At 64.8% G+C, this 55,087-nt stretch carries 54 protein-coding genes and 1 tRNA gene (2 of these 55 cut by a window edge); 23 read left to right on the top strand and 32 right to left on the bottom strand.

Annotated elements, in window-relative coordinates:
* Positions 1 to 1,323, top strand: the 3' portion of a protein-coding gene (locus KTQ37_RS01975; protein WP_218628780.1) for a hypothetical protein. Its footprint begins 369 nt before the window's first position; 1,323 of the gene's 1,692 nt are visible here — the last part of the coding sequence; the start codon falls outside the window, past its left edge; the stop codon is at positions 1,321 to 1,323.
* On the opposite strand, the gene KTQ37_RS01970 is transcribed toward KTQ37_RS01975, so the two are convergent.
* From KTQ37_RS01970 to KTQ37_RS01915, 12 genes are all read right to left on the bottom strand, one after another.
* The gene (locus KTQ37_RS01970; protein ID WP_218628779.1) at positions 1,309 to 1,812 is read right to left on the bottom strand and encodes a prepilin peptidase; all 504 of its coding nucleotides are present in this window, start codon (positions 1,810 to 1,812) and stop codon (positions 1,309 to 1,311) included. The two genes, KTQ37_RS01975 and KTQ37_RS01970, sit on opposite strands and share 15 nt — an antisense overlap.
* Positions 1,813 to 1,816: 4 nt before the next feature.
* Positions 1,817 to 2,665: a tetratricopeptide repeat protein gene (locus tag KTQ37_RS01965; protein ID WP_218628778.1), complete on the bottom strand. Its 849-nt coding sequence runs from the start codon at positions 2,663 to 2,665 to the stop codon at positions 1,817 to 1,819.
* Between the two features lie 25 nt (positions 2,666 to 2,690).
* Complete coding sequence (locus tag KTQ37_RS01960) at positions 2,691 to 3,272, bottom strand: tetratricopeptide repeat protein (RefSeq protein WP_218628777.1); 582 nt, start codon at positions 3,270 to 3,272, stop codon at positions 2,691 to 2,693.
* Positions 3,269 to 4,294, bottom strand: coding sequence for a type II secretion system F family protein (locus KTQ37_RS01955; protein ID WP_218628776.1), 1,026 nt, complete (start codon positions 4,292 to 4,294; stop codon positions 3,269 to 3,271). Before KTQ37_RS01955 ends, KTQ37_RS01960 begins: the two co-directional genes overlap by 4 nt.
* Before the next feature lie 8 nt (positions 4,295 to 4,302).
* Entirely contained in the window at positions 4,303 to 5,271 is a 969-nt protein-coding gene (locus KTQ37_RS01950) for a type II secretion system F family protein (RefSeq protein WP_218628775.1), read from the bottom strand.
* 11 nt (positions 5,272 to 5,282) lie between these two features.
* On the bottom strand, positions 5,283 to 6,749 hold the full coding sequence (locus KTQ37_RS01945) for a CpaF family protein (RefSeq protein ID WP_218628774.1): 1,467 nt from the start codon (positions 6,747 to 6,749) through the stop codon (positions 5,283 to 5,285).
* Positions 6,750 to 6,770: 21 nt separating this feature from the next.
* Entirely contained in the window at positions 6,771 to 8,030 is a 1,260-nt protein-coding gene (locus KTQ37_RS01940) for an AAA family ATPase (RefSeq protein ID WP_218628773.1), read from the bottom strand.
* Positions 8,031 to 8,283: 253 nt separating this feature from the next.
* Positions 8,284 to 8,955 carry an OmpA family protein gene (locus tag KTQ37_RS01935; RefSeq protein WP_218628772.1) on the bottom strand — a complete coding sequence of 224 codons (672 nt, stop codon included), beginning with the start codon at positions 8,953 to 8,955 and terminating at the stop codon, positions 8,284 to 8,286.
* Between the two features lie 3 nt (positions 8,956 to 8,958).
* The gene (locus KTQ37_RS01930; protein WP_218628771.1) at positions 8,959 to 10,386 is read right to left on the bottom strand and encodes a type II and III secretion system protein family protein; all 1,428 of its coding nucleotides are present in this window, start codon (positions 10,384 to 10,386) and stop codon (positions 8,959 to 8,961) included.
* 192 nt (positions 10,387 to 10,578) lie between these two features.
* Positions 10,579 to 11,448 carry a Flp pilus assembly protein CpaB gene (gene cpaB / locus KTQ37_RS01925; protein ID WP_218628770.1) on the bottom strand — a complete coding sequence of 290 codons (870 nt, stop codon included), beginning with the start codon at positions 11,446 to 11,448 and terminating at the stop codon, positions 10,579 to 10,581.
* A gap of 84 nt (positions 11,449 to 11,532) precedes the next feature.
* Positions 11,533 to 11,742, bottom strand: coding sequence for a hypothetical protein (locus KTQ37_RS01920; protein WP_236021002.1), 210 nt, complete (start codon positions 11,740 to 11,742; stop codon positions 11,533 to 11,535).
* A gap of 204 nt (positions 11,743 to 11,946) precedes the next feature.
* Positions 11,947 to 12,138, bottom strand: a complete 192-nt coding sequence (locus tag KTQ37_RS01915; protein ID WP_218628769.1) for a hypothetical protein — start codon at positions 12,136 to 12,138, stop codon at positions 11,947 to 11,949.
* Between the two features lie 366 nt (positions 12,139 to 12,504).
* On the opposite strand from KTQ37_RS01915, the gene KTQ37_RS01910 reads away from it, so the two are divergent.
* Entirely contained in the window at positions 12,505 to 13,341 is an 837-nt protein-coding gene (locus KTQ37_RS01910; protein WP_375546096.1) for a lytic transglycosylase domain-containing protein, read from the top strand.
* 2 nt (positions 13,342 to 13,343) lie between these two features.
* Positions 13,344 to 14,774 (top strand): UbiA family prenyltransferase, encoded by a 1,431-nt coding sequence (locus KTQ37_RS01905; protein WP_218628767.1) that lies wholly within the window; start codon positions 13,344 to 13,346, stop codon positions 14,772 to 14,774.
* Positions 14,775 to 14,776: 2 nt separating this feature from the next.
* Here the strand turns inward: KTQ37_RS01905 and KTQ37_RS01900 are convergent, their stop codons facing one another.
* The 8 genes from KTQ37_RS01900 to tldD all read right to left on the bottom strand — a co-directional run bounded on the left by KTQ37_RS01900 (position 14,777) and on the right by tldD (position 24,836).
* Positions 14,777 to 15,511 (bottom strand): SDR family oxidoreductase, encoded by a 735-nt coding sequence (locus KTQ37_RS01900; RefSeq protein WP_218628766.1) that lies wholly within the window; start codon positions 15,509 to 15,511, stop codon positions 14,777 to 14,779.
* On the bottom strand, positions 15,508 to 16,806 hold the full coding sequence (locus KTQ37_RS01895) for an FAD-binding oxidoreductase (RefSeq protein ID WP_218628765.1): 1,299 nt from the start codon (positions 16,804 to 16,806) through the stop codon (positions 15,508 to 15,510). The genes KTQ37_RS01900 and KTQ37_RS01895 overlap by 4 nt, the downstream gene beginning before the upstream one ends.
* A 4-nt stretch (positions 16,807 to 16,810) precedes the next feature.
* Complete coding sequence (locus KTQ37_RS01890; RefSeq protein WP_328799680.1) at positions 16,811 to 17,791, bottom strand: lysylphosphatidylglycerol synthase transmembrane domain-containing protein; 981 nt, start codon at positions 17,789 to 17,791, stop codon at positions 16,811 to 16,813.
* A gap of 150 nt (positions 17,792 to 17,941) precedes the next feature.
* On the bottom strand, positions 17,942 to 18,568 hold the full coding sequence (locus KTQ37_RS01885; protein ID WP_218628763.1) for a 3-oxoacid CoA-transferase subunit B: 627 nt from the start codon (positions 18,566 to 18,568) through the stop codon (positions 17,942 to 17,944).
* 3 nt (positions 18,569 to 18,571) lie between these two features.
* Positions 18,572 to 19,273 carry a CoA transferase subunit A gene (locus KTQ37_RS01880; protein WP_218628762.1) on the bottom strand — a complete coding sequence of 234 codons (702 nt, stop codon included), beginning with the start codon at positions 19,271 to 19,273 and terminating at the stop codon, positions 18,572 to 18,574.
* 154 nt (positions 19,274 to 19,427) lie between these two features.
* Positions 19,428 to 22,025, bottom strand: coding sequence for a type I DNA topoisomerase (gene topA / locus KTQ37_RS01875; protein WP_218628999.1), 2,598 nt, complete (start codon positions 22,023 to 22,025; stop codon positions 19,428 to 19,430).
* Positions 22,026 to 22,184: 159 nt separating this feature from the next.
* The gene (gene dprA / locus KTQ37_RS01870; protein WP_218628761.1) at positions 22,185 to 23,333 is read right to left on the bottom strand and encodes a DNA-processing protein DprA; all 1,149 of its coding nucleotides are present in this window, start codon (positions 23,331 to 23,333) and stop codon (positions 22,185 to 22,187) included.
* An 81-nt stretch (positions 23,334 to 23,414) separates the two neighbouring features.
* The gene (gene tldD / locus KTQ37_RS01865; protein WP_218628760.1) at positions 23,415 to 24,836 is read right to left on the bottom strand and encodes a metalloprotease TldD; all 1,422 of its coding nucleotides are present in this window, start codon (positions 24,834 to 24,836) and stop codon (positions 23,415 to 23,417) included.
* A 169-nt stretch (positions 24,837 to 25,005) separates the two neighbouring features.
* Here tldD and coxB point away from each other — a divergent pair, with 169 nt between their 5' ends.
* The 10 genes from coxB to KTQ37_RS01815 all read left to right on the top strand — a co-directional run bounded on the left by coxB (position 25,006) and on the right by KTQ37_RS01815 (position 33,837).
* Positions 25,006 to 25,872 (top strand): cytochrome c oxidase subunit II, encoded by an 867-nt coding sequence (gene coxB / locus KTQ37_RS01860; RefSeq protein ID WP_218628759.1) that lies wholly within the window; start codon positions 25,006 to 25,008, stop codon positions 25,870 to 25,872.
* Positions 25,873 to 25,882: 10 nt separating this feature from the next.
* The gene (gene cyoE, locus KTQ37_RS01855) at positions 25,883 to 26,815 is read left to right on the top strand and encodes a heme o synthase (RefSeq protein ID WP_218628758.1); all 933 of its coding nucleotides are present in this window, start codon (positions 25,883 to 25,885) and stop codon (positions 26,813 to 26,815) included.
* A complete protein-coding gene (locus tag KTQ37_RS01850) occupies positions 26,815 to 27,012 on the top strand; it encodes a hypothetical protein (RefSeq protein ID WP_218628757.1) in 198 nt (65 codons plus the stop codon). Before cyoE ends, KTQ37_RS01850 begins: the two co-directional genes overlap by 1 nt.
* Positions 27,009 to 27,587, top strand: a complete 579-nt coding sequence (locus KTQ37_RS01845) for a cytochrome c oxidase assembly protein (protein WP_218628756.1) — start codon at positions 27,009 to 27,011, stop codon at positions 27,585 to 27,587. The genes KTQ37_RS01850 and KTQ37_RS01845 overlap by 4 nt, the downstream gene beginning before the upstream one ends.
* A 19-nt stretch (positions 27,588 to 27,606) precedes the next feature.
* Complete coding sequence (locus KTQ37_RS01840; protein ID WP_218628755.1) at positions 27,607 to 28,413, top strand: cytochrome c oxidase subunit 3; 807 nt, start codon at positions 27,607 to 27,609, stop codon at positions 28,411 to 28,413.
* Positions 28,414 to 28,482: 69 nt separating this feature from the next.
* On the top strand, positions 28,483 to 29,160 hold the full coding sequence (locus tag KTQ37_RS01835) for an SURF1 family protein (protein ID WP_218628754.1): 678 nt from the start codon (positions 28,483 to 28,485) through the stop codon (positions 29,158 to 29,160).
* Between the two features lie 9 nt (positions 29,161 to 29,169).
* The gene (gene thrC, locus KTQ37_RS01830) at positions 29,170 to 30,561 is read left to right on the top strand and encodes a threonine synthase (protein ID WP_218628753.1); all 1,392 of its coding nucleotides are present in this window, start codon (positions 29,170 to 29,172) and stop codon (positions 30,559 to 30,561) included.
* Between the two features lie 47 nt (positions 30,562 to 30,608).
* Entirely contained in the window at positions 30,609 to 31,817 is a 1,209-nt protein-coding gene (locus KTQ37_RS01825) for a M16 family metallopeptidase (RefSeq protein WP_236021037.1), read from the top strand.
* Positions 31,817 to 32,401, top strand: a complete 585-nt coding sequence (locus KTQ37_RS01820) for a GNAT family N-acetyltransferase (RefSeq protein ID WP_218628751.1) — start codon at positions 31,817 to 31,819, stop codon at positions 32,399 to 32,401. The genes KTQ37_RS01825 and KTQ37_RS01820 overlap by 1 nt, the downstream gene beginning before the upstream one ends.
* Before the next feature lie 26 nt (positions 32,402 to 32,427).
* Positions 32,428 to 33,837: an FAD-binding oxidoreductase gene (locus KTQ37_RS01815; RefSeq protein WP_218628750.1), complete on the top strand. Its 1,410-nt coding sequence runs from the start codon at positions 32,428 to 32,430 to the stop codon at positions 33,835 to 33,837.
* A 6-nt stretch (positions 33,838 to 33,843) separates the two neighbouring features.
* Here KTQ37_RS01815 and KTQ37_RS01810 read toward each other — a convergent pair whose 3' ends face one another.
* Both KTQ37_RS01810 and KTQ37_RS01805 read right to left on the bottom strand, forming a co-directional pair.
* Complete coding sequence (locus KTQ37_RS01810) at positions 33,844 to 34,374, bottom strand: adenine phosphoribosyltransferase (protein WP_218628749.1); 531 nt, start codon at positions 34,372 to 34,374, stop codon at positions 33,844 to 33,846.
* Between the two features lie 4 nt (positions 34,375 to 34,378).
* Entirely contained in the window at positions 34,379 to 35,251 is an 873-nt protein-coding gene (locus KTQ37_RS01805) for an S-methyl-5'-thioadenosine phosphorylase (RefSeq protein WP_218628748.1), read from the bottom strand.
* 115 nt (positions 35,252 to 35,366) lie between these two features.
* On the opposite strand from KTQ37_RS01805, the gene KTQ37_RS01800 reads away from it, so the two are divergent.
* Entirely contained in the window at positions 35,367 to 36,218 is an 852-nt protein-coding gene (locus tag KTQ37_RS01800; protein WP_218628747.1) for a DMT family transporter, read from the top strand.
* A gap of 134 nt (positions 36,219 to 36,352) precedes the next feature.
* Here KTQ37_RS01800 and KTQ37_RS01795 read toward each other — a convergent pair whose 3' ends face one another.
* A complete protein-coding gene (locus KTQ37_RS01795) occupies positions 36,353 to 36,952 on the bottom strand; it encodes a flavin reductase family protein (protein ID WP_218628746.1) in 600 nt (199 codons plus the stop codon).
* A gap of 76 nt (positions 36,953 to 37,028) precedes the next feature.
* Between KTQ37_RS01795 and KTQ37_RS01790 the strand changes: the two genes are divergently transcribed.
* Positions 37,029 to 37,526 (top strand): GNAT family N-acetyltransferase, encoded by a 498-nt coding sequence (locus KTQ37_RS01790; protein ID WP_218628745.1) that lies wholly within the window; start codon positions 37,029 to 37,031, stop codon positions 37,524 to 37,526.
* 49 nt (positions 37,527 to 37,575) lie between these two features.
* A complete protein-coding gene (locus KTQ37_RS01785) occupies positions 37,576 to 38,343 on the top strand; it encodes an EcsC family protein (protein WP_218628744.1) in 768 nt (255 codons plus the stop codon).
* Here KTQ37_RS01785 and ptsP read toward each other — a convergent pair.
* A complete protein-coding gene (ptsP, locus tag KTQ37_RS01780) occupies positions 38,340 to 40,583 on the bottom strand; it encodes a phosphoenolpyruvate--protein phosphotransferase (protein WP_218628743.1) in 2,244 nt (747 codons plus the stop codon). The genes KTQ37_RS01785 and ptsP overlap by 4 nt on opposite strands.
* Positions 40,584 to 40,621: 38 nt before the next feature.
* Complete coding sequence (locus tag KTQ37_RS01775; protein ID WP_218628742.1) at positions 40,622 to 41,884, bottom strand: aspartate kinase; 1,263 nt, start codon at positions 41,882 to 41,884, stop codon at positions 40,622 to 40,624.
* A 187-nt stretch (positions 41,885 to 42,071) separates the two neighbouring features.
* Between KTQ37_RS01775 and KTQ37_RS01770 the strand changes: the two genes are divergently transcribed.
* Positions 42,072 to 43,589 carry a pyruvate kinase gene (locus KTQ37_RS01770; protein ID WP_218628741.1) on the top strand — a complete coding sequence of 506 codons (1,518 nt, stop codon included), beginning with the start codon at positions 42,072 to 42,074 and terminating at the stop codon, positions 43,587 to 43,589.
* 1 nt (position 43,590) lies between these two features.
* Here KTQ37_RS01770 and KTQ37_RS01765 read toward each other — a convergent pair whose 3' ends face one another.
* From KTQ37_RS01765 to KTQ37_RS01755, 3 genes are read right to left on the bottom strand one after another with little or no spacing between them, the layout of a single operon-like run.
* Positions 43,591 to 44,628, bottom strand: coding sequence for an ABC transporter substrate-binding protein (locus tag KTQ37_RS01765; RefSeq protein WP_218628740.1), 1,038 nt, complete (start codon positions 44,626 to 44,628; stop codon positions 43,591 to 43,593).
* Positions 44,628 to 46,022, bottom strand: coding sequence for a sensor histidine kinase (locus tag KTQ37_RS01760; RefSeq protein WP_218628739.1), 1,395 nt, complete (start codon positions 46,020 to 46,022; stop codon positions 44,628 to 44,630). Before KTQ37_RS01760 ends, KTQ37_RS01765 begins: the two co-directional genes overlap by 1 nt.
* The gene (locus KTQ37_RS01755; protein WP_218628738.1) at positions 46,015 to 46,686 is read right to left on the bottom strand and encodes a response regulator transcription factor; all 672 of its coding nucleotides are present in this window, start codon (positions 46,684 to 46,686) and stop codon (positions 46,015 to 46,017) included. The genes KTQ37_RS01760 and KTQ37_RS01755 overlap by 8 nt, the downstream gene beginning before the upstream one ends.
* A gap of 122 nt (positions 46,687 to 46,808) precedes the next feature.
* Here KTQ37_RS01755 and KTQ37_RS01750 point away from each other — a divergent pair, with 122 nt between their 5' ends.
* From KTQ37_RS01750 to KTQ37_RS01740, 3 genes are all read left to right on the top strand, one after another.
* Positions 46,809 to 47,786, top strand: coding sequence for a Bug family tripartite tricarboxylate transporter substrate binding protein (locus tag KTQ37_RS01750; protein ID WP_218628737.1), 978 nt, complete (start codon positions 46,809 to 46,811; stop codon positions 47,784 to 47,786).
* 87 nt (positions 47,787 to 47,873) lie between these two features.
* Positions 47,874 to 48,305, top strand: a complete 432-nt coding sequence (locus KTQ37_RS01745; protein WP_218628736.1) for a tripartite tricarboxylate transporter TctB family protein — start codon at positions 47,874 to 47,876, stop codon at positions 48,303 to 48,305.
* Positions 48,306 to 48,314: 9 nt separating this feature from the next.
* The gene (locus KTQ37_RS01740; protein ID WP_218628735.1) at positions 48,315 to 49,853 is read left to right on the top strand and encodes a tripartite tricarboxylate transporter permease; all 1,539 of its coding nucleotides are present in this window, start codon (positions 48,315 to 48,317) and stop codon (positions 49,851 to 49,853) included.
* Between the two features lie 138 nt (positions 49,854 to 49,991).
* Here KTQ37_RS01740 and KTQ37_RS01735 read toward each other — a convergent pair.
* A tRNA-Ala gene (locus tag KTQ37_RS01735) sits at positions 49,992 to 50,067 on the bottom strand.
* Positions 50,068 to 50,259: 192 nt separating this feature from the next.
* Positions 50,260 to 50,586, bottom strand: coding sequence for a TIGR02300 family protein (locus KTQ37_RS01730; RefSeq protein ID WP_218628734.1), 327 nt, complete (start codon positions 50,584 to 50,586; stop codon positions 50,260 to 50,262).
* Positions 50,587 to 50,719: 133 nt separating this feature from the next.
* Between KTQ37_RS01730 and KTQ37_RS01725 the strand changes: the two genes are divergently transcribed.
* Genes KTQ37_RS01725 through KTQ37_RS01715 form a run of 3 tightly spaced genes read left to right on the top strand, consistent with a single transcriptional unit; the run spans position 50,720 to position 52,652 of the window.
* Positions 50,720 to 51,412, top strand: coding sequence for a M48 family metallopeptidase (locus tag KTQ37_RS01725; RefSeq protein WP_218628733.1), 693 nt, complete (start codon positions 50,720 to 50,722; stop codon positions 51,410 to 51,412).
* 31 nt (positions 51,413 to 51,443) lie between these two features.
* Positions 51,444 to 52,091 carry a GntR family transcriptional regulator gene (locus KTQ37_RS01720; protein WP_218628732.1) on the top strand — a complete coding sequence of 216 codons (648 nt, stop codon included), beginning with the start codon at positions 51,444 to 51,446 and terminating at the stop codon, positions 52,089 to 52,091.
* A gap of 60 nt (positions 52,092 to 52,151) precedes the next feature.
* Positions 52,152 to 52,652 (top strand): acyl-CoA thioesterase, encoded by a 501-nt coding sequence (locus KTQ37_RS01715; RefSeq protein WP_236021000.1) that lies wholly within the window; start codon positions 52,152 to 52,154, stop codon positions 52,650 to 52,652.
* Between the two features lie 44 nt (positions 52,653 to 52,696).
* Here the strand turns inward: KTQ37_RS01715 and lpdA are convergent, their stop codons facing one another.
* Positions 52,697 to 54,085: a dihydrolipoyl dehydrogenase gene (gene lpdA, locus KTQ37_RS01710; RefSeq protein ID WP_218628731.1), complete on the bottom strand. Its 1,389-nt coding sequence runs from the start codon at positions 54,083 to 54,085 to the stop codon at positions 52,697 to 52,699.
* 120 nt (positions 54,086 to 54,205) lie between these two features.
* Positions 54,206 to 55,087, bottom strand: partial view of a 2-oxoglutarate dehydrogenase complex dihydrolipoyllysine-residue succinyltransferase gene (odhB, locus tag KTQ37_RS01705; protein ID WP_218628730.1) — the 3' portion only. The gene runs 642 nt beyond the window's last position; only the last 882 of its 1,524 coding nucleotides appear in the window; its start codon lies beyond the right edge, outside the window — the gene reads right to left on this strand; it ends in the stop codon at positions 54,206 to 54,208.

The raw sequence follows: 55,087 nt of genomic DNA, 5'->3' as shown, positions 1-55,087 counted from the left end.
GTTATGCTCTTGTGCCTTACGTTGGTCCATGCCGAGGCGAAGGTACTGACTTCGGTTTCCATGCATTACAACCGTTGGGCCTGGGCACTGGCCTATGTCGCGCTGCCGCTGGCGATCATGCAGCCTCTCGGGCGGAGCCGCCCGCTGCTTGAAGGTGCGCTGATCGGCTTGGCGTTGGCGGGGCTGGTGTTGATCAAGGTGACTTATTTCGTCGCCCTTCTTCCGGCGATCCTTGTCGGCCTTGTCATGCGCCGCGCCTGGGGTTCGCTGTTCGCGGGGGTCATCGCGGGGCTGCTGGTGGCGGCATTTGTGACGCTCGCCTATGGCGCCGATTTCTGGCTGGCCTATATGCGCGATCTTCTGGCCGTTGCGACGTCGGAAACGCGCTCGCAGCCGGGTCTGTCTTTCCAGGAAAATGCCACGGCTCCGCCCTATCTTCTGGGGAGCCTTGCCGCGCTTGGGCTGGTGGTGCTGCTGCGGCAGTCAGGCCGCCTGACCGAGGGGCTGGCCATGCTGCTGCTGCTTCCCGGCGTGATCTACATCACCTACCAGAACTGGGGCAACGATCCGCAATGGCTGGTGCTCGCGGGCGTCATGGCCTTTGCCCTGCGCCCGAGCGATGAGCGCAAGAACGCCCTCGGCTGGCCGTTGGGGGGGGCATTGGCGATCTGCGGGGTGGTTTTGCTCAGCCTCGCGTCGCCCTCGGCCTTTAACCTGCTGCACAGCCCGATCGCCGCGTTCAAGGCCAAACCGCATGGGGAGTTGCCGATGGTGCGCAAGCGTAGCGTCGATGACGATCTGCTGGTCGAGCCCGATCGCCTTATCGGTGTGCGGCTGGCCATTCGGGGCGACACGCCCGGACAACCCTACGAGGCCTATGCAGAGATGGCGAAGGCCAAGCCCGAGCCGGACGAGGAGGACGAGGACAAGAAGGACGACGAACCCGTTTTGCTGAACGGAGAGGAGCTACCCTCCTGTGAGGTCAACTCGGGCCATTATGCGGTGTTCGACCTGATGGCCAAGGATCTGACGGAGGCGGGCTATGCGGGGCAGTCGATTCTTGTCGGGGATCTGTTCACTTCGCTCTGGCTCTTTGGCGATTTCAGGCCGGTCGAGGGGGCTGCGCCCTGGTATTACTCGGGCACTCCGGGGGTGGCCGCGGCCGACCGTATCGTTTTGCTGCAATGCGCCTTCGCGCGCGATCGGCGCAATGCGATGATCAAGGCACTGGCCAAGGAAGGCTGGCAGCTTGAAGAAGAGCGCCGCACCGAAACCTACATCCTGCTGCGCCCGATCAAGGGCCAACCCTCAAGCGACGGCTGAGACCAGCGCGAGATAGGCCCAGAGCGTCCCGGCTAGCGCCAGACCCAAAGGGAAATCCTTGCGCGTCCAGCTGACCCAGTCGGGCGCCATGGCGCGTATGGCCGGGATTGCGCGCATCAGGCGGTGCGTGGTGAAGGCCGCAAGCAGAAAGGCCGCCAGCAGGAAGATCATCAGTTGAATATGCGTCGGTGCGGATGAAAAGAACGGCGCGGCGGCGGCGGCGAATTTCGCGTCACCTGCCCCGAAATGCGCGATCATGTTCAGCACGAAGCCGATTGCCAGCACCACGACGAAATGCACCCAACGCCAGGCCCATTCGTCGAGCGGCAGCACGAAGGGGCCGACCACGGCGAAGACCGCCAGAAGGGCGGCGACCGATGTGTTGCGGATTTTCATGTATTTCAGGTCGGTATAGCAGACCCATGCGCAGATCGGCGTGACCGCGATCAGCAGGACAAGCGCCGCCGCGCCTGGGCTGAGGCCGAGCATCCGCTTACCCCTTCGCGTCGAGCGCGGCGAGCGCGCGGGCTGCCTCGTCGAAATGCTGCGGATGGGTGTCGATCGCGTCCTGCAACAGACCCTTGCCGATGGTAACATCGCCCTGCTTGATCGCCGAAAGCGCGGCCGTATAGAGCAGCTGAGCGCGCTCCGTCTGAGTCATCTGGATGACGGGCATCTCATATTTGCGCTGCGCCGCGCGGGCCAGAACCAGGTTGTTCTTGGTGGTGAAGTTGCCCGGGTCATAGGTCAGAGCCTCGGCGAACAGGCGTTCAGCCTCTTTCGTGTCGCCGCGCGTCAGCTTCGAGAAGCCCCAGTTATTCAGGACACCCGAGGGTTTCGTCGTCAGGCCCGAAGCGATGTCATAGAAGGTATCGGCCTTTTTCCAATCCTTCTTCGAGTCCGCCACCATCGCCTCAAGCTTGTAGCGATCGAAGGTCTCATGCGTTGGCGGGATCGAGTTCAGCGAGGCCTCGGCCTCTTTCCACTGACCCGCGCGGATCTGCGCATCGGCCATGTCGACCTTGTCATCCAGGGTCGAGTCAGGCATCGCCACAACATCGGCCCAGACCTTGGTCGCCTCGGTATGGCGTCCCGCGCGCACGAGCGACTTCGCAAGGCCCCGGCGCAGGTCGATCCGATCGGGGTTCTCAAGCGAGGAGCGCTGGAAATAGGCCACGGCCTCTTTCGGGTCGCCGACGGTCAGCATGATGTCTGACAGGTTCGCACCGTCGATGGCGTTGACACTTTTCAGCGCCTCTTCGACCTCATCGTCATTGTTGTTCGAGCAGGCAGAGAGTGCGACGAGCCCCACAAAGGCAGCGCAGATAATCGGGTGGCGCATATTGGAGTGCGTCCTCTTGATGGCCTTATTGCTGGGTCAGCAGGAGATATTCACCCACACCCCGCCGGACCAGCGTGAAAGTTTTTTCCTCATCCTCAGGATAGTCAGGTTTGTCCATCTTTGCGAGGGCGAGCCTAAGGTTATCGCGGATCGCGTCAGATTCGCCACTGTCGAGCGCATAGGCTGTCTGGAAGACGCGGGCGGCCTCGGCGATATGGCCGCGCTCCATCAGGACCACGCCAAGGTTGTTCCAGGCGGGTACGAAGGTTTCGTCGACCTCGATGGCGCGGCGCAGCACCTGTTCGGCCTGGCCAAGGCGCCCGAGCTTGAGATTGGTCGACCCGATGGCCGAAAGCACGTCAACCGTAGCGCCCTGCTTGGCGGCGGCGCGGTAATAGGCCTTGAGAGCGAGCTCGTATTCGCCCGCCTCAACAAGGCGGTGCCCGACGATCAGGCCGTCCACGCCATCGCCGCGGGCGGTGCCGGGGGCATAGGGGCCCCCATCAGAACCCGAAAGGCCGCCGCCGCCGAAACCGGACGAGCAGGCGGCCAGAAGGGCCAGTGAGAAGACCACGACGAGGCGGCCACCGAGCTTATTTGGGATCATGGTCCAATTTTGATCATCTTGAAGTTCTCGATCATATCATGGACCGAGGGACCGACAAGGATGATCAGGAGGGGCGGCACCGTGAACAGCATCGTGCCAAGCGTCATCTTGGTGGGAACCTTGTTCGCCGCTTCCTCGGCGCGCATGATGCGCTTGTCGCGCATGTCGGCGGCGTAGAGGCGCAAGGCCTCGGCGATCGAGGTGCCGAACTGCTGCGACTGGATCATCACGGTGACGAAGCTTTGCACATCGGGCACACCGGCGCGTTCGCCGAAGGCGCGCAGAACGGTGGTCTTGTCCTTACCGGCCTTGATCTCCTGCGCGATGACCTCGAATTCCTGCGAGATCGCGGGGTAGGAGGTGCCGAGTTCCTTCGACACGCGGATGATACCCTGGTCGAGCGACTGGCCGGCCTCGACGCAGACGAGCAGCATGTCGAGTGCGTCGGGGAAGCCGTTCTGGATTTCCTGCGAACGGGCCGAGACACGCTGGTTCACCCAACGCTTGGGCGCGTAGTAGCCAAAGACGCCCGGCATCAGAATCGCGACCAGCATCTTGGTCATCGGCAGGGCTTCTTCGTTGGTCGAGTTATGAATGACCACGTAGAGTGCGCCGAAGAACATCAGCGTCAGGCCCATCGCGAACTGGATCGCGTGGAAGGTGCGTACGATATTGCGGCCGCGATAGCCGGCGCGCTCCAGCCATTTGCGCGACTCGGACATCTCGTCTTTGTTCTTGGGCTCCAGGAAGCCCGCAAAGCGGTCGAGCTTGTCGGTGCCGCTATTGTAGCGCAGCCCCTTGCCCGGCTTGCCCTTGGCAGGCGCCCCGCCGCCCGCCGCGGCGGCAACCGCCGCCTCGGCGCCCTTGGCGGCGCGCAGCTTGTCGAGCGGGTCGATCTGCTTGCGCAGCAAGACCGGCAGCACCGCGAGGATCAGCAGCATCGCCACGCCAGCCAGTGCGATCACCGGTCCCAGGGGGCCCAGCTTGTCGGTCAGCAACTCGAATATCTTGTTCTGGTCCATGGTGCGCCTCAGACCTTGATCGTGGTCATGATTTTCATGAAGAGGACGTTCAGCCCGAGCAGCACGAAGACGAGCAATGCCATCGGCATGAAGTACTGGGTCGGCTTGACGGTGTCATAATAGTCGGGCGAGACGATCTGAATGATGATCAGCACGACGATCGGAAAGGCCGACAGGAAAATGCCGGACCAGCGCGGTTCGGCCGTAATCGCGCGCACCCGGCGGAACAGGCGGAAGCGCGAGCGGATCACCTTGGCCAGACCTTCGAGCACCTCGGCAAGGTTACCACCCGAGGTTTGCTGGATCGACACGGCCACGGCAAGGAAGCGCAAGTCCTGCATGTCCATGCGCTCGGCCATTTCGCGCAGCGATTCGGCGACGTTGCGGCCATAGGCGGCCTCGTCGGCGATGATGCCAAACTCCGAGCCCATCGGATCGGGGATCTCGCGCGCCACCGCCTGGATGGCCGACGAGAAGGGGTGACCCACGCGCAGCGAGCGCACCATCAGTTCGACCGCGTCGGGCAGTTGCTCTTCGGCCAGCGAGATGCGCTTGCGCGCCTTCGACGAGATCCAGAAATAGACGCCGCCCACACCCATCAGCAGCGACAGTGCGATACGCACGGGCAACCCCGCCTGCGTGGCGATAGAAAGACCACCGAAGGCCACCATGCAGACCAGCGCCATCACGCCGATCAACGCCTTGGGCGAGAAGGCGATATTGGCCTTTTGCGCCTTGTTGGCCAGGATCGAGTAGAGCGGGATCGAGCGCACCTGCATATGCTGGGTGGCTTCCTTGCGCAGCATCTCGAGCACTTCCTCGCGCCGGGTGCCCTTTTCGAGCATCTCGAGGCGACGGTTGACCCGGTTGTTAAGCGAGATCGACTTGCCGAAGGCCAGCAGGTAGATGCCCTCGACGATCAGGATGACCGCCAGGAAGATCAGGCCGTAGATGATCGGGGTAGAGGAGATGATCATTTGCTGCCCTCTCAGTCTTGCACGGGTTCGTAGATCGACGCCGGCAGGTCATAGCCCCACTGGCGGAAACGGTCGGCGAAATGCGAGCGCACGCCGGTCGCGGTGAAGCGGCCGATGATCTTGCCGTCGGGCGCAAGGCCGAGGCGCTCGTATTTGAAGATTTCCTGCATCGAGATGACCTCGCCCTCCATGCCGGTGATCTCGGTGATCGACACCATCCGGCGCGAGCCGTCCTGCAGACGCGAGGCCTGCACGATCAGGTTCACAGCCGAGGCGATCTGCGAGCGGACGGCCTTGATCGGCATCTCGATCCCCGCCATGGCGATCATGTTCTCCAGACGCGAGACACCGTCGCGCGCCGAGTTCGCGTGGATCGTGGTCATCGAGCCGTCGTGGCCGGTGTTCATGGCCTGGAGCATGTCGATGACTTCCTCGCCGCGCGTTTCGCCGACGATGATGCGGTCGGGGCGCATCCGCAGGGCGTTGCGCAAACAGTCGCGCTGCGTCACGGCACCCTTGCCCTCGACGTTCGCCGGGCGGCTTTCCATCCGGCCCACGTGTGTCTGCTGCAGCTGAAGTTCCGCCGTGTCTTCGATCGTCAAGATGCGTTCCGAGTTGTCGATGAAGGACGACAGCGCGTTCAGCGTGGTCGTCTTACCCGAACCCGTCCCGCCCGAGACGATCACGTTCAGGCGTGTGGCGACGGCGGCCTGAAGGTAGACCGCCATTTCCTCGGTGAAAGCGCCGAACTTGACGAGATCGTCGATGCCCAGCTTGTCCTTCTTGAATTTCCGGATCGAGACGAGCGAGCCATCAACCGCAATCGGCGGCACCATCGCGTTGAAACGCGAGCCGTCGGCCAGACGGGCGTCCACATAGGGGTTCGATTCATCGACCCGCCGGCCCACGGCCGAGACGATCTTGTCGATGATGCGCAGCAGGTGCTTCTCATCCTTGAAGGTGATGTCGGACAGGTGCAGCTTGCCGCCGCGTTCAACGAAGATCTGCTGCGGGCCGTTCACGAGGATATCCGAGACGGTCTCGTCCTTGAGCAGCGGCTCAAGCGGACCGAGGCCCATGACCTCGTCGTAAAGCTCCTGATTGACCTGCGCGCGCTCGGTTGCGCTCAGCGCGACGGCCATTTCGGTCATCGCCTCGCTGGCGATGGCGGCGATCTCGGCCTTCAGATCGGCTTCGGTCGCGCGCTCCAACGCGGCAAGGTTGAGGTTTTCCAGCAGGCGCTTGTGCAGTTCGACCCGCAGGTCGCTCAGCCGTTCCTTGCGCTTCTTCTCCTTGTCGGCGGCGATCACATCCGCCGGAGTGCCGGGCTGGCCGGTCGTCGGACGGCGCTGAACAAGAGAACGCACCGGCTCCGCGGGGGCAGCCGATGAAACCGGGGCAGGGGCGCGCGACTCGCCAGCGGGCGGCGGCGGCGCGTTGTTGGGCCCGGGTGTCGTCTTCTTGTAGCGCGAGAACATTGCGACCTCTTACCTGAACAATTATGCCTGCGCGGCTTCGAGCGAGCGGTTCAGCTCGGCGATGGACTGGGCAAGCTTCTGGATTTCCTTGCGCAGCGGCAGCTTGCCCGCTGTGCTGGCCAGCGGAACGCCATGGTCGTTCGACTGGGTGACCTGCTTGCCGCCATCCGACAGCTGAACCTCAATCGAGATGTCCAGGCTTTCGGCCAGCCGCTTGACGCGGGCCTTACCGGTCAGGTCGGTGAATTTCGGCGCGCGGTTCAGCACGTAGCGCAGCTTCTCGACCGGGAGGCTCTCGGACTTCAGCGCGCGGATCATGCGCAGCGTGTTTTGCGCCGAGCGCATGTCGAGCTCCATCAGCGCGAAGTAAACATGCGCCAGATTGAGCACCGTTTCGGTCCAGCTGACCACGGTCGAGGGCATGTCGATCACAACGAAGTCGAAATTCTGGCGTGCCAGTTCGACGATGCGCGTGACATCCTCGCCGCTGACGATATCGAGCGGCAGCATATCCGCCGGGGCGGTCAGGACGTGCAGACGATCCTCGAAGGTCACGAGCGACTGCATGAAGGTCTCGGCGTCGAGATGGGTCGCGTCCGAAAGCATCTCGAACACATTCTCGCGGCGCTGCAGATCGAGATAGGTCGAAGTCGAGCCATATTGGAAATCGAAGTCGAGCAGGCAGACGCGCGGCGACTGCGCACCGGTTTTCTTGGCTGCCTCGCCCATCGTGGCCAGTTCCCAGGCCAGGTTGACCGCGAAGGTGGTGGCGCCCACGCCGCCGGCAAGGCCGTGCACCGGAAGCACGACACCATCATGGCCGCCCGTCGCGCTCGGCTTGACCGAATCGGCCGAGCCAAGGACGGGCTTCTCCACCTGGCCGAGGCGGATGATCGCCTCATGCAGGGCGCCCGAGGGAAGCGGGTAGGGCACGAAATCATCCGCGCCAAGGCGCAGAAGCTGGTGCAACGCGATCGGGCTGACCTCCTCGGCGATCAGAATCACCCGGATGCCCTTGGCCTTGGCGGTCGAAATGATCGAAGAGATCCGGGGGATCTGCGCCTCGTCCTCGGCGTCGATCGCGATCGCGATGAACTCAAGCTTTTGTGCCTCGGGCTGCGAGAAGAACAATATGGCGTCATCAAAGCTGATGTCGCCCCAGTTCTCGCCAAGCTCGACCTCCATATCCTCGATGAGGAGGTCGAAGTTCGAGACATCCCGGGACACCGTGCACGCGACGATGGGTGCGGGTTCGGTATTCAGAAGAGGAGCTGCACTCATTGCCTCTGGTCCTTTAATGCGCGGGCTGCGGCCGATCTCCTGGGAGAGATGACGTGGGATGCCCAGGTTCTTACGCAAACCCGGATACGACTCGCTGGTCGCACCTGTCCTGCTAGAGGCTAAGATCGCGGCCAATCTTGGCGACATTTGGGCCGGATTGTTCCAATTGTGGGGTAATCCGAGACGATGAAACGCAATGGGCGGACCCTGTTTCCAAGGTCCGCCCAACGCTTTTCGATCATGCCTGGCTAGATTAGCCGCCGGAGCCGCCCGCGACTTTCGGCTGCACGGTTTCCTGAACGGGAACCGCGCTTCCGACGTATTCGCGGAAGATGATCTCGGCATATTTGCCGTGCAGTTCGGACGGTTTGCCCTTGCCCACGAAGCCCGAAACCTCGGTCACCGTGCGGCGGTTCTGCTCGTTCGGTGCCTGAGTAAAGACGAGGGGCTGTGTTTCGCCGAAGGAAACGACCGCCTCGAGGCGCGAGCGCGAGATGCCCTGCGACGAGAGATAGGCGACAACCGCCTGTGCGCGGCGCATCCCGAGGCTCTTGTTGTAGCCGCTCGAGCCGACAAGGTCGGTATGTCCGTAGACGCGGAAGCGAATCTCGGGGAATTGGCGGATCCAGTCGGCCTGCTTGCGCAGGGTCGCTTTGGCGCTTTCGTCGAGGACCGACGAGTCGAAAGCAAAGTTGACGGTGTTCTGCACGTCGGCGGCGAACTTCTTGGTGAGGCTGATCACGTAGTCGCGTTCACCCGACATCACCAGGGTGTTGTTCATCGTCGCGTCACCGAAGCCGCCGGTGTCGTATTCAGACCCCGCCTCGGCGTAGAACCGCTGCGTGCCGCCCGCACAGGCGCCAAGCACCAGAACAGTGGCCATGAGCCCCGCAATCCGCATCTTTTTCAAATCCTGCATCTGCATAGCTCACTCCATCACATAGCCGTAGGAGCCCGAGAAGTCCTGCTTGGCCACTTCCGCAGCCGCACCGGTCTTCGGCGCCTTGTCACCGGCAGTCTTGCCGAAGAGGAACAGCTCTGCCTCGGACGGCAGGCGCACACGATCCGTCGGCAGGGCAAGGGCCTCACCGCGGGTCGGGCTGACCAGATGCGGAGTGACGATGATCACGAGTTCCGACTGCGCGCGCTTGTACTCGGCCGAGCGGAACAGCGCCCCGAGCACCGGCACATCGCCTAGCCACGGGATCTGGTCGTTCAGGTCGGTGAAGTCATCCTGCAGCAGGCCCGCGATCGCGAAGCTCTCGCCGTCGCGCATCTCGACCGTGGTCGAGGTTTCGCGGCGCTTGAACGCGTTGACCGAGAAGCCGCCCGACGACATCGTCACCGTGGTGTCGATCGCCGAGACCGCGGCCGCGATTTCAAGGTTGATCAGGTCGCCATCGACGACGCGCGGCGTAAAGGCCATCTCGACGCCGAAGGGTTTGTATTCGATCGACACGCCGGTGTCATCTACGACTGGGATCGGATATTCGCCGCCCGCGAGGAACTTGGCCTGCTGGCCAGAAAGCGCCGTCAGGTTCGGTTCGGCCAGCGTGCGCACGACACCTTTGGATTCAAGGGCTTCGAGCAGAACGGCGAATTCGAGGTTGCCAGCGGTGAAGCCAAGACCAAGCGCGCCGGTCTTGTTCGGGTCGACCGGCAGGATGCCGTTGTCAAAGGCGTTTTCAAGGGCGCCCTCGGCGGTAAAGTTGCCGGTGCCGATGATCGTGCCGGTCTCGGCCGAGCCGCCGCCGACCGTGCCGCGCACGCCAAGCGAGGCGGCGAGGTTTTTCGACACGGCGCGCTGCATCTCAGCGAAGCGCACCTTGAGCATGACCTGCTGGGTGCCGCCGACCATCATCAGGTTCGACACGCGGTCGCCCGCATAGCGGCGGGCCAGGTCCAGCGCCCGATCGAGCTTGGTGATCGAGGACACCGTCCCCGAAAGCACGATGCCGTCATTGGCGGTGCGCACTTCGATCTTTTCGCCGGGGAGGATCTGCTGCAGACGCTCTTTGAACTCGGCGATGTCCGGGGTCACCTGAACCTCGACGTTCGAGATCAGCTTTCCGTCCGGCCCGAGGATCGTCATCGTGGTCCGTCCCGGCACCTTGCCGAGCACATAGATCGTGCGATCCGAAAGGGTGGTAATGTCCGCAATGCCAGGGTTGGCGATGGAGAGTTCAGCAAAGGGCTGATCGCTTTCCACCACGACGGCGCGGTTCATGGGAACATTGAGCGGGCTCGACGCCGAACCCGACATGACACGCAAAGTTTCCGCGTTGACAGGCGCAAGAATTGCGACGCCAAGCGCGGTCCCCAGCAGGCATGCCTTAACAAAGCTTTTTATATTCATTGTGATCCTGCCTCTCCGATCACGCACCTGCCACAGGTCTTGTTGCCCGTTTTGGGTGAGTTGATGTCAAGTTTTCCCAGACCATGCGGCACTTCACGAAATTTTGCAATAATCAACCCATTGTAGGCCGAGATTCATGTGGTTTCGTGTGTTTGTGCTGCATGGAACCCACACCAACAGGGTATTTTTACCTCAGTTGGTGCAGGGAATCGGGGTCTCGACGATTTCGTTGCCGCGACGGGTCTTGACGGTGCAAACCTTGGGCGCGTCGACTTTCACCACCTCGGCTTGCTCGATTCCGAGAAGGCTGTCGCGGTCGATTTCAATTGGGCCCGCCGATGCGGTGTTGTTGCGGCCAAGCAGCGACAGCGTCAGCCGCCCGGTCGATTGCGCCAGCGTCAGCGCTGCCACCTGCTCGGGGGTGACTTCCGCAGTGACGGTGCGTGCAATGAGGGTCTCTTCGGAGCGGTCGGCGTCCGCGCTCTGGTCGATGGCGATCAGGCGCAGGTTCGGATGGATCAGCTTGGTCACCGGCTGATCGCCGATTGCGCCCGACCAGTAGACGTCAACCAGGTCGCCGGGACGCAGGAAACCTGACACGCCGGAGCTGACATCGACGCGGATCGTGAAGGCGCGCATATCCGCCGACAGATTCGCGAGGATCCCGGCATCCGTGCCGGCGTCGGTAACCTTCTTGGCCAGAAGCGGTTCATTGGCCTCATAGGTACGCATCGCCGAGCGCGGGCGGGTTTCGCCGTCCAGGAAAACAGCGGCCGCGGCCTCGGGGGTTCCCTGCGGAGCCGAGATGCGGCTGAAGGTTCCTTCGGGCGTCTTGCCGGCTTGCACCTTGATTACTTCGAGATCGGCCGCAGAGAAGCGCTCGCCATATTTGAGCTGGCGCTTGACCACGACGACGTCGGCAAGCCTGGGTGCCTTAGCCTGTGCAGCGACAAGGTAGTCGCGCTCCTGTTGAAACTGGGCGATCTGCCCCTGCGCCATGTAAACGGCAACGCCTCCCAGACCCACGCCGGCGGCCAGAACAAGACCAACGATCAGACGCATATTCCGTTCCTCTCTTGGTGGGGGCGCTCGCGGTGCCCCCGAATACTACTCAGGCCGCCGCGCGACCGATACTGAATGGCCCGTTCAGCCGTTGCTGTTCGCCGAGGGAACCTCGACCGAGCCGATAAAGCTGCCGATCGCATTCCCCAGAATGCCGGTCTGCTTGCCGATCATACCTCCGAAGACGCCCCCGAGCGCCACGATGGCTGCCGTCAGCACGACCCAGTCGACGGTGACCGCACCATCTTCGTCGCGGCTCCGGCGGCGTAGGCTTTTCAAGATGACATTGGTCATCACGGTTAACTCCTGCCAAATGGCGTTCATCAGGGTTGTTCGATCGGTTCTAAAGGTAATTGAGGGCGAAAATGGGGCGTATATGAGGAAAAGACCGCGCAAAGCGCCGCTCTGCCCTGCTGCTCCGATCACCCATCCGCCCACGCAGAAATAGAGAAGGCCGCGCAGATGCGCGGCCTCTCCGAGGTAATCTCTGCGAGCGAATTACTGGCTCGAGACGCTCTGCGAACCGATGTAGTCGGCGATGTTGGTGGCCAACTCACGGGTCTCGGTGCGGATCAGCGAGAGGGCGAAGGCGCCGATGCCGACGATGGCGGCGGTCAGCACAACCCAGTCAACGGTCACAGCGCCGTCTTCTTCGTTGTGGAACTTGCGGGTCAGTTTGAACAGTTTCATAGGTCTCTCCTTGGGTCTGGTTCCTTCCGCGCCACGCTGGATCCACCTCTGAACTTGGTCCGTTGCATCGCGGTATGGGCTAATAAGGCCCCCGGATCGTGGCGGGATTTGGGCGGACTTTTGGTCATTTTGCGAAGTGTTAATCTTCTCGTGATCATGCGTTTAAGTAATTGAAATATCAGATAAAAAAAATACGAAAAACACGTTTGAACGCAGTTGGATACTGTTGCGAAAACGCAGAATCACCCGTCGAATCGTCGTTATTCGATGCCTTTTTCTGGATTTTGCCGGCAGATTCTTGAATAACTCTTGCAAAGACTTGATTGCGGGCGGGGCAGGGTGGCGCACATGCGCATCTTAGGGGCAATGACAGTGGCGATCTGCACGGCCCTTGCTGCCGCCCCGATGCATGCCGAAACGGCTCCGGCCCAGGTCAATGAGATCAAGCCCAAGCGCGTCGTGCCGCCGGCGCCGGGAACGAAACGCTTCATCACCATCCAGATCGACCCCGAAGAGCAGCGCCGCGCGCTTGAGGTGGCGGCTGCCAAGCCCTTCGTTCCGGTGCGCCGCCCGCCGCCGACGGGTGACGGGGCATCCGGCAAGCCCAAGGGGCCGACCAGTTATGCCTGGTTCTGGAACGCCATTTCGCCGCGCATCAATGAGCGGGACGGGCGCTTTCCGCAGGCACTTGATGTGCTGAGCGCGGGACCCGACGGGCAATCTGTTCGCGCACCGCGGCTGGCGCATCTTCAGGACATCGCGCAACGCCACGGGCAGGATATTCTGGCCGCCACGATCGGCACCGAGGTTTCGCCTGCGCTGGTGCTGGCGGTGATCTCGACCGAATCCGGTGGTCGGGCCGAGGCGGTCTCGAAGGCCGGGGCCGTGGGTCTTATGCAGTTGATCCCCGCGACGGCCAAGCGCTTCAACGTGGCCAACAGCAAGGACCCGATGCAGAACATCCGCGGCGGGGTGGCCTATCTCGACTGGCTGATGAAGGAATTCGACCGCGATCCGCTGATGGTGATCGCCGCTTATAACGCCGGCGAGAATGCGGTGAAGAACAACGGTGGTGTGCCGCCCTATGCCGAGACGCGCGATTACGTGCCCAAGGTGCTTGCCGCCTGGCAGGTGGCCCGGGGCCTGTGTCTGACGCCGCCCGAGCTTGTGACCGACGGCTGTGTGTTCGCCGTGAAAGGATAGTAATGGCCGATCTGAAGCCGTTGGTGCTGGATATCGACGGCACATTTTTGAAAACCGATCTTTTGTTCGAGGCATTCTGGGCAGGGCTTGGGCGCGACCCGATCGCGACCCTCAAGGCGCTGCGATTTTTGCGCGATCCCGCGCGGCTGAAGGCCGAGCTGGCCGACATTGTGCATCTGCGCCTTGATCTGATGCCGGTCAACCCGGCGGTGGCCGAGCTTGCGCTGCATTCCACGAGCGAGGGGCGCGAGGTTGTTCTGGCCTCGGCCTCGGATCGGCGGCAGGTGCAGGAACTGGCCGAGCACTACGGCCTGTCGGCACGGGTTTTCGCGTCGGACGGGGTGACCAACCTCAAGGGCGCACGCAAGGCCGAGGCACTGGTCGAGGCTTTCGGCGAGGGCGGCTTCGACTATGCCGGCAACGAAGCCACCGATATGGCGATCTGGTCCCATGCCGAGAATGCGCTGGTGGTTGGCGACGTGCCTGCCTCGCGCCGTCTGGCGGAGGAGGGCAAGAATATCGTCAACCTGCCCGGCGCCTGGTCGGGACAGGCGTTGATCAAGGCGCTGCGGCCGCACCAATGGGTCAAGAACATCCTGCTGTTCCTGCCGCTGATCGCGTCGCACCGCTTCGATCTGGCGACCTTCGGGCTGATCCTTCTGGGGATCGTGGCGTTCTCGGCGGCAGCCTCGTCGATCTATATCGTCAACGATCTTCTCGATCTTGAGGCTGACCGGCTGCACCCCACGAAAAAGCGCCGCCCCTTCGCGCGCGGCGCGGTGCCCATATCGGTGGGCATGATGACCTGTCTGGGGCTGGCGACGCTGGCCATTGGGATCGCGGCGGTGCTGAACCCGTGGTTCCTGGGGGTGATCATCCTGTACATGATCACGTCGCTGGCCTATTCGCTCAAACTCAAGCGGATGCGGTGGGTGGATATCACGACGCTGGCTGGGCTTTACACGATCCGTGTGGTGGCGGGCGCCGCAGCGGCAAAGGTCGATGTCTCAAGTTACATGCTGATCTTCGTCTTCCCGGTGTTCCTGACGCTTGGTTGCGTCAAGCGCCTGACCGAGCTGACCCTTGCCACCAGTGACGAACGCCTGCCGGGCCGTGGCTATGGCCGGGCGGACCGGGGCGATCTGCTCAACTTAGCCGGGATCGGCGTTTTCGGCGCGCTCCTGATCTTCTTCCTCTATTCGTTCTCGGATCAGGCGCGGCTGCTTTACCCCGACACATGGCTCTTGTGGGTCGCGCTGATCCCGATTGCCTGGTGGCTGATCCGGATGGTCGCGCTTGGCTGGTATGGCAGGCAGGATTACGATCCGATCGTTTTCGCGCTGCGCGACAAGTTCGGGCTCGGGCTTTTGATGATCACGCTCAGCCTGATGCTTTGGGCGGCGGGCCTGTGGCAGGTCTGGTTCGGCGGCTGATCTCAGAAGGACATCTTCTTGAAGATCGGCTCGGGGATGTGCTGGATCACCAGCATGACAAGCCGCCAGATCGGCGCCGTGTAGATCACGTTGCGGCGGCGGCGGATGCCCTTGAGGATATCCTCGGCCACTGCCTCGGGCGTCGTCATGAAGGGCATCTTCATGCCATAGGTCATTGGCGTGTCGACCGGGCCGGGCTTGACCGTCATCACATGCACGCCCTTGCGCCCGCAGCGGTTGCGCAGACCCGACAGGTAGGTCGAGAACGCCCCCTTGGCCGCGCCATAGACGTAGTTGTTAAGCCGACCGCGATCCCCCGCGACCGAGGAAATGCCGACGATCGTGCCGGAGCCGCGCTGCTCCAACAGCGGGGCAAGCTGTTGCAGGAAGGTGGCCGGGCCGGTGAAGCTGTCGGCGAAGACGCCCTTGATCAGCTCGGGGTCGGCGTCGATCGCGGATTGATCTGGCATCGAGCCGACGAAGGAGATTGCGTTGATCTCGCCCTCCTCGGCGGCGAGGCGATCGATGAGGGCCGCGTAGTTGCCATGGTTGCGCGCATCGAACTGCATCACCTCGACCAGCCGCGCGCCACGCAGGCGGCAGTCGGCGGCCAAGGGCTCCAGCGCATCGGTGTTGCGACCGGCCAGGAACAACGTGCAACCCTCGGCGGCAAGGCGGCGGATCAGCGGGCGGGCCATGGCGGAACCCGCGCCCAGAACGATCCAGCTTTTCATCATGTCGTGGTCCTCAGTTGCAGTCGGCGGATCAGGTCGGTGACATAGGCGCCCTCGGGGTCGGCCTTCGCCACTTCCTGCTGCCAGTCGGAAAGTTCGGGATACATGGCGCGAATCTGCGCGCCCTCGGCCAGGCTGTCCTTGGCGAAGTAAAGCCGCCCGCCCGCGTCGGCGGTGCGCGCCTCAAGCCGCTTGATCAACGCGCGCGCGGCATCGCGGTTGGGGAAATCGACGGCAAGGGTGTAACCCTCCATCGGGAAGCTGAGATAACCCGCGCGCCCCGGCCCCATGCGCTTGAGCACCGCGAGCGGCGAGGCAAGACCCGAGGTGGCGATCTCTTCGAGCATCGCGCGCAACTCATCCACGGCGGCGAGCGGCACCACGCATTGGAACTGGTGGAAGCCGCGCCGCCCGTAAAGCCGGTTCCAGTCGTGGATCTTGTCGAGCGGGAAGAAGAAATCCGCCATCGGCTTGACCAGCGTGCGGCCGCGTGCGGGCACGCGGTGGTAATAGGCCCAGTTGAAAACCTGCACGATGGGCGCGGCCAGCGCGAAATGCGGGGCATCCATCGGCACGCGCCGCGCCTTGTCGCGCTGCCGCACAAGACCCGCGCCGCTTTCGCCTTCCTCGACGATGCCGCGGCCAAGGGCGGCACCCGTCGCGGTGGCGTCGATCCAGCCCACCGTATAGGTCGCGCGCGAGGCATCGAGCAGGGCGACGTGTTCATCCCAATCCGCCGCGCGGCGCTCGGTCACGATCATCACATCGCCCTTGCAGGGCCGCATCCGCAGTTTTGCCGAGGTAATCACTCCGGTCTGGCCAAGCCCGCCCGCCGTGGCGCGAAACAGCGACGATCCGGGGGTGACGCGCACGGGGCCGCCTTGCTGGATCAGCGTGATTTCCGCGACATGCTCGGAGAATGAGCCCAGAAGATGGTGGTTCTTGCCATGCACGTCCTGACCGACGCAGCCGCCGACGGTGGCAAAGCCGGTGCCTGGCATCACGGCGGGCAGCCAGCCGCGCGGTGCGAAGGCCGCTGCGATATCTCCGATGCGCGCTCCGGCCTCGACATGCAGCTCGCCGCTCTCCGGGTCGAAAGACAGCATCCGGTCAAGCTGGCTCATATCAATGGCGCGCCCGCCCGAGTTCAGCGCCGCATCGCCATAAGAGCGCCGCATCCCGAATGCGGGCGCGGTTTCCGAGGCCAGAAGGTCATCGGGGTTCTGCGGGCGGGCAACCTCGCCCCTGGCGCGCAGCGCGCGTCCCCATCCGGCATATTCCTGCGGTGTCCAGCGCATCGTGTTACCCTTGGGCCTTCAGTGACAGGCGCTCGGCCAAGGGGAACACCATAAGGCCGATGCCGATGGCAAACCATAGGGTCGTCAGTCGGATCACTGCTGTCGCGGGGACCGAGACCTCTAGCGGAATACCTTCGAGGCTAAGGAGCGCGACCATCGCGGCCTCGGCCCCGCCCAGTCCGCCCGGCGCGCCCGTCAGCCCGCCCGCTAGGGTGGCGAAGACAAAGATCGCGACGGCTTTCCACAGGCCGATATCGGCGCCCATCCAGACCAGAAGCAGGTGGAACGAGACGCCCTCGGCCATCCAGCCCGCAAAGCCAAGCGCCAGCGCGAGCGCCATCGTCGGCCCGTGCGAGAAGCGCGACAAGAGCCGCGCCGCCCCGCGTGCCCGCGCAAAGAGGCGCGAGAACCGCCCGACGGCACGGTGGCTCAGCGTGATCAGCGCGCTCAGCAGGCGCGGACGGGTCGCCACGATAGCGGCGGCAAGGGCGAGTATGACAACCGGCACCGCCCCCGCAATGCCCCCAGCGGCGAGCGAGACCGAAAGCGCGAGGATCAGCGCCATCACCGCCAGATCGCCTGCGCGATCCATCAGCACAAGCGGCGCGCTGCGTTCGACCGGCCAGCCGGTCTCGCGACGCAGCCAGCGCATCCGCACCAACTCGCCCACGCGGCCGGGTGTGACTGACATGGCAAAGCCGCCCAGATAGTGGCGCAGGTTCTGGAAAAGCCCGGTGTGCAGCCCAAGACGCCGCGCCAGCAGGTGCCAGCGCGCGCCGCGCAGGACGTAATTCGATAGCGACAGCGCCAGAAGGGCGGCGACCTGCCATAGATGCAAGGCGCGCATCTGCGCCCAGGTCTCGGCCCAGCCGGTGGCTGAGGCAAGGCCCGTCAGCCCTGCGCCCACCAGCACCAGAAGGCCGCCCAAAAGCGCCCAATCCCGCCAGCGGCGGGATTTGGGGGGCGCGGATCTGTGCGGGCTCATGCTCATCATTGATGTGAACTTAGCGACAGAATTGGGCGGATTTGTGGAGTTGTTGAGGATGGGGCGACAATTTCCGGCCCTCATATGTCGGGTGCCGACCACGTGCGGCAGGCGAAAGCCCCGCCGGATGGGCGGGGCTTTCGGTCATTCTCAGTCGACGATGGTCGCCTCAGTGGCGGCGCGCAGCTCGGCCTCGGTCACGCCATCGGCGAGCTCGACGATCTTCAGACCGCCCGGAACCACGTCCATCACGCCCATGTTCGAGATGATCCGGTCCACGACGCCCTTGCCGGTCAGCGGCAGGGTGCATTCCTTGAGCACCTTCGATTCACCGTGCTTGTTGGCGTGATCCATGACCACGACGACGCGCTTGACGCCCGCCACCAGATCCATCGCGCCGCCCATGCCCTTGACGAGCTTGCCGGGGATCATCCAGTTCGCCAGATCGCCATTCTCGGCCACTTCCATCGCACCCAGGATCGCCATAGCGATCTTGCCGCCGCGGATCATCCCGAACGAGGTTGCGCTGTCGAAATAGGCGGTGTTCGGCACTTCGGTGATGGTCTGCTTGCCGGCGTTGATCAGGTCCGGGTCCTCGTCGCCCTCATAGGGGAAGGGGCCCATGCCGAGCATGCCGTTTTCCGATTGCAGCGTCACCGTAACCCCCTCGGGGATGAAGTTCGGAACCAGCGTCGGGATGCCGATGCCGAGGTTCACATAGGTGCCGTCTTTCAGTTCCTTGGCGGCGCGGGCCGCCATTTGGTTACGATCCCACATGGGTTAGGCCTCCCGCTTGCGCACGGTGCGCTGTTCGATCCGCTTCTCGTGCTCGCCCTTGATCAGGCGGTGCACATAGATGCCCGGCAGGTGAATCTGGTCGGGGTCGAGCGAGCCCACGGGCACGATCTCTTCGACTTCCATCAGGCAGACCTTGCCGCACATCGCCGCCGGCGGGTTGAAGTTGCGCGCGGTCTTGCGGAAAATTGCGTTGCCGCTTTCGTCGGCCTTCCAGGCCTTGACGATCGAGACATCGGCGAAGATCCCGCGCTCGAGGATATAGGTCTCGCCGTTGAAGTCCTTGTGCTCCTTGCCCTCGGCGATGACGGTGCCCACACCGGTCTTGGTGTAGAAACCCGGGATGCCGTGGCCGCCCGCGCGCATCCGCTCGGCCAGCGTGCCCTGCGGGTTGAATTCCAGCTCCAGCTCGCCCGAGAGGTACTGGCGCATGAATTCCGCGTTCTCGCCCACGTAGGACGACATCATCTTCTTGATTTGCTTGGTGTCGAGCAGCTTGCCCAGGCCGAAGCCGTCAACGCCGCAGTTGTTCGAAGCGATGGTGAGATCCTTCACCCCGCTCTCCACCAGCGCGTCGATCAGCAGTTCGGGGATGCCGCACAGGCCAAAGCCCCCCGCGGCGATGAACATGCCGTCGAACAGAAGCCCGTCGAGGGCCTCCTTCGCCGATCCGTAAACCTTCTTCATGGGATCCTCCCGTTTCCGTCGGAAGAATTTGTGACGAAGGGGGGCGCAGGTGTCAATTGCGGCGTTGCAGCGTGGAGGATTTGTTTGCGCTCACCGTCGTTTCGGAGAGCGAAAAGGGCGCGTCCGGGCGGGCCGCACCCTTTTCTTGCCGGGTTCAGTCCGCGGCGGTCTTCTTCGCGGCGGCTTTTTTCGGAGCCGCTTTCTTGGCGGCAGGCTTTTTCGCAGCGGCTTTCTTGGGGGCTGCTTTCGTGGCCTTGGCTGCCTTGGCGGGGGCTTTCTTCTTGCCGCCCTTCGATGCCTTGGCCTCGATCAGGGGCAGGGCCTCTTCCAGCGTGATCGCCTCGGGCTCGACGTCCTTGGGCAGGGTGGCGTTGATCTTGCCCCATTTGACATAGGGCCCGTAGCGGCCGGGCATGACCTGAACCGGCCCGCCATCCGGGTGCTCGCCCAGTTCCTTGAGCGGCTTGGCGGCGGCGCCGCGCCCGGGGCCACGCGCGGCTTTCTGCGCCAGAACCTCGATTGCGCGGTTCATGCCGATGGTGAAGACCTCATCGACCTCGGGCAGGTTTGCGTAGGTGGAGTTGTGCTTCACATAGGGGCCATAGCGGCCGATCCCGGCCTCGACCAGCGCGCCATCCTCGGGGTGGATCCCGATTTCGCGCGGCAGGCTGAGCAGCATCTGCGCGCGCTCAAGGTCGATCGACTCGGGCGACCAGCCTTTGGGCAAGCTGGCACGCGGCGGTTTCGGGGCCTCTGTGGTGGCCTCGCCCTTTTGCACATAGGGGCCGAAGCGGCCGATGCGCAGGGTGATCTGCTCGCCGCCATCCTCGCCCAGGATCTTGCCGTCAAGGTTTGCGCCGTCCTCGTCCGAGGGCGCCGAGAGCGGGCGGGTGTAGCGACATTCGGGGTAATTGCCGCAACCGATGAAGGCCCCGCCCGAACGTGCGGTCTTGAGGTGCAGACGCCCGGCCCCGCAAGTGGGGCAGGCGCGCGGGTCGCCGCCATCGGCGCGCGGCGGGTAAAGATGCGGCCCCAGCACCTCGTCGATCTTTTCCAGCACCTCGCCGATGCGCAATTCGGCGGTTTCGCCAAGCGCGGCCGAGAAATCGCGCCAGAACCGCGCCAGCACCTCTTTATACGGCCGGTCGCCCGCCGAGATGTCGTCGAGCTGATCTTCAAGATCGGCGGTGAAATCGTATTCGACATAGCGGCGGAAGTAGTTCGTCAGGAAGGCCGTCACCAGCCGCCCGGTATCCTCGGGGATCAGCCGGTTCTTGTCCTTGCGCACATAGCCGCGGTCCTGGATCGTGGTGACGATCGAGGCATAGGTCGAAGGCCGCCCGATGCCGAGTTCTTCCATCTTCTTGACCAGCGTCGCCTCGGTGTAGCGCGGCGGGGGCTGGGTGAAGTGCTGATCGGGCGTGATCTGGCCCTTTTTGGCCTCTTCGCCCTGCATGATCTGGGGCAGGCGCGCGCCGTCATCGCCCTCGTCATCGTCGCGGCCCTGGTCATAGATCTTGAGGAAGCCGTCGAAGGTCACCACCTGACCGGTTGCGCGCAGCTCGACCTCGCCATCCTTGGAGCCGACATCGACGGTGGTGCGCTCCATCACTGCGGCAGCCATCTGGCTGGCGAGGGTGCGCTTCCAGATCAGATCGTAGAGCTTCCACTGATCGTCAGCGACCTTGAGCTTCTCCGGCCCGAGGTTCATGTCGGTCGGGCGGATACATTCGTGCGCTTCCTGCGCGTTCTTGGCCTTGTTCTTGTACATCCGCGGCGAGGAGGGGACGTATTTCTCGCCAAAGCGGGTCTTGATCGCGTCGCGCGCGGCCATCACAGCCTCGGGCGCCATGTCGATGCCGTCGGTCCGCATATAGGTGATGTAGCCCGCTTCATAGAGGCGCTGCGCCGCCGACATGCAGGCCTTTGCACCCATGCCGAACTTGCGGCTGGCTTCCTGCTGGAGGGTCGAGGTCATGAAGGGCGGGTAGGGGTTGCGGCTGGCGGGCTTGGCCTCGACCGACTTGACCGTCAGATCGCGCGAGGTGACCGCATGCACGGCGATCTCGGCATCGGTCGCGGTGGCAAGGTCGAATTTCTCAAGCTTCTTGCCGCCCAGAACCGTCAGACGCGCGGTGTAGGTCTGACCACGCGGAGTGCTCAGCTCGGCCGTTACCGTCCAGTATTCGCGGGCTTTGAAGGCCTCGATCTCCATCTCGCGCTCGACGATGAGGCGCAGACAGACCGACTGCACGCGCCCCGCCGATTTCGCCCCCGGTAGCTTGCGCCAGAGCACCGGCGAGAGGTTGAAGCCCACCAGATAGTCCAGCGCCCGGCGCGCAAGATAGGCCTCGACCAGTGCGGTATCGACCTGACGGGGGTGCTGCATCGCCTCGGTGATCGCGGCCTTGGTGATCGCGTTGAAGGTCACGCGGCTGACCTTCTTCTTGGTCAGCTTGCTCGCCAAGGCCTGCTCAAGGTGCCACGAGATTGCCTCTCCCTCGCGATCAGGGTCGGTTGCAAGGATCAGTTCGTCATCGTCCTTGAGCGCGTCGGTGATCGCCTTGATGTGCTTTTTCGAGTCGCTCGCGACCTCCCATTTCATGTCGAAATCATGCTCGGGGTCCACCGAGCCGTCTTTCGCGGGCAGATCGCGCACATGGCCGAACGAGGCCAGAACCGTGTAGTCAGAGCCCAGATATTTGTTGATTGTCTTGGCCTTGGCGGGGGATTCGACAACAACAACGGCCATGAGTTCCTCTTTATCGGTCCAGAAATGCACTTGGGGGCGGACCATGTGGGGCATCCGGGCCGAATGTCAATGATACTTGGCGGTCGTGCCGAGAACGCCCGAAAGGCGTGGCGCGGGCGCTTGGGGCGCCACCCTGCGCGCGATCGGCATGGTTGATTTCTAGGCGCGCGCGATCATCGCGCCCGGTTGGCGCAGGATCAGCCCGTCGAGTTCCAGGCCCATCAGCGCCCGCGCAAAGCTGGCCGCATCGCAACCCAGATCGCGGATCAGCGCGTCTTCGGGGGTCGGGCTTGGCCCGAGCCGTTCCAGGATCGCACGGCCAAGCGGTTCGTCACCGAGGGGGAGCGGCGAAGTCTGCTTCGGGGCGCTCGAGATGACGCGCGGCTTCGGGGGTGCCTTGCGCGGCGTTTCCGGCGCTGCGCCGAGAACCTCAAGGATATCGTCGATCCCGCGCACCAGCGTCGCGCCGTCGCGGATCAGCGCGTTGCAGCCGCTGGCGCGTTCATCCATCGGATGGCCCGGCACGGCCATCACCTCTCTCCCTTGGTCAAGCGCCATGCGCGCCGTGAGCAGGCTACCCGAGCGCGCGGCGGCCTCGATCACGATGGTTGCGATCGACAGGCCGGCGATGATCCGGTTGCGCTGCGGGAAATGGCGTGCCTGAGGGCTGGTGCCGGGCGCATTCTCGGCCAGCCGCAGGCCCGAGACGGCCATCTGTTCGGCCAGTTCCGCATTTTCACTGGGGTAGATGACGTCGATCCCGCCCGCCTGCACCCCGATGGTGCCCGTGGCCAGGGCGGCGCGATGGGCCTCGGCATCGATGCCGCGCGCCAGCCCCGAGACGACAGTATACCCCGCCTCGCCCAGATCCTGCGCCAGCCGCCGCGCCATGCGCCCGCCAAGCGACGAGGCATTGCGCGCGCCCACAAGCGCCACGCAGGGGCGTGCAAGCAGCGCCACATCGCCAAGCGCCCAAAGCACCGGGGGCGCATCGGCAATGTCGTGCAGGGCCGATGGGTAGTCTTGCTGCCCCCAGATCAGCAGCCGCGCGCCCGCTTTGCGACCCGCCCGCAACTCGGCCCGCGCGACACCTTCGGGGCAGGGCTCATAGCCCGCGACCCCGGCGAACTTCGCGACCTCGGGCAAGGCCGCCAATGCGGCACGGGCAGAGCCATGCTCGGCCAGCAGTCGGTGAAAGGTCGCGGGCCCGACGCGGCGCGAGCGAATGAGCCGGAGGAACGACAGTTCGTCTTCTACCTTGGTGGGTGGGGTGAAGGGGGTGTGGCAGGAAAACAGATCTGCTTTCATCCGCGCCTCCGTCTCATTCGCCCTCCCTGTTTGCACGAGGAGGGTTAACAAGACGTTAGCGTCTCCCGCTTCGCGCCGAAATCAGGTGGCCGAGCCACCCACCGTCAGCCCGCCGATCATCAGGGTGGGCTGACCCACACCGACCGGTACCCATTGCCCCGCCTTGCCGCAATTACCGATGCCGGGATCCAGCGCCATGTCATTGCCGATGGCGCGGATCTGGCGCATGGCGGTCGGGCCGTCGCCAATCAGCGTGGCGCCCTTGACAGGCGCGCCGACGATGCCGTTCTTCACCCGGTAGGCCTCGGTGCAGGAGAAGACGAATTTGCCGTTGGTGATGTCTACCTGACCGCCGCCGAAACCGACCGCATAGATCCCGTCCTTCAGATCGGCGAGGATCGAGGCCGGGTCGGTCTCACCGCCGAGCATGTAGGTATTGGTCATGCGCGGCATGGGGATATGCGCAAAGCTCTCGCGCCGTCCGTTGCCGGTGGGCTTGACGCCCATCAGGCGGGCGTTCTGGCGGTCTTGCATGAAGCCCACGAGCACCCCGTCCTCTATCAACACGTTGCGGCCCGAGGGCGTGCCCTCGTCATCCACGGTGATCGAGCCTCGGCGATCGGGGATCGTGCCATCATCGAGCACGGTCACGCCCTTGGCCGCGACCTGCTGGCCCATCAGCCCGGCAAAGGCCGAGGATTTCTTGCGGTTGAAATCGCCTTCAAGCCCGTGGCCGACGGCTTCATGCAGCAGAACACCGGGCCAGCCGGGGCCAAGCACCACGTCCATCTGCCCGGCGGGGGCGGGCTCGGCGCGCAGGTTGACCAGGGCGATGCGCAGCGCCTCGCGCGCGACGGGTTGCCAATGGGCGGGCTCGATCAGGCCGGCAAGGCCGAAGCGACCGCCGCCGCCATGCCCGCCGCTCTCGCGCCGCCCATTCTCTTCGACAATGACCGAGATGTTGAGCCGCGCCATCGGCCGGATGTCCGACACCAGCCCGCCTTCGGGGCGCAGGATGAAGACCTCTTGCAGGCTGGCGGCCATCGAGGCCGAGACCTGCACGACGCGCGGATCAAGCGCGCGGGCGAAGGCGTCGATCTCGCGCAGGATGTCGATCTTGGCGCCGAAGCTCGCGTCGGTCATCGGATCGGCGTCGGTATACAGATGTCGGTTCGTGCCGGGCGGGGGGGCGGCCATTGCCCCGCCGCCATCGCCCACGGCCAGCCGCGCGGTTTCAGCGGCGCGCTTCAACGCGGCCTCGGAAATCTCGGTCGAATGGGCGTATCCGGCGACCTCGCCATTGACCGCGCGCAGGCCGAATCCCTCGGAGGCATCGTAAGAGGCGTTCTTGACGCGCCCGTCATCGAACACCAGCGCCTCGGAGCGGCGCCGCTCGAGGAACAGCTCGCCATCCTCGGCACCCGCGGTCGCTTCGCGCAATATCCGCAGGGCGGCGGCCTCGTCGATCTGGCTTTCGAAGGGGGCGAAACGGTCCTGGGCCATGTGGCGTTCCTTTCGTAAGATCAAGGAAAAGCGACAGCTTGTCGCACCTTTTTCTTGCCGGGGCGAAATGAATATGTATCTGTTGGATACATACAGCGCGAGCCGGTGAAGGGAAGCATCGGTTTTGTGCAAGCGGCAGGGAGAGCCGCAAGAGGGAGATAAAATTCGTATGCGCTTTGCGTCCATCCGCCGCGGTTTCGCGGCATCTATCACTTCGGCCATGGTGGCCGGGCAGGTTTACGCGCAGGATATGATCACGGGGCTGCCGGTCATCGGCAAGCCGAAGGACATGGGGCTTGGCTTCCAGCCCGCCGCGTCCGAACTGGCGCATGATCAGCAGTGGCTCGATGGGATGCTTCTGGCGATCATTACCGTGGTCACCCTGTTCGTCTTCGCGCTGCTCATCTACGCGATGCTGCGCTTCAACCAGCGTGCCAATCCCAAGCCGGCGCGCTTTACCCACAACACGCCGCTCGAGGTCACCTGGACGCTGGTGCCGATCGTCATTCTCGTGGTCGTGGGCGCGTTCTCGCTGCCGACGCTGTGGAAACAGCAAGAGATCCCGGCCGCCGACATCACCATCAAGGTCACCGGCTACCAGTGGTACTGGGGCTATGAGTATCCCGACGAGGGCGTGGCCTTCGACGCGCTGATGCTGGCCAAGGAAGACCTTGCCACCCATGGCTATGCCGAGGACGAGTATCTGCTGGCGACCGACAATGCCGTGGTCGTGCCGAAGGGCAAGACCATCGTGATGCAGGTCACCGGTGCCGACGTGATCCACAGCTGGGCGATGCCCGCCTTTGCCGTCAAGCAGGACGCTGTTCCGGGGCGCATCGCGCAGCTCTGGTTCAATGCCGACAAGGAAGGCGTCTATTTCGGCCAGTGCTCGGAACTGTGCGGCCAGGCCCATTCCTACATGCCGATCGTCGTGAAGGTCGTCTCGGATGAGGTCTATGCTCAGTGGCTTGAGCGCGCCAAGAACGGTTTCGCCGCGGTCGAGACCGACTCGCCGGTGAAAGTCGCTTCGAACTGAGGCGGAACAGATGAGCGACATCTCTTATATCGACCGCTCCGGTGAGGCTCAGTTCGGCGATTTCGTCGCCCTGCTGAAGCCGCGCGTGATGTCGCTCGTCGTCTTCACCGCCTTTGTGGGGCTGGTGGTGGCGCCGATGCCGGTGCATCCCTTCGTGGCCTTCACCGCGATCCTGTTCATCGCCCTTGGCGGCGGCGCCTCGGGCGCGCTGAACATGTGGTATGACGCCGATATCGACCGCCTCATGCGTCGCACCGCAAACCGTCCGATCCCGGCGGGGCGCGTTAGCGAGGGCGAGGCGCTTGGCTTCGGCCTGGCGCTGGCGGGGATTTCCTGCGTGATGCTGGCGCTGGCCTCGAACATCTTCGCGGGGGCCTTCCTGGCCTTCACCATCTTCTTCTACGTTATGGTCTATACCGTCTGGCTCAAGCGCCGCACGCCGCAGAACATCGTTATCGGCGGTGCAGCCGGTGCCTTCCCGCCGATGATCGGCTGGGCCGTGGCGACGGGGGGCATCAGCCTCGAATCCGTCGCGATGTTCATGATCATCTTCCTCTGGACCCCGCCGCATTTCTGGTCGCTGGCGCTGTTCATGAAGGATGACTACTCGAACGCGGGCGTGCCGATGCTGACCGTGACGCATGGCCGCCGCGCGACGCGCACGCAGATCCTGATCTATGCGCTGATCCTTGCGCCGGTCGCGGTTGGCGCGGCCTTCACCTCGATCGGCGGGCCGGTCTATCTGGCCGCATCGCTGGTGCTGAACGCGCTGTTCATCCGCGGTGCCTGGCGTTTGTGGCGGCGCGACGAAGACGTGGCGCTGGCGGAAAAATACAGCGCGGAAAAGCGCTACTTCTATTTCTCGCTGCTCTACCTGTTTGGCCATTTCTCGGCCCTGCTGGTCGAGAAGGGGCTAGGCATCTTCGGGATGGGGGGCTGGTAATGCCGATCACGCAAACGCATGAGCTGCATCAGCGCCGCTTCTCGCGCAACCTCGGGCTTGGTGCCGTGCTGCTGGCCTTCGTCGTGCTGGTCTTCGGGCTGACGGTGGTCAAGGTCAACCGTGGCGGCATGATGGAAGCCTACGATCACCAGCCGCGCGCCTCGGTGCTTCCGGTTGCCCCGGAGGCCAAGCAATGAGCGCAGCCGCCGCCAATACCCGGATGATGCGTCGGCTTCTGGCCGTCGTTGTCGTCATGGGCGCATTGGCATGGGCGGCCGTGCCGTTCTACAGCTGGTTTTGCCGCACCACTGGCTATGGCGGCACCACGAATACCGCCGAGGCGGCGTCGGATGTCATCCTTGATCGCACCGTCGAGGTGCGCTTCGACGCCAATGTCGGCAAGGGCATGGATTGGGTATTCCGTCCGATGCAGAACACCATGACGTTGCGCATCGGCGAAACGGGCCTGGCCTATTACGAGGCCTATAACCCGACCGACCGCGTCATCGCGGGCACCGCCGCCTATAACGTGGCCCCCGACCTGGCGGGCTACTACTTCGACAAGATCCAGTGCTTCTGCTTCACCGAACAGGTGTTGCAGCCCGGCGAGCGCGTCGAGATGCCGGTTTCCTTCTTCGTCGATCCCGAGATCGTCGATGATCCGGACGCCAGCCGCATCCACTCGATCACGCTTTCCTACACTTTCTACGAAACAGATCTGCCTTCGCAGCAGGCCGCAGCCGCGCCCGCAGCGAAGCTCCCCGTAAACTGAGGCCGACAGGACGACACCCATGGCGCATGCAAAGAACCACGATTATCACATCCTGCCCCCTTCGATCTGGCCGCTGCTGAGCGCGCTTGGTGCCTTCATCATGCTCTTCGGGGCGGTGATGTGGATGCAGAAAGTCACGCCCTTCATCTTCGTCGCGGGCCTGCTGATGGTGCTTTACTGCATGTACGGCTGGTGGGCGGATGTCGTGCGCGAAGGCGAAAACCAGGAGCACACGCCGGTCATCCGTATTGGCCTGCGCTACGGCTTCATCCTGTTCATCATGTCCGAGGTGATGTTCTTCGTCGCCTGGTTCTGGAGCTTCATCAAGAATGCCATGTATCCGCTCGGGCCGGAATATCCGGCGGTGGATGGTGTCTGGCCGCCCGCCGGCACCGTGCCCTTCGATCCCTGGAGCCTGCCGCTGATCAACACGGTGATCCTGCTTTTGTCGGGTGTCACGCTGACCTGGGCGCACCATGCGCTGGTGCATGACAATAACCGCAAGGACGCCAAGATCGGTCTGACGCTGACCGTGATCCTGGGCTTCATCTTCACCCTGCTGCAGGCCTTTGAATACAGCCACGCTCAGCAGGCGATCGGCACCGGCTCGATCTTCTGGGACAACTTCTTCATGGCGACCGGCTTCCATGGTGCGCATGTGATCATCGGCACGATCTTCCTGCTGGTCTGCCTGCTGCGCCTCAACAAGGGCCACTTCACCCCGAGCGAGCATGTCGGCTTTGAGGCCGCCGCCTGGTACTGGCACTTTGTCGATGTGGTCTGGCTTTTCCTCTTCGCTACGATCTATCTGTGGGGCGCTGCATAAGCCCCCTCGCGCGACAGGAAACGCGCTCGGCGCGGGGGGCGACCCTCGCGCCGTTTTCTTGAGGCTCCGATGAAACGCTACATCTTCCCGCTGATCCTTGGCCTTGGTGGCTGCGCAATCCTGCTGAGTCTCGGCTTCTGGCAATTGCGGCGGCTGGAGTGGAAAGAGACCAAACTGGCGCAGATCGAGGCGCAGATCGCGGGCGCCTCGCAGGAGCTGCCCGCGTCAGGCACCCCGAGCGAGCCGCTGAAATACCAACCCGTGCAGATGGCGGGCGGCACGACGGGGCAAGAGATCCTCGTGCTCTCGGGGCAGAAGGGCGTCGGCGCCGGCTATGAGGTGATCGCCGCCTTCGAAACCGGAGAGGGGCGGCGGGTGCTGCTTGATCGCGGGTTCATCCGTGAAGAGGGGCGCGATGCGGCCCGCCCGCCCACCGCGCTGATCGTCACCGGCAACCTGCACTGGCCCACCGAGACCGACAGCTACACCCCGGCACCCGACGCCAAGACCGGTATCTGGTTTGCCCGCGACGTGCCCGCCATGGCCGCTGCGCTTGGCACCGAGCCGATCATGGTCGTGGCCTCGGCCCTCGAGGGCGATATGCAGGGTGTTGAGCCCCGCGCCATCACCATCAGCGGCATTCCGAATGACCATCTGAACTACGCGATCACGTGGTTTTCGCTCGCTCTTGTCTGGGCGGGGATGACAGCGTTCCTGATGTGGCGTATCAGGCGGCAACAGATCTGAGGAAGACCCATGCGCTATATCTCGACCCGGGGGCAGGCCCCCGTGCTGACCTTCGGAGAGGCGATGCTGACCGGGCTTGCCCGCGACGGTGGCCTCTATGTTCCGCAAACCATCCCGAGCTTCACGGCCGAGGAAATCGCGGCGCTGGCCGGTCTGCCCTATGAAGAGGTCGCCTTCCGCGTGATGTTCCCCTTCGTGGGCGAGACCTTCACCGAGGAAGAGCTGCGCGGCGCCATCGCGCGCGCCTATGCGGGCTTTGGCCATGTGGCGCGTGCGCCTCTGGTGCAGCTCGATACCGGGCATTTCCTGCTAGAGCTGTTTCACGGCCCGACGCTGGCCTTCAAAGACTTCGCCATGCAGATCATCGGCCAGCTGTTCCAGCTGGCTCTGGCGAAGGAAGGCAAGCGGATCACCATCGTCGGCGCGACCTCGGGCGATACCGGCTCGGCCGCGATCGAGGCGTTCCGCGGCCTCGACAATGTCGATGTGTTCATCCTCTTCCCGCATGGCCGCGTCTCTGAGGTGCAGCGCCGTCAGATGACGACGCCCGCCGAGGAAAACGTCCACGCGCTGGCGCTTGATGGCACGTTCGACGATTGTCAGAACCGCCTCAAGGACATGTTCAATCACTTCGACTTCCGCGATGAGGTCGGTCTGGCGGGTGTGAACTCGATCAACTGGGCGCGGGTTCTGGCGCAGGTTGTCTATTACTTCACCGCCGCCACGGCGGTGGGTGCGCCGCATCGCAAGGTCTCGTTCACCGTGCCGACCGGCAATTTCGGCGACATCTTCGCGAGCTTCATCGCCAAAGAGATGGGCCTGCCGATCGAGCAACTGGTGATCGCCACCAACCAGAACGACATCCTGCACCGCTGCCTGACCACGGGCCGCTATGAGATGGACGGGGTGAAGCCCTCGATCAGCCCGTCGATGGACATTCAGATCTCGTCGAACTTCGAGCGCGCGCTGTTCTGGGCCTATGGCAAGGACGGGGCCGCCGTGGCGCAGCTGATGGATGAGCTGAAGACAAAGGGCGGTTTCGCCGTCAGACAGGGCGCGTTGCAGGCGCTGCGCGAAACCTATGTCTCGGGCCGTGTATCCGAGGAAGAGACCTCGCAGACCATCACCGAGGAACTCAAGCGTTCGGGCGAGCTTCTGTGCCCGCATTCGGCGGTCGGTGTGCGCGTGGGTGCGGCCCATGTCGCGGCGCCGGTGCCGATGGTGACGCTGGCCACCGCGCATCCGGCCAAGTTCCCCGATGCGGTCGAGGCCGCCACCGGCATTCGCCCCGGCCTGCCGCCGCGCATGGCCGATCTGTTCGAGCGCCCCGAGCGCGTGACCCGCGTGCCCAACGATCTTGCCGCGCTTGAGGCGCTGATCCAGGAAAGGCGCCGCAAGTGATTCAAACCACGACGCTGTCGAACGGGCTGCGCATCGTCACCGAGCGGATGCCGGGGCTGGCCTCGGCCACCATCGGCATCTGGGTCACGGCAGGCGGGCGGCACGAACGCCCCGAGCAGAACGGTATCGCGCATTTCCTTGAGCACATGGCCTTCAAGGGCACCAAGACGCGCAATGCCCTGCAGATCGCCGAGGCGATCGAGGACGTGGGCGGCTATATCAACGCCTATACTTCGCGTGAGATGACGGCCTATTACGCCCGCGTTCTGGGGGCTGATGTGACCCTTGCGCTCGACGTGATTTCCGACATCGTGCTGAACCCGGTCTTCGATCAGCGCGAGATCGAGGTCGAGCGCCACGTGATCTTGCAGGAAATCGGTCAGGCGCTGGACACGCCCGACGACATCATCTTCGACTGGCTGCAAGAGGCGGCCTACCCGGATCAGGCCATCGGCCGCACGATCCTTGGCCCGGCTGAACGGGTCTCAAGCTTCGGCAAGCCCGATCTCGCAGGCTTCGTGGCCGAGCATTACGGCCCCGACCAGATGATCCTGTCGGCGGCGGGCGATGTCGATCACGAGGCCATCGTGCGTCAGGCCGAAGCGGTCTTTGGCGGCCTGCGCCCGGTGGGCGCGCCCTCAATCCAGCCTGCGCTTTGGGCCGGGCAGGAGCGGCGCGAGGTCAAGGACCTTGAGCAGGTGCATTTCACGCTGGCCTTCGAGGGGCCAGGCTACCGCAGCCCTGATCTCTACACCGCGCAGGTCTATTCGACCGCGCTTGGCGGCGGCATGTCCTCGCGTCTGTTCCAGAAGATCCGCGAAGAGCGTGGCCTGTGCTATTCGATCTTCGCGCAGGCCGGGGCCTATGACGACACCGGCATGATCACGATCTACGCGGGCACGTCTGAGGAAGAGATCGGCGCGCTGGCCGACCTGACCGTCGAGGAGCTGCGCCGCGCGGCCGAGGATATGTCCGAGGCCGAGGTGGCGCGGGCGCGGGTACAGATGAAGGCGGGGATGCTCATGGGGCTCGAAAGCGCCTCGAGCAGGGCCGAGCGCATGGCGCGCAACCTTGCGATCTATGGTCGGGTGCCGGGGTTGGAAGAGGTTTCGGCCCGGATTGACGCGGTCACCCGCGAGGCGGTGCGCGAATATGCCGGGCGGCTCGCCGCCTCGGGGCGCGCGGCGATGGCGGTTTACGGACCGGTCGCCGGGGCGCCGCATCTGGCCGATCTGCGCGCAAGGCTTGCCGCCTGATGCTGGGGCGGCGTCGGAAGCCTCGGGTCGAGACGGAGCGGATGACGCTCCGCCTGCCGATGCATTCCGACTACCGGGACTGGGCGCTCTTGCGCGAGGAAAGCCGCGATTTCCTGATGCCATGGGAGCCCGCCTGGACCTCGGATCACCTCAGCCGCAAGGCCTTCACCAACCGCGTCTACTGGTCCGCCCGGGCCGAGGCCGCGGGCACCGCGCTGCCGTTCTTTCTGATCCGGCGTCAGGATGCGCGGGTTCTGGGTGCGATCACGCTTGACAGTATCCGGCGCGGACCGGCGCAGGCGGGCACGCTTGGCTATTGGGTGGGCGAGCGTTACGCCCGCCAGGGCTACATGCGCGAGGCGATCCGCGCGGTCGTGCATTACGCCTTCACCGCGCTCGACCTGAGCCGGATTGAAGCCGCCTGCCTGCCCGAGAACATGGCCTCGCGCGGGGTGCTGGAGAAATCGGGCTTCAAATATGAAGGCGTCGCGCAGGCCTATCTTCAGATCAACGGACGCTGGCGCAACCATGTGCTTTACTCCAATCTGCGGGCCGACCGGCGCGGACGGACCGACGCGGGCTAGGGCCATCCCGGCAAGGGGAAGATAAGATGCTGAACGCCGCAGATGACGCTTTCGCCGAACGCCTTGCGCAGGCGGTGCCGGGGCTGTGGATCGGCGCGCCCGAGCCGCGCTATCTGGAAGAGCCGCGCGGGCGCTGGTTTGGTCAGGGTGGCCTGCTGGTCAAGCCCGCCGATACCGCGCAGGTCTCGGCTGTGCTGCGCGCCTGCAACGCGGCGCGGGTCGGCGTGGTGCCCTATGGTGGCGGAACGGGCTTGGTCAGCGGCCAGATTGCGCCCGACGGCCCCTTGCCCGTGATCCTGAGCCTTGAGAAGATGGCCGCGCTGCGCCAGATCGACAGTCACGCGATGCAGGTCGAGGCCGGTGCCACGCTGCAACAGGTGCGCGACTGGGCCGAGGAGGCCGGGCGGCGTTTCCCCTTGGGACTGGCCAGTCAGGGCAGCGCGCAGATCGGCGGCTGTCTGGCGACGAACGCGGGTGGCGTGAACGTGCTGCGCTACGGCAATGCGCGGGCACTGTGTCTGGGGCTTGAGGTCGTGCTAGCCGATGGCACGATCTGGTCGGGTCTCAAGGCGCTGCGCAAGGACAATACCGGCTATGATCTGCGCGATCTGATAGTTGGCGCCGAGGGCTCGCTTGGTGTCATCACCGCCGCCAGCCTGCGCCTCTTCGAACCTCCGGCCGTTGAGGGCACGGCCCTGTTCGCCGTCCCCTCGCCGCAAGCCGCCGTCGCCCTGCTGGAACTCGCGCAGCGTCAGATGGCGGGCTGCGTTTCGGCGTTCGAGCTGATCGCGGGGCAGGGGCTTGCCTTCCTGCGCGAGGTCGGGCCCGAGGTGCAGATGCCCTTCGCGCAAGACCCCGAATGGTGCGTGTTGATCGAACTGGGCCTGCCCGCTGGCATGGAGGCGGAAGAGGCCTTCGGCGCGCTTTACGAGGCCGCCGAGGAACTGGTGCTCGACGCCGTCGTCGCCCAGTCCGAGGCACAACGCAGCGCGCTTTGGGAATTGCGCGAAAGCCTTCCGCTGGCGAACCGACGGATCGGGGCGATCTCAAGCCACGATATTTCGGTCCCGGTCAGCGCGATCCCGGAGTTCATCGCCGCCGCGCAAGGCAGGCTGACAGCGATGGGCGATTTCCGCATCAACTGTTTTGGCCATGTCGGCGACGGCAACCTGCATTTCAACGTCTTCCCGGCCAAGGGCCGCCAGCGCGACGACTATCTCGCGCAGCGCGATGGGGTGAAGCGCGCGGTGCATGATCTGGTGGTGCAGGGCTTCGACGGCTCGGTCAGCGCCGAGCATGGCGTGGGCCGCCTCAAGGTCGAGGATCTGGAGCGCTACGAGGACCCTGCCAAGCTCGCGATGATGCGCGCGATCAAGGATGCGCTCGACCCGAACGGAATTCTCAATCCGGGCGCGGTTTTGCGGGCGAAGGCCTAAGGGCGCTCAGAGCCCCTCGAACTCGCACAGCACGCTCACCGACATCCCGAGGCTTTCGAGCAATTCGCGCCCGCCAAGCTCGGGCAGATCGACGATGAACGAGCAGCCGACGATCTCGCCACCCAGACGCTCGATCAGCTTGATGCCCGCGCCGCAGGTGCCGCCAGTGGCCAGCAGATCATCGACGATCAGCACCCGCTCGCCGGGCTGGATGGCGTCTTCGTGGATTTCCATGATCGCCTCGCCATATTCCAGCTTGTAGGCTTGGCTGAGTGTCTGACCCGGCAGCTTGCCCTTCTTGCGGATCGGCACGAAGCCCTTGGAGAGCTGGTGCGCGATGGCGCCGCCAAGAATGAAGCCGCGTGCCTCAAGCCCGACGACCTTGTCGATCTTTTCGCCCGCCCAGGGGTGCAAAAGCTGGTCGATCGCCATGCGAAAGCCGCGCGCATCCGCGAAGAGGGTGGTCACATCGCGGAACATGATACCCTCATGCGGGAAATCGGCGATGGTGCGGATGTAATCCTTGACGGTTTTCATGGAGTCAGCCTTTCAGAACGCGGCCCATCACGGGCATGCAGCGGGCAATCACCTCGGGGTCGCGCTTTGCGGGGGCGGTCATGATCGCGCTGTCGAGCGCATGGCCACAGCCCTCGGTGCAATCCACTGCCAGACCAGCCAGAAGGCCCGGAAGGGCCGCTACCAATCCGCGTGCCTTGTCGGCATTTTTCATCGCGGTCGCAACCACTTGCGCAACGTCAACGGCATCGTGGTCGGGGTGCCAGCAGTCATAATCGGTGATCATCGCGACGCAGGCATAGCAAAGCTCGGCCTCGCGGGCGAGCTTGGCCTCGGGCATCCCGGTCATACCGATGACATCGGCGCCCCAGCTGCGATAAAGGCGGCTTTCGGCGAGGGTCGAGAACTGCGGCCCCTCCATGGCGACATAGGTGCCGCCCTCATGCACTGTCATCCCCTGCGTCCGTGCCGCCGCCACGCAGGCCGCCGACAGCCGCGCGCAGGTCGGATGCGCGACCGAGACATGGCCGACGAGGCCCGGCTCGAAGAAGGTCTTTTCGCGTGCGAAGGTGCGGTCGATATACTGATCCACGATCAGGAAATCGCCCGGCGCATAGGCTTCCTTGAGACTGCCAACGGCCGATACCGCGACCAGATCGGTGACGCCGAGCATCTTCATCGCGGCGATATTGGCGCGGTAGGGGACGGTCGTGGGTGTGTGGACATGGCCGCGCCCGTGACGCGGCAGGAAGGCCATGCGAACGCCGTTCAGAATACCGGTCAGGACCTCGTCGGAGGGCGCACCCCAAGGGGTCTCAACCCTCTGCCATCGCGCATCTTGCAGGCCCGAGATCTCATAGACCCCCGAGCCGCCGATGATCCCGATCATTCTGTCCATGCCACCCTCCGATTTCTGCTCTGCGGCGAGATTAGGCCCGCGCGCTCGCCCTGAAAAGCGGATATTGGGGATGCAGAGGGCGATGCGCCCGCCTGTATCAGGAATCGGAGCGACAATGGATAATATGCGCGGCGCCGTGCTGATGACGGTGGCGATGGCGCTCTTCGCGGTCGAGGACATGTTCGTCAAGAGCGCAGCGAGCGCCTTGCCTGTGGGCGAGGTCCTGGCGCTCTTTGGGTTGGGCGGTACGATCGCTTTCGCCGTGCTGACGCTGCGCGCAGGGCAAAAGCTGTGGCATCCGGCGGTGGCAAGTCCGCTCTTGCTGACCAAGGCGGGGTTCGAGATGGCAGGGCGGTTGGGATACACGATTGGTATTGCGCTGACGCCTCTGTCGAACGCATCGGCCATCTTGCAGGCGACGCCCCTGGTCGTGGTCGCAGGCGCGGCGCTGTTCTTTCGAGAGAAAGTCGGTCCGCGGCGCTGGACGGCCATCGCCATAGGTTTTCTGGGTGTTCTGGTGATCTTGCGCCCGGGGCTTGAGGGCTTTGTGCCCGCTGCGCTCTGGACTGTGCTAGGGCTTTTGGGGTTTGCCGGACGGGATCTGGCAACACGGGCAGCGCCCAAGGTGCTGTCGAATCTTCAGCTTGGGATCTACGGCTTTGCGGTGCTGATCCCGACAGGTCTTATCATCCTCGCCTTCACCGGCGGCGCGCGCGTACCGGTGACGGTCGAACTGCTTCCAGTCGTTGGCGCAACCGTTTTCGGGGTTGCTGCCTATTGGAGTCTGACCGCCGCGATGCGGGTGGGTGAGGTCTCGGTCGTCACCCCATTCCGCTACACACGGCTGATCTTCGCGCTTTTCCTTGGCGTTCTGGTTTTCGGAGAGCGTCCCGACGCCGCGACCCTCATGGGCGCGGGGCTGATCATCGCCTCGGGTGTCTATACCTTGTGGCGTGGGCGGAAGTAGGGGGCGCTGCCCCCTCGCGGCCTCGGCCGCTCACCCCCGAGGTATTTCTACCAAGAAGAAGGGAGGGGTAAGCGCAGCCCCATTCGGCTTTGAAAAAATATCCCGGGGGAGGCGAAGCCGGGGGCAGAGCCCCCTCAGGTGTCTTCAGGGCGGGCGAGCTCGAATGTCTCGGTGACGCTACAATAGTCTCGATAACCAAGGCGCGCGAGCCGATCGGGCGGGCTGAAGCGCCCGTCTTGCAGGCAGTCCGGGCGAATGTGGATTCCGATGACTTCGCCGTGGATCAGGTAGTTCGCCTTGCCCAGCAGGGGGATGATCTGCACCAGTCGGCATTCAAGGCTCGCCGGAGCCTCGGCTGCGCGGGGGCAGGGGATGGTTTCGCATTCGGCTTTCGCCACGCGTGCGTGTTCAAACTCATCGGCTCCTGCGGGCAGGGGCGCGCTGGTGGCATTCATTGCCTCGATCAGGTCATGCGAGACGATATTCACGCAAAACACGCCCGTTTCGCGGATTTGGGCCGTCGTGTCCTTGGTGCCTTCGCGATCTGCTTTTGCGGAGGTCGAGGCAAAGACCAGTTGCGGCGGGGTATAGGCCACGGCGTTAAAGAACGAGTAGGGCGCAAGGTTGTCGCCCATTGTGCCGCGCGTCGAGATCCAGGCGATGGGGCGCGGCGCGACGATCGCATTCCATGGATTATGGGGCAGGCCGTGGCCTTCGGAGGGGCGGTAGAACATATCTGCATCGGTCCTTTGATTTGAACCCGACTTTACAGCGTGTTAGGCGCGAAGGGCGAGGGATTCGGGAGGCCGGATGTATCAGCTTGCTGTAGAAAGCGATGCCGATTGGTGGGAAGTGGAGGCGCTTTACGACCTCTGCTTTGCGCCGGGGCGCACTGCGCTGTCTTCCTACAGGCTGCGTGACGGCGTCGAGAAGGTGCATCCGCTGTGCCTGACCCTGCGTGAGGATGGCGTTTTGGCCGCCGTGATCCGTTACTGGCCTGTGCGCGTGGGCGGCAAGCGCGTGCTATTGCTTGGGCCTGTCGCTGTGCACCCGACCCGGCAGGGCGAAGGCCTGGGCGGTCTTTTGATGCATGAAAGCCTGAGCAAGGCCCATGAGCTGGGCTGGGAACGGGTGTTGCTGGTGGGCGACGCGCCCTACTACCAGCGCTTTGGGTTCGAGAAGATCGACGGTGTGATCATGCCGCCGCCGACCAACCCCGACCGGGTGCTGGCGCTGGAACTGGAACCCGGGGCCTGGCAGGGCGTGCGCGGCCATGTTCGGAAATGGGTGGAAAAATCTGCCTCGTGATCTGGCGCGCAGCCACCTGCTGCCCATATTGGGTAAAACGGAGGCCCAGATGCAGCCAGAAATCCTTCTGCCCGTGACCGATCCGGCCCTCAAGGCCGCGCTGGACCAATTGGCCAAGCGCCACCGCGCAGCGGGCGGGATCGGGATGCAGGTCATGGCCTTTGTCGGCGGTTCAGCCGAGAACCTGATGAGCAAACTGCCCCAGCCGGTGCGTGACGGGCTTGAGGGTGCTACATCGCGTGCGCTCGAGACGGCATTTGATGCGGCGGCGCGTACGCGCGGCGCGGTCTCGGACCGGCCCGACTGGGTCAACACGGCGCTGACCACCGCCATGGGCGCGGCAGGCGGTGTGGGCGGCTTGCCCGGTGCGCTGGCCGAGTTGCCCTTTACCGTCACCATGCTCTTGCGTGCGATCCAGGGGATTGCCTCCGAGCATGGCTTCGATCCGGCCTCGGACGAGGTAAGGATGGAGTGCCTGCGGGTTTTCGCGAGCGCCGGTCCGCTGGAGGCGGACGACGGAACGGACATGGGCTTCCTGGCCGCCAAGGTTACGATCACCGGGCCGGGCCTGAACAGTCTGATCGCCAAGGTGGCGCCAAGGCTTGCCGCAGTTCTGGGCCAGAAACTTGCCGCGCAGGCCGCGCCGGTTCTGGGTGCCGTGGCGGGGGCGGCGGTGAACTATGCTTTCACCAGCTACTACCAGGAGATCGCGCGCGTCCATTTTGGCCTAAAGCGGCTCGCGCGCGAGTCGGGCGAGGACGAGGGCCTGCTGCGCGAGGAACTGGTTGCCCGGATCGCGCCGAAACCCAAGGGCTAGAGATTGGCGAGATAGGCGGTGACCGCGGGGCGCAGCGATTGCGCGCCGGCGTCACGGGCGTTCACGATGATCTCGCGCAGCTCACGCAGATCGGCGCGGCGGATCAGGTGCTTGACCGGGCCAATCGAGGCCGGGCGCATCGACAGCGTCGGCACACCAAGCGCGGCCAGCGCCAGCGCCTCGACCGGGCGGCCGGCATCCTCGCCGCAGAAGCTCAGGGCGGTGTTGTTCGCCGCGCAGCGCGCGATGATCTGTTCGATGAAGGTCAGGAAGGCCGCATCGAGCGTGTCATAGCGCCGCCGTACGCGTTCATTCTCGCGATCGGCAGCGAAGAAGAACTGCTTGAGATCGTTCCCGCCGATCGAGATGAAATCGCAGGCCTTGAAGAAGCTCTCGGGCGCGAAGCCAAGCGAGGGGGTTTCCAGCATGGCGCCGATTTTCAGATCGCAGGGCACGGTGCGGCCAAGCGCGGATTCGCGCTCCATCTCGCGCAGCAGCGAGTCGCGGGCGGCGTGGAACTCGTTCGGCGTGGCGATAAAGGGGAACATCACCGACAGCGGCCGCCCCTCGGCCCCTCGGATCAGCGCCTGCAACTGCATCCGCAGCACGCCCGGCTTGTCGAGCCCCACGCGGATCGCGCGCCAGCCCATCGCGGGGTTCGGCTCGTCCTGCGGCTTCATATAGGGCAGGACCTTGTCCGAGCCGATGTCGAGCGTGCGGAAATGCACGCGCTTGTCGCCCGCCGCATCCATCACGCGCTTATAGAGCGCCGCAAGCTCCGAACGGCGCGGCACGCGGGTCCGGGTGAGGAACTGCAATTCGGTGCGGAACAGGCCCACACCATCGGCCCCCGATCCGTTGAGCGAGGGCAGATCGGCCATGAGTCCCGCGTTCATCATCAGCGAGATGGTCTGGCCTGACTGGTCCGTCGCTGGCTGTTCGCGCAGATCGGCATAGCGCTTTTGCGCCTCGGCCTGCATGGCGATCTTGTCGCGGAAGGCGGCGGCGACGGTTTCCTCGGGCCGCAGATGGACGAAGCCCTGATCGCCATCGACCAGAATCAGATCGCCGTTCAGCGCCTCGGTGGTGATGCGCGCGGCATGAATCACCAGCGGGATCGAAAGCGCGCGGGCCACGATGGCGGCGTGCGAGCCGACCGAACCCTCTTCAAGCACCACACCCCTGAGCGCGCGCCCATACTCCAGCAACTCCGCCGGGCCGATGTTGCGAGCGATCAGAACCGGGTCGGGGGGCAGCTCGGCCCCTGTATCCTTGCCCTGACCGGTCAGCAGTCGCAGCAGCCGGTTCGACAGATCGTCGAGGTCATTGAGCCGCTCGCGCAGATAGAGGTCGGGTGATTGCTCCAATCGCGCGCGGGCGGTGGATTGCTCTTTCTCGACGGCCGCCTCGGCCGAAAGGCCAAGCCCGATATCCTCGGACATGCGGCGGAACCAGCCGCGCGAATGCGCCAGCATCTTGTAGGTTTCGAGCACCTGGCGGTGCTCTTTGTCCATGGCGGCCGAGCCCTCGAGCATGTCCTCGATTTGCGCCTGCAACGCCTGGATCGCCTCTTCGAGGCGCTTGAGTTCGGCGTCCGGGTCGTCGCCGACCGGGTTGGTGACGACCACGCGCGGCTCATGCAGCCAGACGCGGCCCTCGGCGGCGCCTTCCTGGCCGGTGGTGCCCCGGAACATGACCGTGAAGCGATGTGCCGCGCCGATGCCATTATTGTTGTCGCCTATGAAGGCGCCAAGCTCGGTCATCTCGGCCAGCACCATGGCCACGACCTCAAGGCCGTAAACCTCGTCTTCGGAAAACTCGCGCGCCTCACGCGACTGAACGACCAGCACGCCGAGTTTCTCGCCCACGCGCTGGATCGGCACGCCGAGGAAGGAGGAGTAAATCTCTTCGCCCGTCTCGGGCATGTAGCGGAAGCCCGGCTCGGAGGGAGCGTTGCCGGTGTTCACCGGCTGACCCGTGCGCGCGACGCGCCCCACCAGGCCCTCACCCAGCCGCATCCGCGTCTTGTGGACGGATTCGGGGTTCAGGCCCTCGGTCGCGCAAAGCTCGAGCGTTTCGGGATCGCGGAAGAGGTAGATCGAGCACACCTGGGTGCGCATCGAATCGGCGATCAGATGGGTGATGCGGTCAAGCCGATCCTGACCGCCGCCGGGGGTGGCCAATGTATCGCGCAGGCGCCGCAGCAAGCTGCGGCTGTCACTTTCGCTGCGTTCCACCATTGACCTCGCCCAGTCCTCTCCCTCTGGGCCTGAGTGCCTCAGGCCGCTTTCTCCAGTTCGAAGGCATCATGGAGGGCCTGCACGGCCAGTTCCATATATTTCCGGTCGATCAGCACCGAAATCTTGATCTCGGAGGTCGAGATGACCTTGATGTTGATGTTTTCTGCGGCAAGTGCCTTGAACATGGTCGCTGCGACGCCGGCGTGCGAACGCATACCGATGCCGACGACCGAAACCTTGGCGACCTCGGTGTCGATGATCAGGTCGTCGTAGTTGATCAGGCCAGCGGCCATCGCATCTTCCATCGCCTTCTTGGCGCGGGCCACCTGGTTGATCGGGCAGGAGAAGGTCATGTCGGTGACGGCGCCGGAATGGGCTTCGTCATAGTCTTTTTCCGAGATGTTCTGAACGATCATATCAACGTTCACGCCCGCATCCGACAGCGGCCCGAAGATGGCCTGGGCCACGCCCGGACGGTCTTCGATGGTGAAGAGCGTGATCTTGGCTTCGTCACGCGAATAGGCCACGCCCGAGACGACTTTCGATTCCATGATTTCATCCTCACCGCAGACAAGGGTTCCAGAGTTTTCGTCGGTGTCCTCGAAGGACGACAGCACCCGCAGGCGCACATTATAACGCATTGCCAGCTCGACTGAGCGGGTTTGCAGCACTTTCGCACCAAGCGAGGCCAGTTCGAGCATCTCCTCGAAGGCGATCTTCTCGAGCTTGCGCGCTTTCGAGCTGATCCGCGGGTCGGTCGTGTAGACGCCGTCCACGTCGGTGTAGATGTCGCAACGCTCCGCGCCGAACGCGGCGGCGAAGGCCACGGCGGTCGTGTCCGAACCGCCACGGCCGAGCGTGGTGATGCGGCCCTCGGCCGACAGGCCCTGGAAGCCCGCGACGACCGCGACCTTCATGCCCTCGGCGAACTTGGCGTCGATATTCTCGCGCGGGATCGACACGAAACGCGCGGCCGAATGCGCCGAGGTCGTGTTGATCGGCACCTGCCAGCCCTGCCAGCTGCGTGCGGGCACGCCCATCTCTTGCAGGCGTAGCGCCATCAGGCCGGCGGTCACGTTCTCGCCCGAGGCCACGACCGCGTCGTATTCGCGCGCGTCGTAGAGCGGAGAGGTCTGCTCGACCCAACCGACCAGTTCATTTGTCTTGCCCGACATGGCCGACACGATGACGATGACATCGTAACCGCGTTCAACCTCGCGCTGGACCTTCGCGGCCGCATTCTGGATACGGTCGAGGTCGGCTACCGAGGTGCCACCGAATTTCATGACGAGAAGCGGCATCCTACCCCCCTGAAGCGCCGGAACCGTCCCGGCAAAAATCCTGCCCCAGCTAACGCAAGGGGGGCGCGCTTGCAAGGGTTTGCTGGGTGTTTGGGCGCGACATCGTAACCGCGCCGTCACAGGGCTGTCACCGGTTTGTCGCATCGGCGCTGTAGCGGACTTTGCGGGTGGTCTACAGGAGGTTGCAATGAGTCTTGCAGAGGTCGAGGCACGCGAGCGGCGTGCGCAGGCACGGGGCCTGTATCGGGCGCTGGAGGTGCTTCGGGCCGACATGGCGCGGCGCGCAGCGGCGACGATGGAGCATTGGGACGGGCTGATCCTGCGCCCTGAATTCGTAGCCTCGGCGCGTAACCTGGCGGATTATCTGGCGCTGCGGCGGGGCGATCTGGTGCCGTTTCAGGCGCCTTTGGCGTCGCTGGGGCTCAGCTCGCTGGGGCGGGCGGAAAGCCATGTGCGCGCGTCGATCGATGCGGTGCTGGCGTCGCTAGCCTTGATCGGCGGCGAGGGCGAGGCCGAGTACCCGCCGGTCGAGGTCTTTGCGGCCGGGCCGGCGCGGCTGGCGGCGCGGCGCGATCATCTGTTCGGCGCGCGTCGGGGTAACCCGCAGACGCGCATCATGGTCACCCTGCCCACAGCAGCTGCCGACGGCCCCGAACTGATCGCGCAATTGCTGGCGGCGGGCGCCGATTGCCTGCGCATCAACTGCGCCCATGACACCCCCGAGGAATGGGCCGCGATGATCGGCCATGCTCGCCGTCTGGGGGCCGAGATGGGCCGTCGCGTGCCGGTGCAGATTGACCTGCCCGGCCCCAAGCTGCGGATCAAGGCGGTCTCGGGCGAGGAAGAGCGCCTGCATGTGGGCGAGAGTTTCGAGATCGTGCCCGCCCTGCCGCGCGGCAAGAAGAAGCTGCGCAAATCGGGCCGGGTTCAGGCGGTGCTGAGCCACCCGGCGCAGCATGCCGCGCTGACCGAGGGCGCGGCGATCTGGATCAATGACGGCAGGCTGCGCGCCCGCGTGACCGACGTGTCGCCCGAGCGCGTGATCTGCGAGGTCATCTCGACCCCCGGCAAGGGTGCCCGCATCCGCCCCGAGAAGGGCGTAAACCTGCCCGGCACCGATCTGCGCGTGCCCGCCCTGACCGAGGACGACATGGCTCCGCTCGACTTCGCGCTGCGCCATGCCGACATCATCGGCTATTCCTTCGTGCAGACCGGCGCCGATCTGCGCGCGCTTTTCGCCGCGATCGAAGAGCGGCTGCCGGGGCGCAACCCGCAGGACTGGCCAGCGCTGATGCTCAAGATCGAGACGCCGCTGGCGCTGCGCAACCTGCCCGCGCTGATCGTTGAGGCAGGGGGGCGCATGCCGGTGGGCGTGATGATCGCGCGCGGCGATCTGGCGGTCGAGATCGGCTTTGAACGGTTGACCGAGATTCAGGAGGAGATCCTGTGGCTCTGCGAGGCCGCCGAGGTACCGGTGGTCTGGGCAACGCAGGTTCTAGAGGGGTTGGTCAAGGACGGTCAGGCCAGCCGCGCCGAGATGACCGATGCCGCCATGAGCCAGCGCGCCGAATGCGTGATGCTGAACAAGGGCCCGCATCTGGCCGAGGGCGTCGAGGTGCTGCATGACGTGCTGACGCGCATGGACCGCCATTCGAACAAGAAATCCCCGCGCCTTGGTGCGTTGGGGCTGTGGCACGACTTCTGAGCTACTGCGCGAAGGTCTTGCGCCAGTCGGAGAGGAAACGCTCCGACTTGGCGCGGTCCATCGCCACCAGCAGGGCGGGGGCCAGCGGGATCAGGCGGCGCGCGCTGTCGGGCGCGTCGGCTTCGGTGTTGATCGCCGGATTGTCGGCGCTGATCGCCAGATTGTTCGCCGCCAGCGACAGTTGCCCTGCGGGCGAGAGCAGGAAATCGAGGAAGGCCCCGGCCTCGGGGCGCACCCGGCTGCCCGGAAAGATCAGCGCGCGCGACAGAACCAGCGTGTAGTCGCGCGGCGCGACGATGCCGAGGGTCGGGTCGCGCAGCGCCTCGGTCACGGCGTAGGAGCCAAGAATATTGTAGGCGATCAGATAGTCGCCGCGCTGCACCCCGTCGATGATCTCGGCCGAGCAGCAGGTGGCGACCGCACCGGAACGGGCGAAGGCTTCCATCAAGGCACCGAAGGTCGTGGCCTCTTGCGAGTCCATATAGGCAAAGAGGTAGCCAAGCCCCGATTGCGAGATCTCATAGGTGGCGATGCGCCCGGCGTAGCGCGAATCCTCGGGGCGCAGCAGGTCGAGCAGATCGAAGCGGGTGCGCGGCACCTGATCGGGCGGCACGAGGCTGCGGTTATAGACCATGACTGCCGGTTCGCGGGTCACGCCCCAGATCTCGTCTCGCCAGCGCAGCGTGTCGGGAAGGCCGGTGCTGAAGGACGACTGCCACGAGGCGGCGCAGCGGTCGTTGACCAGTCTGATCATCTGATGGACGGCCGAACTGATCACGATATCGGCCCCGCTCTCGCCCGTGGCGCATTCCTCGGAGCTGCGCTGGTAAAGCGCGTTTGAGCCCCATTGCTCGTAAACGATCGCAAGACCCGGATGCGCCGCGAGGAACTCTTCGACCGTGGGCGCGAGGATGTCGACATCGGTGGTGGTGCGCAGGACCAGCCGGGTCAGGGCGTTTTCCGGCCCGAAGGCGCGCACGACCTCTTGCGCGCGGGCGGGCAGGGCGAGGCAGAGTAACAGAAGGGTCAGGCGGATCATCAGCGCTCTCCCGACTGGGGCAGGGTAATCGCGACGCGGAACCCCTCGGCGCTGTCTTCAAGGGCGAGATGGCCGCCAAAGGCGCGCGCGACTGAGTCGGCGATCGAGAGGCCCAGACCGGCGCTGCGCCCATCGGCGGCGGCGCTGCGCACAAAACGGTCGCCGAACTGCGCGCGGACGGCGGCCGAGGGGCCAGGGCCGGCATCTTGCACCCAAAGCCGCGCCTGCGCGCCCTGCACATCAGCCCCCAACACGATGGGCGCGCGCCCATGCGCCAGCGCGTTGCGAAACAGGTTCTTGGCAGCCTCGCCGAGAGAAAGAGGATCGCCCAGCACGATCACCGGCGTCTCGCCAATCTCAAGGCGGACCTCGGCCCCGGGGGCGATCAGCTTGTGATCGCCCGCCTCAACGATATCGAGGGCGATGTCGCGCAGGTCCACCGCCTCGCGCCGGGCCGAGTCGATGCGGTGGATGACAAGCGCCCGGCTGAGCATCTGATCGAGCAGCCGCCCAAGGCTGACGCTGCGGTCATGGATGCGCCCGATCAGGCGGTCGCGGCGGTCGGGGTCGGTTTCCTGCGTCGCAAGATCGGCCTGCGCACGCAGCGCGGCAACCGGGGTGCGCAGTTGATGCGCGGAATCGGAAATCAGGTTGCGCATTGCATCGAACTGCCGCTCCAGCCGTCCCATGAAGCCGTTGACCGCGCCGACTAGGCTTGCGACCTCGCGCGGGACGGCGGTGGAAATCTCTGTCAGGTCTTGTGGATCGCGCGCGGCCAGCGCCAGTGCCAACTCGTCCAGCGGGCGCAGCGCCGAGCGCACCACCAGCACCGCCAGCAGCACCACGGCGGCCCCGCCGATCGCCAGCCCCATCAGGGCGTTGAGCGCGATATCCTCGGCCAGGGCGTTGCGCTCGCGCAGGGTCTGTCCAACGATCACCTCGATCGTGCCCGACAGGTCGCGCTCGGCGAAGCGGCGGGTCAGGCGGATGAAGCGCGCAGGCTCGCCGGTGAAGGGGGCGTCGTAATAGACCGGCCCGCTGGTCACGAGACGTGCGGCTGGTGGTTGTGGCAGGTCCGCGTAGCCCGTGAGCACCGCGCCATCGACGCCGCGCACCTGATAGGCGATGCGGTCCTCGGGGGCGAGGGCAAGCAAATCGAAGGCCGAGACCGGCAGGTCCACCACCGCCGCACCCTCGATCACCGACACCGAGGCGGCGATAGAACTGGCGGCCCCCACCAGCAGGCGGTCGAAGGCCTCGCGCGCGGCGGCACGGCCATAGGCGAAGGTGGCAAGCGACAGCACGACGCCGCCGACCACGAGCAGCACGACCAGACCGCCCGCAAGCCGGGCGCTGAGTGACAGGGTCGAGGCGCTGCGGGGCGATTCAGTCATCGGCGTCAAGGCTGTAGCCCTGCCCGCGCAGGGTGCGGATCTCGACGCCGCTGCCCGCAAGCTTCTTGCGCAGCCGCGCGATATACAGCTCGACCGCGTTCACCCCGACGATGGCGTCGTCGAACGAATAAAGCCCCTCATGCAGGCGCTCTTTGTTCACCACCTGCCCGCGGTGCTTGAGCAGCATCCCCAGAAGCGAGAATTCGCGCCGCGTCAGGTCCAGCCGCTCGCCCGCCACGCTCGCCACGCCCCCGGTTGCGTTGTAGCTAAGCCGCCCCAGAGTGACTTCGCTCGACCGCTCGGCCTTGTCGCGACGCAAAAGCGCGTGCAGCCGCGCCGCCAGTTCGCGGTGATCGAAGGGTTTGGTGAGGTAGTCATCCGCGCCAAGGCCGAAGGCCGAGAGCTTGTCATCCACCGAAAACTGCGCGGTGAGCATCAGCACCGGCATCGGTAGCTTGCGTCGGCGAATGTCGCGCAAAAGGTCCGTCCCCGAGCCGTCGGGCAGGTTGATATCGAGCACCGCCGCATCGTAGCGCTGCACGTCGAGGCAATCCTCGGCCTCGCGCAGGGTCATGGCGAGATCGCAGGCAAACCCGCTCTGGCTGAGTTGGCGTTGCGTCGCCTCGGCCAGATCCGGAGCATCCTCGACCAGCAAGATTCGCATTGCGCCCCCCTCCCAAGGGTGTCGGCGATCCTGTGACAGGTTCGTGACAGGTTCAACTCGTAAGTTCCTTGGCACAGACCCGGCGGCGTGACCGCAGGGGTCGGAACGTGGAGGAGAACAATATGGCTTTCAAAGCAATCCGCACGGCGCTTGCCGTGGTCGGTTTCGGTCTGGTCGGCACGATGGCGACCGCGCAGGAAAACCCCGAGTGCATCGCGCCCGCGAACCCGGGCGGCGGCTGGGACTTCACCTGCCGTCAGGTCGGTAAGTCGCTGCAGGATCTGGGCATGATCGGCAAGACCATGCAGGTCGTGAACCTCGCCGGTGGTGGCGGTGGCGTGGCCTATGCCGAAGTGGTCAACAAGCGCAATGACAGCAACGACCTGATCGTGGCTGCCTCGTCGGCAACCGCGACTCGTCTGGCGCAGGGTGCCTATCCGGGCAACTCGATGGATCAGGTGCGTTGGGTCGCTTCGGTCGGTGCCGATTACGGCATGATCGCGGTTGCGGCCAACAGCCCGGTCAACACGCTCCCCGAGCTGCTGGACATGATCAAGAATGACCCGACCTCGGTTTCGGTGGCGGGCGGTTCGGCTGTGGGCGGCTGGGACCACCTCAAGGTGCTGATCGCAGCCAATGCCTATGGCATCGACGATGTGCGCTCGGTCAAATACGTGGCCTTCGATGGTGGCGGCGAGGCGGTGACGCAGCTTCTGGCCGGCTCGGTCCAAGCCTTCACCGGCGATATCTCGGAAGCCAAGGGCTTCGTCGATTCGGGCGATATCAAGGTGATCGCGGTGCTCGCCCCCGAGCGTCTGGAAGGTGAGTTCAACAAGTTCCCGACCGCGAAAGAGCAGGGCGTCGATGCGCTCGGCGCGAACTGGCGCGGGTTCTACGCCCCCAAGGGCATGTCGGATGACGCCTACAACATATGGGTCGAGAAGATCGGCAAGCTTTATGCCTCGCCCGAGTGGAAGGCCACGATGGCAGCCAACGGTCTGGCGCCGCTCGATCTGCAAGGGGCGGAGTTCGAGGCGTTCGTCGCAGACTCGGTGGCGCAGATCCAGTCCATCTCGAAAGAAATCGGGATCATCAAGTAAGGGCTACCCCTTTCCTCACCCTGCTTGATCCCTGGGGCGGTCTGGGCCGACCGCCCCAACCAATTCCTGCCGCATAGGAGAGTTCACATGAGTGATCGTATCTTCGGTGCGTTCGGCGTGTTTCTGGCACTCGGCTACGCATATGCCGCGCTTCAGATCGAAGAGAGCTTCCTGTCGGACGCCGTCGGACCCAAAGCCTTCCCGCTTATCATTGCAACGATCTTCGGTCTCAGTTCGGCCGTGATCTTCCTGCGCCCCGACGCCGAGCCGCACTGGCCCGCCTTTGGGCGTCTGGCCGAACTGGCCGCTGCCGTCGTCGTCATGGTGCTCTACGCCGAATTGCTGCCGGAGGCCGGTTTCGTCATCGCGACCGCGTTTGCCGCTGCCTACCTGTCCTGGCGCCTCGGATCGACACTGATCGGTGCCGCGCTGACCGGGGTGGGCACGTCCGTCGGCATCTATGTCGTCTTTCACCTGGTTCTGGGGCTGTCGCTGGCCCGCGGCCCGCTTGGATTCTGAGGAGGAACCATGGAACTCCTGTCTTCCCTTGGCGACGGTTTCGCCGTCGCGCTGACCTGGCAGAATCTGGGTCTGGCCCTTCTGGGCTGTTTTTTGGGCACGATCATGGGCGCTCTGCCCGGCCTCGGCCCCTCGAACGGTGTCGCGATCCTGATCCCGCTGGCCTTCTCGCTGGGGCTCGGTGCGACGCCCGCGCTGATCCTGCTGACCTCGGTCTATTACGGGGCGATGTATGGTGGGCGGATCTCGTCGATCCTGCTCAATATTCCGGGCGATGAGCCTGCGATGATGACCTGTCTTGACGGCTACCCGATGGCCCAGAAGGGCATGGCGGGCGAGGCGCTGGCGATCTCGGGGATTGCGTCCTTCGTGGGCTCGTTCCTTGCGACCTGGGGCCTGATCCTGCTGGCGCCGCAGCTGGTCAAGATCGCGCTGCTGTTCGGTCCGGCCGAGTATTTCGCGCTCTTCGCTCTGGCCTTCATGACGCTTGGCGGGGTCAGCTCGACCAATCAGGCGAAGTCGGCCTTCGCCGCGGCGCTTGGCCTTGGGCTGGCGATGATCGGCGTCGATACGCAAACGGGCGTGCCGCGCTTCACCTTCGGCGAGGTGCACCTGTATGACGGGCTCGACTTCCTCGTCGCCATCGTCGGTCTGTTCGCGCTGTCCGAGGTCTTCATCTTCCTCGAAGAGCGCCACGGTGCCGCCGATGCCGCCGGACGCAAGCTGACCGTCGGACGCCTGACGCCGCCCGCCGCGATGGTCAAGGAATGCACGCCGACCATGCTGCGCTCGTCCTTCCTGGGCTTCCTGGCGGGCGTTCTGCCGGGCGCGGGCGCGTCGCTTGGGTCGTTCATCTCCTATTCGATGGAGAAGCGCCTGGTGGACCGCAAGGGCACCTTCGGCAAGGGCGATCCGCGCGGCGTGGCCGCCCCCGAGGCGGGTAACAACGCGGCCGCCGGCGGCGCGCTGGTGCCGATGCTGGCGCTTGGTGTGCCGGGCTCAGGCACTACGGCGGTTCTGCTGGCGGTTCTGCTGTCGCTCAACATCACGCCGGGGCCGCTTCTGTTCGCCAACAACCCGGATGTGGTCTGGGGTCTGATCGCGGCGCTGTTCATCGCGAACTTCATGCTGCTGGCGATGAACATCCCGATGGTGGGCATCTTCACCCGCGTGCTGATGGTTCCGCCGCGCATCCTGATGCCGATCGTGGCCATGGTCAGCTTCGTCGGGATCTACGGGATCTCGGGTTCGACCTTCGATCTGCTGGTGATGATCGGCTTCGGCATCATGGGCTGGGGGCTGCGCAAACTCGATGTGCCGCTCGTGCCGATCATCCTGGGTACGCTGCTTGGTAACGCGATGGAGAATAACCTGCGCCGCGCGATCACCATCGACAACGGCAACTGGTTCACTCTCATCGACAGCCCCCTGTCGATCGCACTCTGGGCCTTCGCGATCCTGGGCTTCTTGCTGCCGATCTTCGTGGGCCGCATGGTCAAGATGCGGATGCGTCAGCGCGGCGATGCCGAGGGATCCGTGATCGACTGATGCGCTGAGCCAAATCTCCGAAACCCCTGAAGGGCCGTGCTTTGCGCGGCCCTTTGCTTTGCGTGGGAGAATGATAAGGTCTTGCGTAAAAACAAAAAAACGCCCTTGCGGGCGCTGTCGTGTCATTTTGAGGATGTTTGGTGGAGCCAAGGGGAGTCGAACCCCTGACCTCTTGAATGCCATTCAAGCGCTCTCCCAACTGAGCTATGGCCCCACCGGAGGTCTCGCGCAGCGGTGTGTACCGCCTTGCGTGGGGCGTCGTATACGGCGCGCACCGGACGGGCGCAAGAGGAATTTCGTGGCTTCGTCGGAAAATTTTTGGCGCCCCGATTGCCCGCAGCGGGGCGCAAATAGACAAGGCGCGAGGCAAAGCCCCGCGCCTGTCAAAAGCCCTCGAAACGGCTGATCAGCTGTCGTCGTCGCCTGCGCTGACGTCGGCGATATCGTCGAGCGAGACGTTATCGTCCTCGTCATCCTCGAGCAGATCGTCGTCGATATCGACGTCACCGGCATCATCGTCCAGATCGTCGTCACCCAGATCGTCCACGTCGATGTCACGCTCGCGGTTCGCCGTCTTGTCGGCGACCAGAACGCGGCCACGTCCGGCAGTCAGGCTTTCCAGCGTGAAGCTGTTCGAGCAGACCGGGCAGGTCATGGGATCTTTGGTCAGGTCGTAGAACCGGCTCGCGCAATGCGGGCAGAGGCGCTTGACGCCCCATTCCTCTTTCGGCATGGAATTCTCCTAGCATCGCTCTGATTAGAGAGTCGACGCCACGTGCCATACTAGGCGCGGGGTGTCAAAGCCTTTTCGCGCCAAATTCGACAAGGCGCGCTCACAGGCGCGACAGAGCCGCACGGAGTCGCCGATGAGCCGCCTGATCCTGCCTGAGATGCCCGAGATCGCCTTGCAGCTGCGCCGCTCGGCGCGGGCGCGGCGATTCAGCCTGCGGGTCTCGCGGATCGACGGGCAGGTGACTCTGACGCTACCCGCCCGCGCGCGCGAGGCCGAAGCGCTGGCCTTTGCCCGCAGCCAGGCCGAGTGGCTGCGCCGCACACTCGCGGCCATGCCGGATGTCTCGCGCCCGGTCTTCGGCGGGACCATCCCTTTCGAGGGCCGCCAGATGGTTCTGGTTCCGGGCACCGTGCGTGCGCCGAAGCTAGAGAGCGACAGGCTGATCGTGGCCGCGGGCGAGGATCGGCTCGGCGCCCGGCTGGAGGCTTTTTTCAAGCATTGCGCCCGGCGCCGCCTGCAGGCCGCCACCGAGGGCTACGCGGCTGCGCTTGGCCGCCCCTTCAAGCGGATCACCCTGCGCGACACGCGCTCACGTTGGGGCTCCTGCGCGCATGATGGCTCGCTCAGTTATAGCTGGCGGCTGATCATGGCCCCGCCCGGCGTGCTCGACTACGTCGCGGCGCATGAAGTGGCGCATCTGGCCGAGATGAATCACTCGCAAGCCTTCTGGGATGTCGTCGAACGGCTGCGCCCCGGTTATGGGGCGGAGCGGGCCTGGCTCAAGCGTCATGGTGGCGCGCTGCACGCGATCCGCTTTCGCGATTGACCTGTGCGGGATTTGTGATCACAAACGGCAGATGACCACGATTACCTCACGCCCGATCGAAACCGCCGCGCATGATCGGCTGTACCGCAGCCTGCGACTACAGATCATGCATGGTGAGTTGCTGCCGGGGCAGGCTCTGACCCTACGCGGTCTGGGCAAGCAGTTCGGCGTGTCGATGACGCCCGCGCGTGAAGCCCTGCGGCGGCTGGTGGCGGAGGGGGCGCTGACGCTGTCATCCTCGGGGCGGGTGACCACGCCCGAGCTATCCAACGACCGGATCGAGGAACTGGCCGCCCTGCGCGCGCTGATCGAGCCGGAACTGGCCTCGCGCGCCTTGCCGCGGGCGCACCTGGCGCTGATCGACCGTCTGGGCGCGATCAACACCGCCAATGCCGAGGCCGTCGCCAAGCACGATGCCGTGGGCTACATCCGCACGAACCTCGAGTTTCACCGCACGCTCTACCTGCGCGCTCAGGCCCCCGCGATGCTGGCGGTGATCGAGACGGTTTGGCTGCAACTCGGACCGACCATGCGCGCGCTCTACGGCAAGATGCAGCGCAACGAGCCGCCGCGCCATCACCGCATGATCCTTGCCGCGCTGCGGGCTGGAGACGAGCCCTCGTTGCGGCTGGCGGTGCGCACGGACGTCACGCAGGGCCTGCGGCACCTAGCGCAGTAAGGGCGCTTGACGCCGCGCCCCATGCGATCATGCTGCTCTAAAGCAAGGCATGAGGGGCCAATGACCAGTGAACTTACCGAAGCCGAGCGCAGATCGCTCGAGATGACTGTGCTGATGACGCCGGATCTGGCCAACTTCTCGGGCAAGGTGCATGGCGGCGCGCTGCTGAACTGGCTTGACCGCGTGGCCTTCTCGCTGGCCTCGCGCTACTCGGGGCGCTACGCGGTGACGCTGAGCGTGGATCAGGTGACCTTCAAGGAGCCGATCCATGTGGGCGAGTTGGTGCTGTTCCGCGCGGCGGTGAACCATACCGGGCGTAGCTCGATGGAGATCGGCATTCGCGTCGAGGCAGAGAACATCACCAAGGGCACGCGGCGGCATACCAACAGCTGTTACTTCACCATGGTCGCCGTGGATGAGACGGGCCGCCCCGTCGAAGTGCCAACGCTTGACCCGCAGACCCAGATTGAACGCCACCGCTGGCAGGCCGCCGAGGTGCGCAAGAGCCTGCGGCGCGAGTTTGCCGCGCGGCTGGATCTGGCCGCAAAGCGCGCGGAATGAAAAAGGGCGGCCCGGGGGCCGCCCTTTCGATCTTGTGGGGTCGATCAGGCGTGGATCGCGCCGTCGCCGCAGGCCAGTGCCGCTTCGCGCACCGCTTCCGAGTAGGTCGGGTGGGCGTGGCAGGTCAGCGCGATGTCTTGTGCCGAGGCGCCGAATTCCATGGCCACGCAGATCTCGTGGATCATGTCGCCCGCGCCCGGGCCGATGATGTGGCAGCCAAGGATGCGGTCGGTGCCGGCATCGACGATCAGTTTGACGAAGCCATCAGCCTGGAACACCGCCTTGGCGCGGCCGTTGCCCATGAAGGAGAACTTGCCGACCTTGTAGGCGCGGCCTTCCTGCTTGAGCACCTCTTCGGTCTTGCCGACCGAGGCGACCTCGGGGGTGGTGTAGATCACGCCGGGGATCACATCGTAGTTCACGTGGCCATGCTTGCCCGCGATGACCTCGGCCACCGCCATGCCCTCATCCTCGGCTTTGTGGGCGAGCATCGGGCCGACGATCGCGTCGCCGATGGCGTAGATGCCCTTGACCGAGGTTGCCCAGTGGGCGTCGGTCTTGACCTGGCCGCGCGGCAGCATCTCGACGCCGAGCGCCTCAAGGCCGAGACCTTCGGTGTAGGGCTTGCGGCCGGTCGCGACCAGCACGACCTCGGCGTCGAGGGTGTGCTCGCTCTCGTCCTTGCGCAGCTTGTAGGCGACGGTGTTCTTGTTCTTACCCTTGGTCACGCCCTGAACGGCGGCGCCGAGCACGAACTTGATGCCCTGCTTGGCAAGGATCTTCTGGAAGGACTTGGCGATCTCGCCATCCATGCCGGGGGTGATCGCGTCGAGATATTCGACCACGGTCACTTCAGCGCCGAGGCGGGCATAGACCGAGCCCATTTCGAGGCCAATGACGCCCGCGCCGATAACGACCATCGATTTGGGCACCTTGGGCAGCGAGAGTGCGCCGGTCGAAGTGACGACGGTGTCCTCGTCGATCTCGATGCCGGGCAGCGAGGCGGGTTCGGAGCCGGTGGCGATGACGATCGACTTGGCGGTGTGGACTTCATCGCCGACCTTGACCTGACCGGCGGCGGGGATCGAGCCCCAGCCCTGCAGGTAGGTCACCTTGTTCTTCTTGAAGAGGAACTCGATGCCCTTGGTGTTGCCGTTGATGACGTCTTGCTTGTAGTCCTGCATCTTCGCCCAGTCGACTTTGACCTTGGCGCCCATCAGGCCCATCTTCTCGAAGTTCTCGTGAACCTCGTGCAGGTGGTGGGTGGCGTTCAAGAGCGCCTTGGAGGGGATGCAGCCCACGTTGAGGCAGGTGCCGCCGAGGGCGCCGCGACCCTCAACGCAGGCGGTCTTGAGGCCCAACTGGGCGCAACGGATCGCGCAGACATAGCCACCGGGGCCGCCGCCGATCACGATAACGTCGAAATCTGCCATTGGAATTTTCCTTTGACTGGTGTCGGGGGGCGCTGCCCCCCGCGCCCCCCGAGGTATTTGCACCAAGAAGAAGGGGCGGGATGGAAGAAGGGGCGGCGCAGTGGCCGCCCCGTGATCTGATCAGAGATCCAGCAGCAGGCGGCGCGGATCCTCGAGCGCTTCCTTGACGCGGACGAGGAAGGTCACGGCGCCCTTGCCGTCGACGATGCGGTGGTCGTAGCTGAGTGCGAGATACATCATCGGGCGGATGACGATCTGGCCGTTCACGACCACGGGGCGATCCTGGATCTTGTGCATGCCGAGGATGCCCGATTGCGGCGGGTTCAGGATCGGCGAGGACATCAGCGAGCCATAGACGCCGCCGTTCGAGATGGTGAAGGTGCCGCCCTGCATCTCGGCCATCGACAGCTTCCCGTCACGGGCGCGCTTGCCCTTTTCGGCGATGGCTTTCTCGATGTCCGCGAACGACATCTGGTCGGCGTCACGGATGACCGGAACCACGAGGCCGGTCGGCGTGCCGGCGGCCACGCCCATGTGGACGTAGTGCTTGTAGACGATGTCGCCGCCGTCGATCTCGGCGTTGACCTCGGGGACTTCCTTCAGCGCGTGGCAGCAGGCCTTGGTGAAGAAGGACATGAAGCCCATGCGCACGCCATGCTTCTTCTCGAACTGGTCCTTGTACTCGTTGCGCAGCGCCATGACGCCCGACATGTCGACCTCGTTATAGGTGGTCAGCATGGCAGCGGTGTTCTGGCTGTCCTTGAGGCGCTTGGCGATGGTGGCGCGCAGGCGGGTCATCTTGACGCGCTCTTCGCGGGCCGCATCCTCGGCGATCGAGGGCGCGCGCGGGGCCGTGGCCGGGGTGGGCGCGATCGAGACGGCAGCTGCGGCGGGCTTGGCGGCGGCTGCGGCGACGTCTTCCTTCATGATGCGGCCATCGCGGCCCGAGCCCTGGACCTGAGCGGGCGTGAGGCCGGCTTCGGCCATGGCTTTCTTCGCCGA

The sequence above is a fragment of the Sedimentimonas flavescens genome (assembly GCF_019264375.1).
GTDB lineage: Bacteria > Pseudomonadota > Alphaproteobacteria > Rhodobacterales > Rhodobacteraceae > Rhodobacter > Rhodobacter flavescens.
This window is presented reverse-complemented; position numbering and strand designations above follow the sequence as displayed.

Excerpts from the sequence above, each read along its gene's own strand:
- KTQ37_RS01970 (WP_218628779.1), bottom strand. The coding sequence starts at position 1,812 with ATGCTCGGCCTCAGCCCAGGCGCGGCGGCGCTTGTCCTGCTGATCGCG.
- KTQ37_RS01965 (WP_218628778.1), bottom strand. The coding sequence starts at position 2,665 with ATGCGCCACCCGATTATCTGCGCTGCCTTTGTGGGGCTCGTCGCACTC.
- KTQ37_RS01960 (WP_218628777.1), bottom strand. The coding sequence starts at position 3,272 with ATGATCCCAAATAAGCTCGGTGGCCGCCTCGTCGTGGTCTTCTCACTG.
- KTQ37_RS01955 (WP_218628776.1), bottom strand. The coding sequence starts at position 4,294 with ATGGACCAGAACAAGATATTCGAGTTGCTGACCGACAAGCTGGGCCCC.
- KTQ37_RS01950 (WP_218628775.1), bottom strand. The coding sequence starts at position 5,271 with ATGATCATCTCCTCTACCCCGATCATCTACGGCCTGATCTTCCTGGCG.
- KTQ37_RS01945 (WP_218628774.1), bottom strand. The coding sequence starts at position 6,749 with ATGTTCTCGCGCTACAAGAAGACGACACCCGGGCCCAACAACGCGCCG.
- KTQ37_RS01940 (WP_218628773.1), bottom strand. The coding sequence starts at position 8,030 with ATGAGTGCAGCTCCTCTTCTGAATACCGAACCCGCACCCATCGTCGCG.
- KTQ37_RS01935 (WP_218628772.1), bottom strand. The coding sequence starts at position 8,955 with ATGCAGATGCAGGATTTGAAAAAGATGCGGATTGCGGGGCTCATGGCC.
- KTQ37_RS01930 (WP_218628771.1), bottom strand. The coding sequence starts at position 10,386 with ATGAATATAAAAAGCTTTGTTAAGGCATGCCTGCTGGGGACCGCGCTT.
- cpaB (WP_218628770.1), bottom strand. The coding sequence starts at position 11,448 with ATGCGTCTGATCGTTGGTCTTGTTCTGGCCGCCGGCGTGGGTCTGGGA.
- KTQ37_RS01920 (WP_236021002.1), bottom strand. The coding sequence starts at position 11,742 with ATGACCAATGTCATCTTGAAAAGCCTACGCCGCCGGAGCCGCGACGAA.
- KTQ37_RS01915 (WP_218628769.1), bottom strand. The coding sequence starts at position 12,138 with ATGAAACTGTTCAAACTGACCCGCAAGTTCCACAACGAAGAAGACGGC.
- KTQ37_RS01910 (WP_375546096.1), top strand. The coding sequence starts at position 12,505 with ATGACAGTGGCGATCTGCACGGCCCTTGCTGCCGCCCCGATGCATGCC.
- KTQ37_RS01905 (WP_218628767.1), top strand. The coding sequence starts at position 13,344 with ATGGCCGATCTGAAGCCGTTGGTGCTGGATATCGACGGCACATTTTTG.
- KTQ37_RS01900 (WP_218628766.1), bottom strand. The coding sequence starts at position 15,511 with ATGATGAAAAGCTGGATCGTTCTGGGCGCGGGTTCCGCCATGGCCCGC.
- KTQ37_RS01895 (WP_218628765.1), bottom strand. The coding sequence starts at position 16,806 with ATGCGCTGGACACCGCAGGAATATGCCGGATGGGGACGCGCGCTGCGC.
- KTQ37_RS01890 (WP_328799680.1), bottom strand. The coding sequence starts at position 17,791 with ATGAGCCCGCACAGATCCGCGCCCCCCAAATCCCGCCGCTGGCGGGAT.
- KTQ37_RS01885 (WP_218628763.1), bottom strand. The coding sequence starts at position 18,568 with ATGTGGGATCGTAACCAAATGGCGGCCCGCGCCGCCAAGGAACTGAAA.
- KTQ37_RS01880 (WP_218628762.1), bottom strand. The coding sequence starts at position 19,273 with ATGAAGAAGGTTTACGGATCGGCGAAGGAGGCCCTCGACGGGCTTCTG.
- topA (WP_218628999.1), bottom strand. The coding sequence starts at position 22,025 with ATGGCCGTTGTTGTTGTCGAATCCCCCGCCAAGGCCAAGACAATCAAC.
- dprA (WP_218628761.1), bottom strand. The coding sequence starts at position 23,333 with ATGAAAGCAGATCTGTTTTCCTGCCACACCCCCTTCACCCCACCCACC.
- tldD (WP_218628760.1), bottom strand. The coding sequence starts at position 24,836 with ATGGCCCAGGACCGTTTCGCCCCCTTCGAAAGCCAGATCGACGAGGCC.
- coxB (WP_218628759.1), top strand. The coding sequence starts at position 25,006 with ATGCGCTTTGCGTCCATCCGCCGCGGTTTCGCGGCATCTATCACTTCG.
- cyoE (WP_218628758.1), top strand. The coding sequence starts at position 25,883 with ATGAGCGACATCTCTTATATCGACCGCTCCGGTGAGGCTCAGTTCGGC.
- KTQ37_RS01850 (WP_218628757.1), top strand. The coding sequence starts at position 26,815 with ATGCCGATCACGCAAACGCATGAGCTGCATCAGCGCCGCTTCTCGCGC.
- KTQ37_RS01845 (WP_218628756.1), top strand. The coding sequence starts at position 27,009 with ATGAGCGCAGCCGCCGCCAATACCCGGATGATGCGTCGGCTTCTGGCC.
- KTQ37_RS01840 (WP_218628755.1), top strand. The coding sequence starts at position 27,607 with ATGGCGCATGCAAAGAACCACGATTATCACATCCTGCCCCCTTCGATC.
- KTQ37_RS01835 (WP_218628754.1), top strand. The coding sequence starts at position 28,483 with ATGAAACGCTACATCTTCCCGCTGATCCTTGGCCTTGGTGGCTGCGCA.
- thrC (WP_218628753.1), top strand. The coding sequence starts at position 29,170 with ATGCGCTATATCTCGACCCGGGGGCAGGCCCCCGTGCTGACCTTCGGA.
- KTQ37_RS01825 (WP_236021037.1), top strand. The coding sequence starts at position 30,609 with ATGCCGGGGCTGGCCTCGGCCACCATCGGCATCTGGGTCACGGCAGGC.
- KTQ37_RS01820 (WP_218628751.1), top strand. The coding sequence starts at position 31,817 with ATGCTGGGGCGGCGTCGGAAGCCTCGGGTCGAGACGGAGCGGATGACG.
- KTQ37_RS01815 (WP_218628750.1), top strand. The coding sequence starts at position 32,428 with ATGCTGAACGCCGCAGATGACGCTTTCGCCGAACGCCTTGCGCAGGCG.
- KTQ37_RS01810 (WP_218628749.1), bottom strand. The coding sequence starts at position 34,374 with ATGAAAACCGTCAAGGATTACATCCGCACCATCGCCGATTTCCCGCAT.
- KTQ37_RS01805 (WP_218628748.1), bottom strand. The coding sequence starts at position 35,251 with ATGGACAGAATGATCGGGATCATCGGCGGCTCGGGGGTCTATGAGATC.
- KTQ37_RS01800 (WP_218628747.1), top strand. The coding sequence starts at position 35,367 with ATGGATAATATGCGCGGCGCCGTGCTGATGACGGTGGCGATGGCGCTC.
- KTQ37_RS01795 (WP_218628746.1), bottom strand. The coding sequence starts at position 36,952 with ATGTTCTACCGCCCCTCCGAAGGCCACGGCCTGCCCCATAATCCATGG.
- KTQ37_RS01790 (WP_218628745.1), top strand. The coding sequence starts at position 37,029 with ATGTATCAGCTTGCTGTAGAAAGCGATGCCGATTGGTGGGAAGTGGAG.
- KTQ37_RS01785 (WP_218628744.1), top strand. The coding sequence starts at position 37,576 with ATGCAGCCAGAAATCCTTCTGCCCGTGACCGATCCGGCCCTCAAGGCC.
- ptsP (WP_218628743.1), bottom strand. The coding sequence starts at position 40,583 with ATGGTGGAACGCAGCGAAAGTGACAGCCGCAGCTTGCTGCGGCGCCTG.
- KTQ37_RS01775 (WP_218628742.1), bottom strand. The coding sequence starts at position 41,884 with ATGCCGCTTCTCGTCATGAAATTCGGTGGCACCTCGGTAGCCGACCTC.
- KTQ37_RS01770 (WP_218628741.1), top strand. The coding sequence starts at position 42,072 with ATGAGTCTTGCAGAGGTCGAGGCACGCGAGCGGCGTGCGCAGGCACGG.
- KTQ37_RS01765 (WP_218628740.1), bottom strand. The coding sequence starts at position 44,628 with ATGATCCGCCTGACCCTTCTGTTACTCTGCCTCGCCCTGCCCGCCCGC.
- KTQ37_RS01760 (WP_218628739.1), bottom strand. The coding sequence starts at position 46,022 with ATGACTGAATCGCCCCGCAGCGCCTCGACCCTGTCACTCAGCGCCCGG.
- KTQ37_RS01755 (WP_218628738.1), bottom strand. The coding sequence starts at position 46,686 with ATGCGAATCTTGCTGGTCGAGGATGCTCCGGATCTGGCCGAGGCGACG.
- KTQ37_RS01750 (WP_218628737.1), top strand. The coding sequence starts at position 46,809 with ATGGCTTTCAAAGCAATCCGCACGGCGCTTGCCGTGGTCGGTTTCGGT.
- KTQ37_RS01745 (WP_218628736.1), top strand. The coding sequence starts at position 47,874 with ATGAGTGATCGTATCTTCGGTGCGTTCGGCGTGTTTCTGGCACTCGGC.
- KTQ37_RS01740 (WP_218628735.1), top strand. The coding sequence starts at position 48,315 with ATGGAACTCCTGTCTTCCCTTGGCGACGGTTTCGCCGTCGCGCTGACC.
- KTQ37_RS01730 (WP_218628734.1), bottom strand. The coding sequence starts at position 50,586 with ATGCCGAAAGAGGAATGGGGCGTCAAGCGCCTCTGCCCGCATTGCGCG.
- KTQ37_RS01725 (WP_218628733.1), top strand. The coding sequence starts at position 50,720 with ATGAGCCGCCTGATCCTGCCTGAGATGCCCGAGATCGCCTTGCAGCTG.
- KTQ37_RS01720 (WP_218628732.1), top strand. The coding sequence starts at position 51,444 with ATGACCACGATTACCTCACGCCCGATCGAAACCGCCGCGCATGATCGG.
- KTQ37_RS01715 (WP_236021000.1), top strand. The coding sequence starts at position 52,152 with ATGACCAGTGAACTTACCGAAGCCGAGCGCAGATCGCTCGAGATGACT.
- lpdA (WP_218628731.1), bottom strand. The coding sequence starts at position 54,085 with ATGGCAGATTTCGACGTTATCGTGATCGGCGGCGGCCCCGGTGGCTAT.